The organism is Trujillonella endophytica (assembly GCF_900110555.1).
In the GTDB taxonomy this organism is placed as follows: Bacteria; Actinomycetota; Actinomycetes; order Mycobacteriales; family Geodermatophilaceae; genus Trujillonella; species Trujillonella endophytica.
Map to the genome: position 1 here is coordinate 56,901 of NZ_FOEE01000013.1, position 55,514 is coordinate 112,414.

A 55,514-nucleotide genomic window follows, 5' to 3' on the forward strand; every position below is an offset into this window, starting at 1 on the left:
GTCGCGTCCGGCCAGGTCAGGTGGGACGGCGGGGTGGTCGGCGCGGACGCCGTCGTCGTCGCCGCCGACCCGGACACGGCCGCCACCCTGCTGCCCGGCGTCGAGGCGGCCGCGCCCCGGCAGGTCACCACCCACCTGCACGTGCTGCCGGAGTCCCCGTGGCGCGAGCCGCTCATCGTGCTCGGTGGCCCGGGCGGGCGGCTGGTCAACAGCGTCGTCCTCACCGACGCCCAGGCCGCCTACTCCCCCGACGGCCGGGCGCTGGTGGCGAGTTCCACCCTGCTGCCGTCGTCCGAGGCCGAGGTCCGCGGCGAGCTCGCCCGCCTGCACGGCGTCCCGACGTCGGATCTGGCCCACCTCACCTCGGTCACCGTGCCCGGGGCGCAGCCGGCGGCGCTGCCGCCGCTGCAGCTGCGCCGCCCGGTCGACCTCGGCGCCGGCGTGTACGTCTGCGGCGACCACCGCGACACCCCGTCCATCCAGGGCGCGATGGCCAGCGGCGCTCGCGCCGCGCGGGCCGTCCTGCGCGCCCTGCGTCCGGCCCCGACCCCCCAGGAGCCCTGAGCATGCCCGCCGACGCGCCCACGATCCTCGCCACGAGCATCGGCTTCGACTCCCGCGGCCGCGGCCCCTACGACTGGGCGCCCGGGCCGGTGTTCGACCTGGCCGTCGAGCTCGCGGGCGCTCCGGCGCAGCCCCGGCTCTGCTACCTGGGCACGGCCACCGGTGACGACCCGGTGCGCGTCGCCGGCGTCTACGGCGCCTTCGCCGGCAGCGCCGTCCGGGTCAGCCACCTCAGCCTGTTCACCATGCCGACGGTGCCCGACATGCGCGCCCACCTGCTGGCCCAGGACGTCGTCTGGGTCGGCGGCGGCAGCGTGGCCAACCTGCTGGCCGTCTGGCGGGTGCACGGCCTGGACGAGGTCTTCCGCGAGGTGTGGGAGGCCGGGGTCGTGCTCGGCGGGGTCTCGGCCGGATCGCTGTGCTGGCACGTCGGGGGCAACACCGACTCCTACGGCCCGGACCTGCGGCCGGTGACGAACGGCCTCGCGCTGATCCCGACGTCCAACAGCGTCCACTACGACTCCGAGGAGCAGCGTCGCCCGCTGTACCAGCGGCTGGTCGCCGACGGCACGCTTCCCGGCGGGCACGCCACCGACGACGGCGTGGGGCTGGTCTACCGCGGCACCACGCTGGTCGAGGCCGTCGCCGACCGCCCGGGGAAGGGCGCCTACCGGGTCGAGCGCGGCCCCGACGGCGCGGCGGTGGAGACCCGCATCGAGCCCCGCCGCCTACGCTGACCCCGTGAGCGAGCTGAGCGTGATCCGGGCCGGGCTGGTCGGCTACGAGGAGGCCTGGGCGCAGCAGCGGGAGCTGCACGCCGCGCGGGTCGCCGGCACCGGGCCCGACACGATGCTGCTGCTGGAGCACCATCCGGTGTACACGGCGGGCAAGCGCACCGAACCGCACGAGCGGCCCTTCGACGGCACGCCGGTGATCGACGTCGACCGCGGCGGCAAGATCACCTGGCACGGTCCGGGCCAGCTGGTCGGCTACCCGATCGTCGCGCTGCCCGACCCGGTCGACGTCGTCGCGCACGTCCGCCGGCTGGAGGACGCGCTGATCGAGGTGTGCGCCGGCTTCGGGCTGGCCACGGAGCGGGTCGAGGGGCGCAGCGGCGTGTGGGTGCGGGCCGACGAGCCGGGCCAGGGGCACCGCCCCGACCGCAAGGTGGCGGCCATCGGCGTCCGCGTGGCCCGGGGCGTGACCATGCACGGCTTCGCGCTGAACTGCGACCCCGACATGACGGCCTTCGCGAACATGATCCCGTGCGGGATCGTCGACGCCGGGGCCACCTCGCTGACCGCCGAGTTGGGCCGCGACGTGACCGTCGCCGAGGCGCTGGACCCGGTGGAGACGGCGATGCGCCGCGTGCTGAGCACTCCGTCGCCCTACCGGCCGACCCCGCGGCCAGGAGCCGTCCCCTCTCTGCGCTGAGCGCCTTGCGGCACGCCGGCGCGGACCCCTCCGGGGCCCACCCGGCGCGACGGGCCACGAGCCCTAGCCGAGGACGAAGTTGACCAGCCGGCCCGGGACGGCGACCACGCGGCGCACGGTCTTCCCGTCCAGCCACGCGACGATCTTCTCGTCGGCACGGGCGGCGGCCTCGAGCGCGGCGGCGTCGGCGTCGGCCGGCACGGTGACCTGCGCCCGCACCTTGCCGTTGACCTGGACCGCGACCTCGACGGTGTCCTCGACCAGCCAGCGCTCGTCGGCCTCGGGGAACGGCGCCCACGCCGACGACCCCTCGTGCCCCAGCCGCGACCACAGCTCCTCGGCCAGGTGCGGGGCCAGCGGCGCGACCAGCAGCACCAGCGGCTCGGCCACCGACCGCGGCAGCGGCGAGTCGGCGCCGTAGGCCTGGGTCAGCGCGTTGGTCAGCTCGGTGATGCGGGCGATGGCGATGTTGAACCGCAGGGTGTCCATGCCGTCGCGGACGCCGGCGATGGCCCGGTGCAGCGCCCGCAGGACCTCCTCGGAGGGCTCGGCGCCGTCGGCCGCCCGCACCGCCCCGGTCTCCTCGTCCACGACGACGCGCCAGATCCGCTGCAGCAGCCGCTGGGATCCGACGACGGCCTTGGTCTCCCACGGCCGGGACTGCTCCAGCGGCCCGGTCGACATCTCGTACACGCGGAACGTGTCCGCCCCGTAGGCGCCGATCATCTCGTCGGGCGTGACCATGTTCTTCAGGCTCTTGCCGATCTTGCCGTACTCGCGGTTGACCGGCTTGCCCTCGAACAGGAACTGCCCGTCGGCCTCCACGACCTCGGCGGCGGGCACGTAGAAGCCGCGCTCGTCGGTGTAGGCGTAGGCGGAGATGTAGCCCTGGTTGACCAGCCGGCGGAACGGCTCCTCGCTGGAGACGTACCCCAGGTCGAACAGCACCTTGTGCCAGAAGCGGGCGTACAGCAGGTGCAGCACCGCGTGCTCGACGCCGCCGACGTACAGGTCCACGCCGCCCACGTCGCCGGGCTCGCGCGGGCCCAGCCAGTACCGCTCCAGCTCCGGGTCGACCATCCGGGTGTCGTCGCCCGGGTCCAGGTAGCGCAGGTAGTACCAGCAGGACCCGGCCCAGTTGGGCATCGTGTTGGTCTCGCGCCGGTAGGGCTTCGGGCCGTCGCCCAGGTCGAGGGTCACCGTCGTCCACTCGGTGGCGCGCGACAGCGGCGGCTCCGGGGCGGAGTCGGCGTCGTCGTCGGAGAAGGTCTTGGGCGAGTAGTCGTCGACCTCGGGCAGCAGCACCGGCAGCATCTGCTCCGGCACCGCGTGCGGGGCGCCGTCGGCGTCGTACACGATCGGGAACGGCTCGCCCCAGTATCGCTGCCGGCTGAACAGCCAGTCCCGCAGCTTGTAGGTGGTCGTCGCCTCGCCGGCGCCCGTCGCGACCAGCCACCCGGTGATCCGCTCGATCGCGGTCGCCTTGTCCAGGCCGTCCAGGGAGATCTCCTCGTTCGAGGAGTTGATCATCTGCCCGGCGCCGGTCCACGCCCCGCCGTCCCAGCCGGCCGGCGGCTGCACCGTGCGCACGTGCGGCAGGCCGAAGGCCTGGGCGAACTCCCAGTCGCGGGCGTCCTCGCCGGGCACGGCCATGATCGCGCCGGTGCCGTAGCCGGTGAGCACGTAGTCGGCGATGAAGACCGGCAGCTCCCGGCCGTCGGCCGGGTTGACGGCGGTGACGCCCAGCCAGACGCCGGTCTTCTCCCGCGCCTCGTTCTGCCGGTCCAGCTCCGAGCGGCGCGACGCCTGCCGCTGGTAGGACCGGACGCCGTCGCGCGGGGTGGCGGCCCCGCCGGTCCAGCGCGGGTCGGTGCCGTCCGGCCACGCGTCGGCGGTCAGGGCCTCGACCAGCGGGTGCTCGGGCGCCAGGACGACGTAGGTGGCGCCGAACAGGGTGTCGGGCCGGGTGGTGAACACCTCGATGGCCTGCCCGGCGGCGTGGAAGCGGATCCGCGCGCCGGTGGAGCGGCCGATCCAGTTGCGCTGCATCTGCTTCAGCGAGTCCGACCAGTCCAGCCGGTCCAGGTCGGCCAGCAGGCGCTCGGAGTAGGAGGTGATCCGCATCATCCACTGCTTCAGCGGCCGCCGGAACACCGGGAAGTTGCCCCGCTCGGAGCGCCCGTCGGGCGTGACCTCCTCGTTCGACAGCACGGTGCCCAGCCCCGGGCACCAGTTGACCGGCGCCTCGTTCAGGTAGGCCAGCCGGTGCGCGTCGACGACGCGCTTGCGCTCCCCCGCCGACAGCTCGACCCAGGGCCGGCCGGTCTCGTTGGTGCCCGGGGCGGGCTCGCGGGTGCCGGCGTCCAGCTCCGCGACCAGCTCGTCGATGCGGCGCGCCTTCCCCGCGGTCTCGTCGAACCAGGACCCGAAGATCTGCAGGAAGATCCACTGGGTCCACTTGTAGTAGCCCGGGTCGATCGTGGCGAAGCTGCGGCGGTCGTCGTGGTCGACGCCCAGGCGGCGCAGCTGGGCGCGGATCGCGGCGATGTTGGCCTCGGTCGTGATCCGGGGGTGCTGCCCGGTCTGGACGGCGTACTGCTCGGCCGGCAGCCCGAAGGCGTCGTAGCCCATCGGGTGCAGCACGTTGGCGCCGTCCATCCGGCGGAACCGGCTGGTCACGTCGGTGCCCAGGTAGCCCAGCGGGTGGCCGACGTGCAGCCCCGCGCCCGAGGGGTAGGGGAACATGTCCATCGCGAAGTACTTGGGCCGGTCGGCGACCCGCTCGAAGCCGGCGGACAGCCGGCCCGACGGGTTCGGGGTGTGGAACGTCCCCTCGGCCTCCCAGCGGTCCTGCCAGGCCAGCTCGATCTGCTGCGCCAGGGCCGGCGTGTAGCGGTGCGGAGGTATGCCCCCGCCCACCCCGTCGCCGCCGGGCTCGGTGGTGGCAGCGCCGCTCGGGCTGCTGGCCGTCTGGCTCATCGTCGGTGCTCCGGTCTCGGGTGCTGGGGGGCGAACGGGCGGACGTCCGGAGGCGGACATGGAAAGACCCCTCGCACAGGAGGGGTCGCCGCGCTGTCTCCGCAGGTCGGGGTCAGCGCGGCCGCAGAAGGAGGGACCGCCCGGTCACGTCCCGAGTCTACCGCCGGCTCCGCGGAGGACTCCGCGAGTTCCCGGGCGGCTCAGGCCAGCTGGGGAGCGACCTCCGCGGCCACCAGGTCCAGGTGGTCCAGGTCTGCGAGGTCCAGCACCTGCAGGTAGACGCGGGTCGCCCCGGCATCGGCGTACCGGCCCAGGATGTCGACGGCCTCGGCCGGGCTGCCGGCGACCCCGTGCTCGCGCAGCTCGTCGACGTCCCGGCCGATCGCGGCGGCCCGGCGAGCGAGCTCGGCGTCGTCCCGGCCGACGCAGAGCACCAGCGCCGAGCTGAACACCATCGACGACGGGTCGCGCCCGGCCTCCTCGCACGCCGAGCGCACGCCGGCGAACAGCCGGGCGTTCTCCTCGGCCGACATGAACGGCACGTTGAACTCGGCGGCGTAGCGCGCCGCCAGCCGCGGGGTGCGGCGCGCGCCGCTGCCGCCCACCAGCACCGGGATGCCTCCGGGCTGCACCGGCTTGGGCAGCGCCGGGGAACCGGTGAGCCGGTAGTGCCGGCCCGCGAAGTCGAAGGTCTCCCCGGGTGGCGTTGCCCACAGTCCGGTGACGACGGCGAGCTGCTCCTCGTACCGGTCGAAGCGCTCCCCCAGCTCGGGGAACGGGATGCCGTAGGCCTCGTGTTCGGCCTCGAACCAGCCCGAGCCGATGCCGAGCTCGACCCGGCCGCCACTCATCGCATCCACCTGCGCCACCGAGATCGCCAGCGGTCCCGGCAGCCGGAAGGTGGCCGCCGTCATCAGCGTGCCGAGCCGGATCCGGCTGGTCTCGCGGGCCAGGCCGGCCAGCGTGACCCAGGCGTCCGTGGGCCCGGGCAGGCCGTCGCCGGCCATCGCCAGGTAGTGGTCGGAGCGGAAGAAGGCGTCGTAGCCGGTCTCCTCGGCCCGCCGGGCCACCGCGAGGAGGTCGTCGTAGCTCGCGCCCTGCTGAGGTTCGGTGAAGATGCGCAGTTGCACGATGGCGACGCTAACCGGGGCGGGGGCCCGGCGCCGGACCGGGAGCGCTCGGGGTGTGCTCGCCGCGCGATGCGGGCAGGATGGCGCCGAGACGATCAACGTGGAGGTACATCCCGTGTTCCGCAAGAAGACCCGAGGCCAGGTCATCGCAGCCGAGCTCCAGGAGGGCTTCAGCCACATCGGGACGGCGATGACCGAGGCCGGTCGTGCGGCCGCGGACGAGCTGGCCCCGCGCATCGCGGCCGCCCGCGAGGCCGCCGCACCCGCCCTGGGCGCCGCCCAGCTCGCCGTCGCCCCCAAGGTCGCCGCCGCCGTGGCCGTCACCGCCCCCGCCGTCGCCTCGGCCCGCGAGGCCATCGGGCCCCGCGTCGAGGCCGCCCAGAAGGCGCTCGGCCCGCGGGTGGAGGCCGCCCGCGAGGTCGCCGACGCCCGGTTCGCCGCCGCGGTCGAGAACCTCGGCCCCCGGGTGCACGCCGCCCGGGAGAACGCCCGCCCGGCCCTGACCTCGGCCGTCGCCGCCACGACCGCGGCGGCGTCCAAGGCCGCGGCCGACCTGGCCCCCCGGGTCGAGGCCGCGCAGAGGGCTGCCCAGAAGACCCTCGCCACCGAGGTGCTCCCCCGCGTCGTGGCCGCCCGCGAGGCCGTCGGCCCGGCCCTCGAGTCCGCGCGCGGCTCCCTGGCATCGGGGGTCGAGACCGCCCTCGGCGAGTTCGAGCACCGGCGCGAGGAGCTGGTGGCGGCGGCCGGCGCCACCGCGGCGAAGGCCTCGGGCAAGGTCAAGAAGCAGACGAAGAAGCAGAAGCGGGCCGCGGCCAGGACCGCCGCCAAGGCGAAGAAGCGGACCGCGCGGAAGGTGACGCCGGCGTCGTCGGAGCCGTCGTCGCGCCGGTGGACGTGGCTGGCGCTGTTCGCCGCCGTGGGCGCCGTCGCCTTCGCCGTCGTCCGCCGCCGCGGCGAGGCCGACTCGTGGACCCCCGCCCCCACCGGGGACGGGCCCGTCCCCAGCTACCGAGAGGACCCCGTGCCCAGTTCCCCGAGCAGCAGCGAGTTCGGCACGACCGTCTCCAGTGCCACCTGGGAGGCCGGGGACTCCGCACCGGCCGAGTCCGACATGGGCCTGCGGGACGCGCAGAACGTCGCGGGCGACGGCGCGGACGGCGAAACCGACCCGACCGACACCGCCCCCGAGCCGTTCACCAGCGGTGGCAGCGACGACCCGGGCCCGACCGCCGGCCCCTCCGGTTCCGGGCAGGCCTGACCGCCTCCGAGACACCGCTCACACCGCCCCCGCTGCCCTCTCGGCAGCGGGGGCGGTGTCGTCGTCCGGGCGTACCGTGCAGGTCATGAGCGAGACGGCGGCCCCCACGTCCTCCGGATCCGCCCTCGAGCCCGCCGGCCGCAGGCTGCTGCGCCTCGAGGTGCGCAACAGCCAGGTGCCCATCGAGCGCAAGCCCGAGTGGATCAAGACGCGGCTGAAGACCGGGCCCGAGTACACGGAGCTCAAGTCCCTCGTCCGCCGCGAGGGCCTGCACACGGTGTGCGAGGAGGCCGGGTGCCCCAACATCTACGAGTGCTGGGAGGACCGCGAGGCCACGTTCCTCATCGGGGGCGACCAGTGCACGCGGCGGTGTGACTTCTGCCAGATCGACACCGGCAAGCCGGCGGAGCTCGACACCGACGAGCCGCGCCGGGTCGCCGAGAGCGTCGCTTCGATGCAGCTGCGGTACGCGACCGTGACCGGGGTGGCACGCGACGACCTGCCGGACGGCGGCGCGTGGCTGTACGCCGAGACGGTGCGGCAGATCCACGCCGCCGTTCCCGGCTGCGGCGTCGAGCTGCTGATCCCCGACTTCACGGCCGACCCCGCGCAGCTGGCCGAGGTGTTCTCCTCCCGGCCCGAGGTGCTGGCCCACAACGTGGAGACCGTGCCGCGGATCTTCAAGCGGATCCGCCCCGGCTTCCGGTTCGACCGCTCCCTCGCCGTCATCACCGCGGCCCGGGAGGCCGGGCTGGTGACCAAGAGCAACCTGATCCTCGGCATGGGCGAGGAGCCGCACGAGGTCGTGGAGACCATGCAGGCCCTGCACGACGCCGGCTGCGACCTGCTCACGATCACCCAGTACCTGCGCCCCTCGCCGCGGCACCACCCCGTCGTCCGCTGGGTCAAGCCCGAGGAGTTCGTCGGCTTCCAGGCCGACGCCGAGCGGATCGGCTTCGCCGGCGTCCTGGCCGGCCCGCTCGTGCGCAGCTCCTACCGCGCGGGGCGGCTGTACCAGCAGGCCGCCGAGGCCCGGGGACTGACCCGCCAGGGGTGATCTCGGCGTCGTCGCCGGGAGCGGGCCGCGACCGGCCCTATCCTGGGGGCATGGCACGCAGCAAGCCCTCGGACTCCCCCGCCCCCACCGGCAAGGCGGGGCGGGCTCCCGGCTCCGGGAGCCGCGGCCGGGGGTCGGGCTCGACCGCGGCTCCGGCGGCTCCCGCCGGCAAGCCCGGCAAGGCCCCCAAGCTCGGCAAGGACGGCCGGCCCAAGGTCGGCCGGATGACCAAGCTGCGCAACAACGCCCGCATGATGAAGCAGGCGTACTCGCTCACGCGCAAGAACGACCCCAAGCTGCCCTGGCTGATGCTGATCGCCTTCGTGGTGGTCGCCGGCGTGGTGGAGCTGATCGGCATCCTGCTGAGCGCACCGATCTTCACGATCGCCTTCGCCGTCCTGCTGGGCCTGCTGGCTGCGGTGATCGTGTTCGGCCGGCGCGCGCAGGGGTCGGCCTACCGGCAGGTCGAGGGCCAGCCCGGCGCCGCGGCCTGGGTGCTCGAGGGCATGCGCGGTGACTGGCGGGTGACCTCGGGCGTCGCCGGCACCACGCAGTTGGACGCCGTCCACCGGGTACTCGGCCGGCCGGGCGTGATCCTCGTCGCCGAGGGCGCGCCGTCGCGGGTCCGCCCGCTGCTGGCCCAGGAGAAGAAGAAGCTGGCCCGCATCGTCGGCGACACCCCGATCTACGACATCACCGTCGGCGACGACGAGGGTCAGGTGCCGCTGAAGAAGCTCAACACCCACGTGGTGAAGCTCCCGCGCAACCTCAGCGCGGCGGAGGTCAACGCCCTCGCCCGCCGGATGAGCGCGCTGGGCGGCCCGAAGATGCCCGTTCCGGGCGGCCCGCTGCCCGGCGGCCGGCAGATGTCGGTCAGCCAGCGCCAGGTCCGCCGCCGCTGAGGCCGGCAACACCGCAGGCATAGGAAGCCAGACCCACGTCCCGGGACCCAGGACGTGGGTTTCGCCTCCTACGCCTCCGGGGCCGGCGAGGACCTCCGGGCTCGTCGTCGGGCGCGGCCGCGCTCGTCGGTCACCGCTCCCGGACGACGGCGGTGTCGGTCAGGCGGTCGTGCAGCCCGCGGCCGTCGGCGTCGACCAGCAGCGCCGGCACCAGCAGGCACAGCAGCGCCGTGCGGACGACGGCCCGCCACGGGGCCAGCCGTTCGCCCTGCCGCGGGTGCGCCAGGCGCAGCGACAGCAGCCGCATGCCCGGGGTCTGCCCGAAGGCCACGAGCGTGACGACCGTGACGACGGCGAAGGTCAGCAACGTCCAGTAGGAGCGGCCGGGACCGAAGACGGCCACCGCGACCAACCCCGATCCGATGGCGTCGACCAGGTACGCCCCGACCCGGGTGCCGAAGGGCGCGAGCGACCCCGGTCCCTCGGCGGGCAACCCCAGCGACGCGCCGCGACGGCGCTCCTGAGAAGGTGGCTGGGCATCCCTGACCATGACCACCAGCGTAGAGAAGCACCCCCTGCCCCCCGCCACTCGCACGCTCGCGGCGGGTCCCTGCAGGGGGCCGACACGCCGGGGCCGGTGTTACCGGCCCGAAACACCGGAGACACCCCGGGGCAACTCCTCGCTCGTAGGTTCGCCTTCGGCTGTTCGCCCACTCCGTCCACGTTCGCTTCCGCGGGGGTCTCCGCTCCTCGCTCGTTCCACGCTGCGATGCTCAACCCCCTGTCCGCTCACCCCGGAGGATCGATGTTCACCAGTCCCGACGAGGTCGCCGCCTACATCCGCGACAACGACGTCGAATTCGTCGACGTTCGCTTCTGCGACCTTCCCGGCGTCATGCAGCACTTCACCATCCCTGCGTCGACGTTCGGCGAGGACACGTTCTCCGACGGGCTGGGCTTCGACGGCTCCTCGATCCGTGGCTTCCAGGCCATCAACGAGTCGGACATGCTGCTGCTGCCCGACGCCAACAGCGCCTTCCTGGACCCGTTCCGCAAGCACAAGACGCTGAACGTGAACTTCTTCATCCACGACCCGATCACGCGCGAGGCGTACAGCCGCGACCCGCGGAACGTGGCGAAGAAGGCCGAGGCCTACCTGGCCAGCAGCGGCATCGCCGACACGGCCTACTTCGGCCCCGAGGCCGAGTTCTACGTCTTCGACTCGGTCCGCTACGACACCGGGATCAACGAGGGCTACTACCACATCGACTCGGTCGAGGGTTCCTGGAACAGCGGCTCGGCGACCGGCGAGAACGGCGTCGGCCCCAACCTGGGCTACAAGGCCCGGATGAAGGGCGGCTACTTCCCGGTCGAGCCCTACGACCAGCAGAGCGACCTGCGCGCCGACATGATGGTCAACCTCGCCCGAGTCGGCCTGGAGCTCGAGCGTGGTCACCACGAGGTCGGCACCGGCGGCCAGGCGGAGATCAACTACAAGTTCGACACGCTGCTGCGCTCGGCCGACAGCCTGATGCTGTTCAAGTACGTCATCAAGAACACCGCCTGGGCGCACGGCAAGACCGCCACCTTCATGCCCAAGCCGCTGTTCGGCGACAACGGCTCGGGCATGCACTGCCACCAGAGCCTCTGGAAGGACGGCGAGCCGCTCTTCCACGCCGAGACCGGCTACGCGGGCCTGTCCGACACCGCCCGCCACTACATCGGCGGCCTGCTGGCCCACGCCCCGTCGCTGCTGGCCTTCACCAACCCGACGGTCAACAGCTACCACCGCCTGGTGCCGGGCTACGAGGCGCCGATCAACCTCGTGTACTCCGCGCGCAACCGCTCGGCCTGCTGCCGCATCCCGATCTCGGGCGACAACCCCAAGGCCAAGCGCATCGAGTTCCGCGTGCCCGACCCGTCGGCCAACCCCTACCTCGCCTTCTCGGCGATGCTCATGGCCGGCCTCGACGGCATCAAGAACAAGATCGAGCCGCCGGCGCCGGTCGACAAGGACCTCTACGAGCTGCCGCCCGAGGAGGCCCTGGGCATCGACAAGGTGCCCGCGTCGCTCGACGCCGTCCTCGACCGGCTCGAGGTCGACCACGACTACCTGATCGACGGCGGTGTCTTCACCCCCGACCTGATCGAGACGTGGATCGACTACAAGCGGGCCAACGAGATCGACCCGATCCGCCTGCGCCCGCACCCGCACGAGTTCGCGATGTACTACGACATCTGATCCAGCGGGTCGCACGCGGCCCTGATCGGTGCACGATCGCTGAGGCGGGGTCCCCCACGGGGGCCCCGCCTCTCGCGTGTCCGGTCGCCGCGCGCCCCGCCACCGCCGGCTCCTCCCGACCTAGCATCGGAGGAGGAGGGACGGTCCGCCGTCCGGGCACGAGGGCGAGGAGCGCGGCATGACCGACCTGCTGACGGCCGGGACGGCGACGCTCGACCTGCGGGCCGACGACGACGACCTGTCCTGGCTGAGCGGCCTGGACACCACGGTGCTCGCGGTGCTCGGCGGCGGGATCGTGCTGCTGCTCCTGCTCGCTCTCCTCGCCGGGTGGCTGGTGGTCCGCAAGGTCCGCCGCAGCCCCCTGGTCGCCCGGGGCCGGGAGCTCACCGCGCGCGGGCGGGAGCTGGGCGCGACCGCCTCCGCCGTCGTCGCCGCGCGGCGGTTGCCCCCGGGCGCGCGGCGGTCCGCCGCAGAACTGCAGGTGCAGGTGACCCGGGCCCGCGGCGAGCTGCGGCGGGAGCTGGCCGCCGCCCACGACGCCGGGGCCCACCTCGGCGACGTGCCGGGGCTGCTGCCGGCCCTGGAGGCGGAGGGCACCCGGGTGGAGCGCTGCCTGCGGCAGCAGACGCTGGCCACCTCCGCGCGCGGGTTCCCCGAGCTCGAGGCCGAGGCCGCCGCCTACCTCGACATGCTCGCCGACGTCACGGACGCGGTGCGCCAGGCCCAGCGGGTGCTGCCGGCCTCGAGCCACCTGCCCGGCGAGGTCGCCGACGCCGTCTCCGCCCTCCGCGCGCACACCGACGCCTACCGGGAGCTCACCGCCGCCCCGGTCCCCCCTCCCCCACCGCCCGCGCCCCGCTGAACCCCGGGGACGACCCCGCGAGGCGGCCCGGACCGACCTCCCGGGAAACGGAACGGGAACAGGCGTCGCCCGCGCCCGTAAAGGCGATGACAGCCCCACCGGGCCCTCGATACCGTCCGGGCCGCATCGATCGCGCGCGCCGGGCGTCGGCCGGCGTACCGACGGAGGGCGCACCATGGGCAGGTCGTTCGCTTCCCGCGTCAGTTCCCGCCGCTTCAAGTGGGTGGTCCTGATCGCCTGGCTGGTGCTGGCCGCTGCGGCGGCGCCGCTCGCGGGCGGCCTGACGGACGAGCAGGAGAACGACATCGCGGCGTGGCTGCCCGCCAACGCCGAGTCGACCATGGCGCTGGAGCGGCAGTCCGAGCTCGGCTCGGACCCCGACCTGATCCCCGCCATCGTCATCTACGAGCGCAGCGGCGGGGTGACCGACGCCGACACGGCCGCCGTCGAGGACGACATCGCGGTGTTCGCGGAGCTCGACGCCCTCGACGGCGAGATCACCGGGCCCATCCCCTCCGACGACGGCGAGGCGCTGCAGCTGATCGTCCCGCTCAACGTGGGCGAGGACGGCTGGGAGGCGATCGCCCCCGTCGTCGACGACATCCGCGCCGAGGCCTCCGACGGTCCCGACGGGCTGGACGCCTACGTGACCGGCCCCGCGGGTGCCGCGGCGGACTCCGCGGAGGCGTTCGAGGGCATCGACGGCACCCTGCTGTTCGCGGCTCTCGGCGTCGTCATCCTGATCCTGCTGTTCACCTATCGCAGCCCGATCCTGTGGGTGCTGCCGATCTTCTCCGCGGTCATCGCGCTGTTCGTCGCGCAGGCCGTCATCTACCTGTGCGCCCGGTACGCCGACCTCACCGTCAACGCGCAGAGCGCCAGCATCCTCACGGTCCTCGTGGTCGGGGCCGGCACCGACTACGCGCTGCTGCTCGTGGCGCGCTACCGGGAGGAACTGCGGCTGCACGCCGACCGGCACGAGGCCATGGCCGAGGCGGTGCACCGCGCCGGTCCGGCGGTGCTGGCCAGTGGCGGCACCGTCGTCCTCGGGATGCTGTGCCTCGTCGCGGCGGAGATGAACTCCACCGCAGGCCTCGGGCCGGTCGCCGCCATCGGCGTCGCCGTGACCCTCGCCGTGCTCATGACGCTGCTGCCGGCGCTGCTGGTCATCTGCGGGCGCTGGGTGTTCTGGCCGGTCCGTCCGACCGTCGGCAGCGCCGAGCCCAGCGCCACCGGGCTGTGGGCGCGGGTGGGCCGCTGGATCAAGCCCCGGCCGCGGGCCACCTGGGTGGTCACCAGCGCGCTGCTGCTCGTCGCCTGCATCGGCGTGCTCAACCTGCACCCCGACGGCCTCTCGCAGGCCGAGGGTTTCCGCGGCACCCCCGAGTCGATCGAAGGCGACGAGGTGGCCGCGCGGCACTTCCCGGCGGTCGCCGGCAACCCGGTGTACGTCATCACCGGTGCCGACGACGCCGACGCCGTCGCCGAGGCCGTGGCCGCCGACCCCGGCATCACCGAGATCGTCGAGGTGCGGACCGAGGGCGACGACGCGCTCGTCGAGGCCACCCTGGCCGACCCCTTCGACAGCGACGCCGCCGCCGGGACCATCGAGGACCTGCGCAGCGCGCTGGACGACGTGGGCGACGGGAACGCGCTCGTCGGCGGCAACACCGCGATCAACCTCGACGTCCAGGAGGCCTCCCAGCGGGACAACATCGTGGTGATCCCGCTGATCATGCTCGTCGTGCTGGTGGTCCTCGCCCTCCTGCTGCGGGCGATCGTCGCCCCGGTGATCCTCATCGCGACCGTCGTGCTGTCCTACGGCGCGGCGCTCGGCCTCAGCGCGCTGATCTTCGACTGGACGCTCGGCGTGACCAACACCGACAGCGCGTTCCCGCTGTTCGTGTTCGTGTTCCTGGTCGCGCTGGGGATCGACTACAACATCTTCCTGATGACCCGGGTCCGGGAGGAGACGGTCGACCACGGCACCCGGCGGGCCGCCCTCATCGGTCTGGCGGCGACCGGCGGGGTGATCACCTCGGCCGGACTGGTGCTGGCCGCGACGTTCGCCGTGCTGGGCACGCTGCCGCTGACGTTCCTCACCCAGCTGGGCATCGCGGTGGCCCTGGGCGTGCTGCTGGACACGATCATCGTGCGCTCGGTCCTGGTCACCGCGCTCAACCTCGACATCGGGCGGCACATGTGGTGGCCCAGCCGGCTCGCGCACAAGCACGAGAAGGCGGAGACCCCGCAGGAGGAGGACGCCGAGATCGCCGCCGCCCTGGGGGCCGGGTCCTCCGCCCGGTCCTGACCGCTCAGGCGGCGTCGGCCTCCGGCTCGGCGTCGAGGGCGGCCAGGACGTCGTCCATCTGCAGCCCGACCAGCCAGCCGAAGGTGACCTCCTCGACCGACTGGCCGCTGACCTGAGCCATCGCGTCGAGCTGCGCAGCCAGGACGGCGCGGGCGGCGCGGTAGATCTCGGCCGCCGAGACCGCGGCGCCGACGTCGGCCAGCCACAGCCGTCCGTCGGGCAGCACGCGCACCCCCGGTTCCTCGCCGCAGCCGAGGTCGGCGCCGGCGCTGGCCAGCAGGGAGGCGCCGGCGCGGAGCTCGACCCGGCGGCGGTCGGCGGTCACCGGGCGCGCCCGGGCAGGATCGGGCGGGGGGAACGGGGCAGGCGCATGGCGGGCTCCTCGGCGGGCTGTGGTCGCTGACTGAGGAGTCGGCAGCCGGCACCGCTCCCGGCACCCTCGCCGGGGCCGGAGGGGCCACTGGGGCGGACGGTGCGCCGCTCCCCCACCCGGCCCGCGCGGGGCCGCTCAGCAGCAGCGGTCGACCGCCCGGCGCTCGGCGACGGCGGACCTGATCCGCTCGAACTCCCGCCGGCTCATCGGCGGGTGCCCGTGCTCCGCGCACTCGGCGAGGTAGTCGTCCCAGCGCGCCTCGCCGCTCCACTCCCGCAGGTACCAGCGCACGCCCCGCCAGGCGCGGGTCAGCGGGCCCGCGGTCGTCACGACCGGCTCCCGGTCAGCTCGCGCTGCTCGGCGTCGTGCCGGGCCATCGCCCGCTTCTCCTCCGCCGTGGCGAACAGGCCCGCGGGCTCGACGAGGTTCGAGGGCACCGGCGGCTCCTCGGTGGTCGGCACGCCACCGCGGGTGCGCAGGGCCCGCACCACCACGACGACGGCGTGCACCGCGACGACCAGCACCAGCACCGCGAACACCGCCTGGAGGACGCCGTTGAGGGTGGAGTTGCGGATCACCTGGTCCATCTGCCCGACGTCCTGGGCCGGGGCCAGCACCTCGCCGGCGTCGCGCGCGTCGGCGTAGCGCTCGCGCTGGGCGAAGTAGCCGACGGCGGGATCGTCGGAGAACACCTTCTGGTAGCTCGCCGTCATGGTCACGACGAGGTCCCAGACCAGCGGGATCCCCGACACCCAGGCGTAGCGCGCCCGGCCGTGCTTGACCAGCAGCACGGTGACCAGGAGCAGGGCGATGGCCGCCAGCAGCTGGTTGGCGATGCCGAACAGCGGGAACAGCTGGTTGACGCCGCCCAGGGGGTCGGTCACGCCGAGGTAGAGGATCGAGCCCCACAGGGCGACGACCACCGCGCTGGCGATGACGTTGCCCGGCCGCCAGGTGAGGTCGCCGAAGCGCTTCCAGACGTTGCCGACCGTGTCCTGCAGCATGAACCGGCCCACCCGCGTGCCGGCGTCGACGGCCGTGAGGATGAACAGCGCCTCGAACATGATCGCGAAGTGGTACCAGAACGCCGCGAGCGAGCCGCCGAAGGCATCGGTGAGGATGTTGGAGATGCCGACGGCGAGGGTCGGCGCCCCGCCCGTCCGGGAGATCAGCGAGGGTTCCTGGACCGCCGCGGCGGCGGCCGCGAGGTCCTCGGCGGAGGTGTCGAAGCCCAGGCCCTGCACGAAGGTCGCGGCCGTCTCCGCGGTGCCCCCGGTGGCGCCGGCCGGGGCGTTCATCGCGTAGTAAAGGCCCTGGTCGATGACGACGGCGGCGATGAGCGCGCTGATCGCCACGAAGCTCTCCATGAGCATGCCGCCGTAGCCGATCAGCCGGACGTGGCTCTCCTTGGCGAGCATCTTCGGCGTCGTCCCCGACGAGATCAGGGCGTGGAACCCCGACAGCGCGCCGCAGGCGATGGTGATGAAGACGAACGGGAACAGCGAGCCCGCGAAGACGGGGCCGTTGCCCTCCTTGGCGAAGTCGGTGACCGCGTCGGCCGCCAGTACCGGCCGGGCCAGCAGCAGGCCGATCGCGAGCAGCACGATGACGCCGACCTTCATGAACGTCGACAGGTAGTCGCGCGGGGTCAGCAGCAGCCACACCGGCAGCACCGAGGCCACGAAGCCGTAGACGACGAGCGCGAGGACCAGCCACTCCTTGGAGAGGGTCAGCGCGTCGCCGAGGGGGGTGTCCTCGACGTAGCCGCCGCCGATGACGGCGGCCAGGAGCAGGGCGACGCCGATGCCGGTGGCCTCCAGCACCCGTCCGGGGCGCAGCACCCGCAGGTAGATGCCCATGAACAGCGCGATCGGGATCGTCAGCGCGATGGAGAAGACGCCCCACGGCGACTCGGCCAGCGCGTTGACCACGATCAGCGCCAGCACGGCGAGGATGATGATCATGATGGCGAAGACGGCGATCAGCGCCGCGATCCCGCCGACCAGGCCGATCTCCTCGCGGACCATCTGGCCCAGGCTCTTGCCGTTGCGCCGCATCGAGAAGAACAGGACGGTCATGTCCTGGACCGCGCCGGCGAAGATGACGCCGACGATGATCCAGATCGTCCCCGGCAGGTAACCCATCTGGGCGGCCAGCACCGGCCCGACCAGCGGGCCCGCGCCGGCGATCGCCGCGAAGTGGTGCCCGAACAGCACCCGGCGGTCGGTGATGTCGTAGTCCCGGCCGTCGGCGTTGCGCTCCGCCGGGGTGGCGCGGGAGTCGTCGACGCGCAGCACCCGGCGGGCGATCCACCGCGAGTAGAAGCGGTAGGCGATCGCGTAGGAGCACAGCGCGGCGAACAGGATCCACAGCGCCGAGACGGTCTCGCCACGGGCGAGAGCCAGCACGGTCCACGCGACGGCACCGACGGCGGCGACCGCCGTCCAGATCAGGACCGAGCGCAGCGGCGGCCGTCGCCGGCCCGTGGTTCCGCCCGCGGTCTCCACCGTCGCCGTGGTCGACATGACGCCTCCCGCACACACCGGTGCAGCACCTCCGGCGGCGCTGCCCGTGGTGTGCCCAGGATGCGCACCCCGCGCGCGGTCCACCACTCGGCCGCCGTGGCGCCCACGTGCCGGAGCGCCGGCCGTGCCCGGGTCCTACCCTCGGGCGACATTCCCCACAGGGCGCATCGAGCGGGATCGGAGTGGGCATGCCCCCTCACATGCAGTTTCCCGAGCCCAGGGGTCCCCTGAGCAGCGCCCTCCGCACCGGCCTGCTGACCGGGGAGCTGTCTCCCGACACGGTCGCCCTGGCCGAGCGGACGGCGGCCGCGAGCACCGACGCGCTCCTGGACGAGGACCTCCAGCTGACCCTCGCCGCCTGCTACGAGCTGCACTACCGGGGGTTCGACGGCGTCGACGAGGCGTGGGAGTGGGACCCGGCGCTGCTGACGCTGCGTGCGCACCTGGAGCGGGCGCACCTGGCGGCGCTGCGCGCCCTGGTCGGTCCGGTGGCGGTCACCGGCGACCCGGTCGACCGGCAGCTCACCGCGCTGATCGCCGCGGACGACGGCCCGTCGCTGTCGCGCCACCTGGCCCGGTCCGGCTCGCTCGAGCAGTGGCGGGAGTACCTCGTGCTGCGCTCGGTCTACCACCTCAAGGAGGGCGACCCCCACACGTTCGCCGTCCCCCGGCTCAGCGGCCGGACCAAGGCCGCGATGGTCGAGATCCAGGCCGACGAGTACGGCGGCGGCTCCCCCGTGCGCATGCACAGCGAGCTCTTCCGCGGCCTGCTGCGCGACCTCGACCTCGACGACTCCTACGGCGCCCTGTGGGACCGGGCCCCCGCCCCGGCCTTCACCTCGGTCAACACGATGTCCCTGTTCGGGCTGCACCGGCGCTGGCGCGGCGCGGCGCTCGGGCACCTGACGGCCGTGGAGATGACGTCGTCGGAGCCCAGCCGCCGCTACTCCGCGGGGCTGCGCCGGCTGGGCCACGGCCCGGCGACCACCGTGTTCTACGACGAGCACGTCGAGGCCGACGCGGTGCACGAGCAGATCGCCGCCGTCGACATGTGCGGCTCGCTGGTCGACGGTGAGCCGGAGCTGACCGCCGACGTGCTGTTCGGCGCCGCCTGCTCCCTCGCCCTGGACGGGCTGACGGCGCGCCACCTGCTGGACGCGTGGGCGGCGGGCCGGTCGGCCCTGCGCGGGGAGAGCGCGCTCGCCGCCTGAGTCGGGGCGTTACCGATACGCCGCCGCCCTCGGGTGGATCCGGACGATGCGTTGCCGAAAGGGAAGGCGCCGCTCCACGACCCCGGAGGACCTCCCATGTGGCGACGTACCGACCCGACCGTGCCCGCCCCGGGAACGCCCATGCCCCGCGACGTCGAGGCGCTCGAGCAGGTGCTCGCCGCCCTGGACGAGGGCGTCACCGACGAGGCCGACGCCCACGTCAAGGTGACGACGACGACGGTCCGCGCCCTCGGCCTGGCCTACGGCGGCATCTGGATGCCGAGCGGCGACGGCTTCGAGCTGGTCGCCGAGCAGGGCGAGCTGACCCCGGCGATGGCCGCGACGTGGCAGCCCGGGACCGTGATGTCACCGCAGGACGGCCTCGGCGGCCGGGCCATGCGCGAACGGCGCCCCGTGCTGATGGACCCCGACACCGACACCAGCGCCTGCCTGCGCTGGGCCACCGCGATGGCCGCCGGCGCCCGGCACGGATGCGTGCTGCCCATCGTCGAGGGCGGCCGGGTGGTGGCCCTGCAGGAGTACTACTCCCGCGCCGAGCTGCCCTTCTTCGGTGGCCGGTCGGAGAAGTGGCAGGCCATCGGCCGGGTGGCCGCACACGCCCGCCGGGCCGCCATCGCGACCTCACAGCTCCAGGAGACCCTCAACGACCGCGAGGCGGTCACCACCGTCGTCGCCCGCGTCGGCCAGGCCACCGACGAGCAGTCGGCGCTGCGCATCGCGCTGGAGACGGTGCGCACCGCGTTCGGCTGGGCCTACGGCTCCTACTGGGCGCTGGACGAGGAATCGGGGGTCCTGCGGTTCGGCGTCGAGTCCGGATCGGCCGGCGACGAGTTCCGGAAGGTCACCCTCTCGGCCAGCTTCGCCGAGGGCGTGGGCCTGTCCGGCCGCGCGTGGCGCAAGCGCGAGCTGGTCTTCGTCCGGGACCTGGCCGAGGTGACCGACTGCGTGCGCCGCCCGGCGGCCCAGCGGGCGGGGGTCAAGTCCGGGGTGTGCTTCCCGATCCTCTCCGAGGGGCGCGTCATCGGGACGATGGACTTCTTCGTCACCGAGACGATCGACCTCACCGAGTCCCGCGGCGCGGCGCTGCGCAACGTGCAGCAGCTGGTCTCCCAGCGGCTGGACATCCTGCGCCGCGCCGAGGCCGATGCCGTCAACTCCAGGGCGCTGCTGGAGACCGTCTCGGTGCTGCGCGAGGCCGCCGACGAGGCCGGCCGCGTCGCGGAGGGGGCGGTCGCGCAGGCGTCGTCGATGACCGCGGAGGTGGCCGCTCTCGGCACCGCGTCGGCCGCGGTGGGCGACGTCATCGCCATCATCTCCGGCATTGCCGACCAGACGAACCTGCTCGCGCTCAACGCCACCATCGAGGCCGCCCGCGCCGGCGAGCTGGGCCGGGGCTTCGCCGTCGTCGCCAGCGAGGTCAAGGACCTGGCCCGGGAGACCGCGGCCGCCACCAAGAAGGTGTCGGAGCAGATCGCCGGCATCCAGGTGAGCAGCGAGCAGGTGTCGGCCGGCATCCACGCGACGAGCGAGGTCATCCGTCAGCTGGACGCCGTGCAGAGCCGCATGGGTGAGGTGCTCGAGCAGCAGGTGCAGATGGCGAAGGCGTTCGAGAACAGGGGCTGACTCAGCCGGGCTCCCCGGTCCCCGTCCCCCCGGCGAGGTGCGCGGCGGGCCGGGGCCGGCTGGGCGCGCTCGGCGCGGAGAACCCGGCGCGCTTGTGGGTGCCGTCGCAGAAGGGCTTGATCCCCGACTTCCCGCAGCGGCACAGCGCCACCGTGTCGCGGCCCGGGTCGATCTCGACGCCGTCGTCCCCCACCAGCCGGAAGTCGCCGCGCACGATCAGCGGGCCGTCCCGGTAGGGGGTGATGGTCGCACCGCGCTCGGGGGTGGGCGGGGCGTCGTCGGTCGGCTGCGCGGTCACCGCCCCAGCGTGCCCCGGGGCGGCGACCACCACACACCCGGTCCCCCGACCGGGGACCCGGACTACCGATCGCGGGGGGACGAACGGCGGGAGCCGCCCTCCTCGGCGGCCCGGACCTCCGCGGGCAGCTCCGCTCCGGTGCGGTCGACCGCGGCCTCGCCGCCGCGGGCCTCCCGCGTCTCGTCGAGGGTCGGGGGCCGCAGCACCCGGGCGACCGCGACCGCCAGCGCCCCGCCGATCAGCGGCGCGAGGATGAACAGCCACACGTGCTCCAGCGGTTCGCCGCCGGCGAACAGCGCCGGCCCCAGCGAGCGGGCCGGGTTGACCGACGTGCCGTCCAGCGGGATGCCGATCAGGTGGACGGCGGTCAGCACCAGGCCGATCGCGAGCCCGGCGAACCCGGGCGCCGCGGCCTTGCCGGTGACCAGCAGGACGACGAACACGAGCATGAAGGTCAGCAGGACCTCGAGCACGAAGGCGCCGCCCCCGCTGATCGTGGCCCCCCAGTCGTTGCTGCCGAGCGCGCCGGTCTGGTCCTCGACGTCGCCGAACCCGCTGGTGAGCAGCTTCAGCACGGCCGCGCCGGCGATGCCGCCGGCGAACTGGGCCACCCAGTAGCCGGCCGCCTCCTTGGCGACCATGCCGCCCGACAGCAGGACACCGAGGGTGACGGCGGGATTGATGTGGCAGCCCGAGACCGGCCCGATGGCGTAGGCGAGGGCCAGCAGCACGAACCCGAACGCGAAGGCGACCCCGACGGGGCCCAGCGCGTCGAATCCGGCCACCGCTGAGCCGACCGCGAGGAACACCAGCAGCGCCGTCCCGAGGAACTCGGCGATCAGCGAACGCACGAACACAGGTGACACGACGCCCCCATTCCTCCGGCCTCCCCCGACCGCTCGGCCGGAGGGCCCCCGTGCAGCCGGCGCCCAGCATGGTGCCCCGGCTGCCGACACGCCAGGGCAGGGCGTCAGCCGGCGGGCGGCTGCCCGTAGAAGACCTGCTCCACGACCGTGCGGGCGTGCCGGGTGGTGCGGCCGTACTCGTCGAGGAACTGCCCGGGCTCGACGTCCGGCCCGGCACCGCTGGCCCGTGCCACGCCGGCCAGCTCCACCCCCGGGCGGGGCAGCTGGTCGCTGGGCCGGCCCCGCACCAGGAAGATCGCGTTCCGGGCGCGCGTGGCCAGCTGCCACGCGGTGCGCAGCGCCTCGCCCTGCTCGGCCTCCAGGTGCCCGGCGGCCACCAGCGCGTCCAGCGCCTCCCCGGTGGAGGTGACCTGCAGTCGCGGTTCGCCGGCCGCGTGCTGCAGCTGCAGCAGCTGGACGGTCCACTCGACGTCGGCCAGGCCACCGCGCCCGAGTTTCGTGTGGGTGGCCGGATCGGCGCCGCGGGGCAGCCGCTCTCGCTCGACGCGGGCCTTGATCCGCCGGATCTCGGCGACCTGCTCGGCGCTGAGGCCGCCCGCGGGGTACCGCAGCGGCTGGATCATCTCCACGAACGCCGTCGCCAGCGCCTCGTCCCCGGCGACCGGCGCCGCGCGCAGCAGCGCCTGGATCTCCCACACCGACACCCAGCGCTCGTAGTACTCGCGGAAGGCGTCCAGGCTGCGGACCAGCGCGCCCTGCCGGCCCTCGGGCCGCAGGTCGGCGTCGACCTCGAACGCCGGGTCGGGCGCCGGCTCGCCGAGCAGCCGGCGCAGCGTGTGGGCGACGGCGTTGGCCGCGGCCGTCGCCTTCCCCTCGTCGGCCCCCTCCCGCGCGCGCGAGACGAACAGGACGTCGGCGTCCGAGCCGTACCCCATCTCGCCCCCGCCGAGGCGCCCCATGCCGATGACGGCGAGGTCCACGGGCATCTCGTCGACGCCGATGCCCGTGCCCGCGGCATGGGCGCGGACGGCGACGTCGAGGCCGACCTGCAGCGTGGCGACCGCGATGTCGGTGAGCGCGCACCCCACCCGGACGACGTCCAGCCGGCCCAGCAGGTCCGCCGACGACACCCGCAGCAGCTCCTGGCGCCGCAGCCCGCGCAGCACGCGGATGCCCGCCTCGGGGTCCGCGGCCCGGCCGGCCGCCTGCCGCCAGGCGCGGGTCAGGGTGTCGGCGGAGCGGGGCTCGAGCTCGTCGTCGTCGGCAAGCAGCCGCAGGGCCTCCGGCGCCCGGGTGAGCAACCCGGCCACGTACTGGCTGGACCCGAGCAGCTGGGCCAGCCGCTCGACCACCTGCCCCTCGTCGCGCAGCAGTCGCAGGAACCACTGGTTGCCGCCGAGCGCCTCGCTGACCTGGCGGTAGGCGAGCAGCCCCGCGTCGGGGTCGGGGCAGTCGGCCAGCGTCTGCAGCACCACCGGCAGCAGGTACTTCTGCATGGACGCCGAGCGGCTCACGCCGCCGGTCAGGGCGCCCATGTGCCGCAGCGCCCCCTCGGCGTCGGCGAACCCGAGGGCGCGCAGCCAGTCGCCGGCGGCCTTCGATCCCAGCTGGGCGGCCTCGGCGGGCACCTTCGCCACCGCCGAGAGCAGCGGGCGGTAGAAGAGCTTCTCGTGCAGCCGGCGCACCTCGCGGGTGTGCAGGGCGAGCTCGGCGTCGAGGACGGCGACGGCGTCGCCCCGGTGGTCGGGCTTGTACCCCAGCGAGCGGGCCAGCCAGCGCAGCTGCTGCTCGTCGGTGGGCAGCAGGTGGGTGCGGCGCAGGCGGAGCAGCTGCAGCCGGTGCTCGACCGTGCGCAGGAACCGGTAGGAGGCGATCAGCGTGGCAGCGTCGTCGCGACCCACGTAGCCGCCGGTCGACAGCGCCATGAGCGCCGGCAGGGTGCCGCCGACGCGCAGGGTCCGGTCCACCCGGCCGTGCACGAGCTGCAGCAGCTGGACGGCGAACTCCACGTCGCGCAGCCCGCCGCGGCCGAGCTTGAGCTCGCGGTCGGCGTGGCCGGCCGGGATGTTGGCCTCCACCCGCCGGCGCATGGCCTGCACCTCGGCGACGAAGCCGGGGCGGTCGCCGGCCTCCCAGACCCGCGGGAACAGCTCCTCGACGTAGGCCCGCCCCAGGTCGGGGTCGCCGGCGACCGGCCGCATCTTCAGCAGCGCCTGGAACTCCCAGGTGTGCGCCCACTGCCGGTAGTAGTTCGCGTGCCCGGAGAGGGTCCGGACCAGCACCCCGGCCTTGCCCTCGGGGCGCAGCGCCGCGTCGACCTCCCAGGCCGCCTCGCGGCAGATCCGCATGAGCGCCGCGGCGACCCGGGTGGCGCTGCTGAGCGCGGGCGCCTCGGGGTCGTCGGGGTCGACCGGCTCGGCGACGAAGACCACGTCGACGTCGCTGACGTAGTTGAGCTCCCGCCCGCCGGTCTTGCCCAGGGCGATGACCGCGAGCCGGCAGGGCGCCGCCGAGGCGGGCTGCTCGGCGACGGCGACGGCCAGCCCCGCGGCGAGGACGGCGGCGGCGATGTCGGCCAGCTCGGTGGCGACCTCCTCGGCGGGCACGGAGTCCCCCAGGTCGCGGCCGGCCAGCGACAGGATCGCCCGGCGGTAGGCCAGCCGGAGGTCGGCCACCCGCTGCGGGGTCGCGTCCGGTGCCGCCCGGCCCAGGCGCACGCCCCACGGCGGGTCGTCGGGGTCGGCGCCGACCGCGGCCAGCATCCGCCGCTGCAACGCCTGCGGCGTGGGCCGCGCGAGGCCCCGCTCGTCGTCGCCGCCGTCGTCCAGCACGGTCCAGTCGCCGGGGTGGGTGGCCAGGTGGTCGGCCAGCCCGGAGCTCGCGCCGAGCACCGCCAGCAGGCGGCTGCGCAGCTGCGCGGACCCCCGCAACCGGGCGAGCAGGGCGGCCGCGGACCCGCCGGAGCGGTCGTCCCGGTCCAGCGACTCGACCAGCCGTCGCAGGGAGAACACCGCGAGGTCCGGATCGCCGGCGCGGGCCAGCGCGGAGACGACCGGAGCGGCCTCGGGGTCGGCCGGCTCGTTGCGCTCCAGGTCCCACAGCCCGAGCGCGGGGTCCGACAGCAGCTCGGCGGCCCTCGCCCCGTCGCTGAAGCCGAACCGGACCAGCCGGACGACGGCGGGCCGCGGGATCTCCCGGGACGCGGTCACGCCCGGCTCCCGGCGGCGCGGACGAGGTCGGCGAAGCGCTCGGCGAACGGTGCCCACACGGCGGCGAGGTCCTCGGCGGCCGCGGCCGCCCGCGCCTCGTGCCCGGCGGGGTCGGTGGGCGACGCGGCCACCCCGACGGGGTCGCTGTCGGCCCAGGCCCGCACCATCTCCGGCGTCGTCTCGATGTGGAACTGCAGGCCGTAGCCGTGCCGCCCGATCCGGTACGCCTGGTGGGCGTACATCGGGCTGCTGGCCAGCAGGGTCGCGCCGGCGGGCAGCTCGACGATCTCGTCGTGGTGCCACTGGACGACGTCGGGCGACAGCGGCATCGGCCCGAACAGCGGATCGGCTCCGGCGGCGTCCCGCTTGGCGACCAGCGTGGCGCCGACCTCGGGGCCGAGCACGCCCACGCGCACCCGGCCGCCACCGGCGAGCGCGAGCAGCTGGGCCCCCAGGCAGACGCCGAGCGTCGGGGCGTCCGCGGCCACGGCCTGCGCCAGCAGCGCCCGGACGCCGACCAGCTCCGGCGAGGTCCCGGCGTCGTCCAGCGACGACTGCGGCCCGCCCATCACCAGCAGCCCGGCGTGGCCGGTCAGGTCCTCGGGCAGCGTGTCCCCTTCCCGCAGCGACCGCACGTCCAGCTCCAGGCCGGCCGCGCGCAGCCACTCCCCCAGCCGCGCCGGCGGATCGGTCGGGCTCGGGACGACGACGAGCAGGCGGGCGGGGCGGGCGGGCACGCCGTCGAGGTTAGTGCGGCCTGCCCGCCTCCCCGCGGCAGCGGCCCGGTCCGGGTCCGCGACCTACGATCGGCGGGTCGGCGGGGGCCGCCTCGAGAGCACGGAACGGACGGGGATGGCGACGTCGTCGATGCCGGGAACGGTCCCGCCGCTCGAGGAGGCACCGCCGGTCCCTGCGCTCGCGCGGCGCGTGCGCCGCGCGGCCCTGCTGCTGGTCCTGGCCTCGGTGGGGGTCCGCTGGTGGGTGCTCGCCGGGCGGGACCACTACGGCGACGACCTCCGGCTGCAGCACCTCGCCGACACGCACGCGCTGCTCTCGCCGTCCTACCTGCTCTACGACTACGACGGGCACCTCATGCCCGGGGGGCTCCTGCTCGCGGGGCTGGTGGAACGGGCAGCGCCGCTGCAGTGGGCCGCGGCGGGGGCGACGCTCGTCGGGATGACGCTGCTCGCGTCCCTGGCCCTGCTGCGCCTGCTGCGGATCCTGCTCGGCGACCGCCCGCGCCTGCTGCCGCCCCTGGTGTTCGGGCTGTTCACGCCGCTGACCCTCGGATCGACGACGTGGTGGGCCGCGGGCCTGAACTCGCTGCCGCTGCAGATCGGGACGGCGGTGTTCCTCGCCGAGGCGCTGCGGCTCGCGGAGACGGGCGCGCGCCGGCACGCGGTCCGCGGCACCGCGGCGCTCGCGCTGGCCCTGTGCTTCTACATGAAGGCGGTGCTCGTCCCCTGGATCGGCGTCGCGGTGGTCGCGCTGGTCCTGCTGCGCGACGGCGAGGACCGTCCGCTGGCCGCGGCGTGGCGGCGGTGCCGGGGGCTGTGGGCCGGGTCGCTGGCGGTCACCGCCGCCTGGGCGGTGGTGTACCTGCTCACCCGCCACCGGGCCCCCGTGGGCGGCGGGGACGTGTGGGACGTGGTGGCCACGGTCCGCACCGGCCTCGGCGTGCTGTCGGCGGCGGTGCTCGGCGGCCCGGTGGGCTGGACCGACGTCCCCCCGCAGACCCCGCTCGCCCGGTCGCCGGCCGCGATGGTCGTCGGCGGGGCGCTCGTGCTGCTCGCCGCCTGCGTGTGGACGTGCGTGCACCGGCGGGGCGCGGCCGCCGTCTGGGTGCTGGCGGTCGGGCAGGCCGTGGCCGGCCTCGCCATCGCGGGCGCGGGGCGGGCCGGCCTGGGGGTCGGCGAGGTCGTGCCGCTGGCCGGCCGGTACTACGCGATCGAGGCCGTCCTGCTGCCCGTGGCCGGGGTCCTGCTGCTCACCATGCCCGCCCGCGGCGGGCCGGGCCGGGACCTGCCCGGCGGCCGGGCCGTCGCTGCGGCCACCGCCGCCACCGTCGTCTTCGCCGCCGTCGCGCTCGTCTCGACCGTCGACCACGCCCGCGCGTGGGCGATCGACCGGACGGGCGCGTACCTGGCGGCGGCCCGGGAGTCCCTGGCCGGCGCCGGCCCGGCCGCGCTCCTGGACCAGCAGATGCCCGCCGACGTGATGTGGCAGCTGGGCTACCCCGCCAACCTGATCTCCCGCGCGCTCTCCCCGCTGGTGGACCGGCCGGTCATCGCCGCCTGGACGCCCGAGCTCCGCCTGCTCGACGACGGCGGGCACCTGCGGCCGGCGACGGTCGAGCCGGGTGCGTCGCTGACCGCGGGACCGACGCCGGGGTGCGGGTGGTCGGTCTCCCCGGGCGCCGGCGCCGACGTGGCGATGACCGGGGCGATGGTCCCGTGGGAGTGGACGGCGCGCGTCGACTACGTCGCCGACCGGGACGGCACCGTCGTCGTCGGGCTGGACGACGGCGAGCCCGTGCCGGCGGAGGTCCGCGCGGGCGACAACACCCTGTTCGTCCGCCTGGGCGGCGGCGGCCCGGCGCTGCACGTGACGGTGCAGACGCCGGGCCTGGAGCTGTGCATCACCGGGGGCGCCGTCGGCGAGGTCGTCCTCACCTGACCCGGGCAGAAGCGCGAGATTGCCCCGGGGCAGAAGCGCGAAATTGCCCCGGGGCAATAGTGCGGAATTGCCCCGGGGCAGTAGTGCGGAATTGCCCCGGGGGGCTACAGGCCGGGGAGGTACCGCTTCAGCTCGAACGGCGTGACGTTCTGCCGGTAGGAGTTGAACTCCTCCCACTTGTTGCGCAGGAAGAACTGGAACACGTGCTCGCCGAGGGTCTCGGCGACGAGCTCGCTGCTCTGCATCGCCGTGAGCGCCTCGCCGAGGCTCACCGGCAGGTCCTCGTAGCCGGCGGCGCGGCGCTCGGTGTCGGTGAGCGACCAGACGTCGTCCTCGGCCTCGGGCGGGAGCTCGTAGCCCTTCTCGATCCCGCGCAGGCCGGCGGCCAGCAGGACGGCGAAGGTCAGGTAGGGGTTGCACGCCGAGTCCGGCGAGCGCACCTCGACGCGCGCCGACTGGCCCTTGTTGGGCTTGTAGCTGGGCAGCCGCACCAGGGCCGACCGGTTGGCCCGGCCCCACGTCGCGGCGGTCGGCGCCTCGGTGCCGGCCAGCAGCCGCCGGTAGGAGTTCACCGTCTGGTTGGTGACGGCGGTGACCTCGCGTGCGTGGGTGAGCAGGCCGGCGATGAACTGCTTGCCGGTCGTCGACAGCTTCATCGGGTCGGCCGGGTCGTGGAAGGCGTTGCGGTCGCCCTCGAACAGCGACACGTGCGTGTGCATGGCCGACCCGGCGAGGTCGGTGAACGGCTTGGGCATGAACGTCGCGTGCACGTCCTGGGCGAGCGCGACCTCACGGACGACGTGCCGCAGCGTCATGATGTTGTCGGCCATCGACAGCGCGTCGGCGTAGCGCAGGTCGATCTCCTGCTGCCCGGGCGCGACCTCGTGGTGGCTGAACTCCACCGAGATGCCCATCGCCTCCAGCGCGAAGACGGCCTCGCGGCGGAAGTCGTGCGCCACGTTGTGCGTGGAGAGGTCGAAGTAGCCGCCGCTGTCGGCCGGCTTGGGCGGGCTGCCGTCGGTCGGCAGGTCCTCCAGCAGGAAGAATTCGACCTCGGGGTGGGTGTAGAAGGTGAACCCCATGTCGGCGGCCTTGCCCAGCGTGCGGCGCAGCACGTGCCGGGGGTCGGCCCACGACGGCGACCCGTCGGGCAGCGTGATGTCGCAGAACATCCGCGCGGTGTCGCTGGGCCGGCCCTCGCGGGAGGGCATGACCTGGAAGGTCCCGGGGTCGGGCTTGGCGAGCATGTCGGACTCGTAGACCCGGGCGAAGCCCTCGATCGCCGAGCCGTCGAAGCCGATGCCCTCGGCGAAGGCCGCCTCGATCTCCGCCGGCGCGACCGCGACGGCCTTCAGGTAGCCAGAGACGTCGGTGAACCACAACCGCACGAAGCGGATGTCGCGTTCCTCGAGGGTGCGCAGGACGAACTCCTGCTGTCGATCCATGCTCGCCATGATCCAGTCCGCTCATTGCTGCGATGTGAACTGCCGGTGTGTGACGCCCCCAGGGTGCCCGGTCCGGCGCCGTCGCACACGACCCGGCGGCGCAGGACCTCTTCCGCGTGTCGGGTGATCATCGGAACAGGGCACCCGCCTGGCCCGGCCGGGGGCCGCGGAGTTGGATGGGCCCGTGAGCGAACAGCTGCAGCTCAGGGTGGCCCTGGCCCAGGTGGACACCCGGGTCGGCGACATCGACGGCAACGCCGCACTGGTCGTGGACTGGGCCGCGCGCGGCGCGCAGGCCGATGCCCACGTCGTCGTCTTCCCGGAGATGACGCTGACCGGCTACCCGCCCGAGGACCTCGTGCTGCGGGAGTCGTTCGCGCGGGCCAGCGAGCGCGCCGTGGTGGAGCTGGCCACGACCCTGGACGAGCGGGGCCTGGGCGGCACCGCGGTGGTGGTGGGCTACCTCGCGCACACCGAGGGTCCCGGTCCGGCCGCCGTCGACGAGCCACCGACGGCCGACGAGGACCGCCCGGCCGACGCCAACCCCCGCCACGGCGCCCCCCGCAACGCCGCGGCCCTGCTGTACGGCGGCGAGGTCGTGATCCGCTACTACAAGCGGCACCTGCCCAACTACGGCGTCTTCGACGAGGCGCGCTACTTCGTCCCCGGCACCGAGCTCCCGGTGGTGCGGCTGCACGGTGTGGACGTCGCGCTCACCGTCTGCGAGGACCTCTGGGTCGAGGGCGGCCCCTGCGGCGTCGCCGGCCAGGCCGGGGTGGACGTCGTCCTCTCCCCCAACGCCTCGCCCTACGAGCGGGCCAAGGACGACGCCCGCCTGCCGCTGGTCCGCCGCCGCGCCGCCGAGGCGCGGGCGACGATCGTCTACTGCAACCAGGTCGGCGGGCAGGACGAGCTGGTCTTCGACGGTGACTCGATGGTCGTGGCTCCCGACGGCACGCTGCTGGCCCGCGCCCCGCAGTTCGTCGAGCACCTGCTGACCGTCGACCTGGCGATCGACCCGTCGGCGGCACCCGAGCGCCGCGAGGGCCGGATCGGGCCGATGACGGTGACCCGGCACGTGCTCTCGACCGAGCCGGTGCCCGCGTTCGCGGCGCGCCAGGGCGAGGTCGCCGAGCCGCTGAGCGACTGCGAGGAGGTCTGGCGCGCCCTCGTGCTCGGGCTGAAGGACTTCATCGACAAGAACGGCATGCCCTCGGTGGTGCTCGGGCTGTCCGGCGGCATCGACTCGGCGCTGGTGGCCGCGCTGGCCGTGGACGCCCTCGGCGCCGACCGGGTGTACGGCGTCGGGCTGCCGTCGAAGTGGTCCAGCGAGCACTCGCTGGACGACGCCGCGGACCTCGCGCGCCGCACCGGGCTGCACTACTCCGTCGTGCCGATCGCGCCGATGGTCGACGCCTACGAGGCCTCGGTGGAGCTCTCCGGCGTCGCCGCCGAGAACCTGCAGGCGCGGGTGCGCGGCACGCTGCTGATGGCGCTGTCCAACCAGCACGGGCACCTGCTGCTGACCACCGGCAACAAGAGCGAGGTCGCCGTCGGCTACTCGACGCTGTACGGCGACTCGGCCGGCGGGTTCGCGCCGATCAAGGACGTGCCCAAGACGCTGGTCTGGGAGCTGGCGCGCTGGCGCAACGCGCACGCCGCCGAGCGGGGCGAGACCGAGCCGATCCCCGTCAACTCGATCGAGAAGCCGCCGTCGGCCGAGCTGGCACCGGGGCAGCAGGACTCCGACTCGCTGCCCTCCTACGAGGAGCTCGACGCCGTCGTCGCGGACTACGTCGACCGCGACCTCGGCCTGGCCGCGCTGCTCGAGCGCGGCCACGACCCGGAGGTCGTGGCGCGGGTGCTCCGGCTGGTCGACACGGCGGAGTTCAAGCGCCGGCAGTCCGCGCCCGGCACCAAGATCAGTCTCAAGGCGTTCGGCCGCGACCGCCGGCTGCCCGTCACCAACCGCTGGCGGGAGACCCTGCCGACCGTCCGCGAAGGAGCGAAGGCATGAGCGAGTCGCCGCTGTACGGGGGGACCTCGACCGCGCGGGTCCGGGTGCACCACCTCCAGCAGGCCAAGGAGCGCGGCGAGAAGTGGGCGATGCTCACCGCCTACGACACGGTCAGCGCGTCGGTCTTCGAGGAGGCCGGCATCCCGGTGCTGCTCGTGGGCGACTCCGCGGGCAACGTCGTCCTCGGGCACACCTCGACCGTGCCGGTGACCGTCGAGGACATCCTGCTGATGACCAAGGCCGTCACCCGCTCGACGAAGCGGACGCTGGTCGTCGCCGACATGCCGTTCGGCAGCTACGAGGCCGGGCCCCAGCAGGCGCTGGAGAACGCGTTCCGGCTGATGAAGGAGGGCGGCGCGCAGGCGGTCAAGCTCGAGGGCGGGGTGCGGGTCGTCGCCCAGATCAAGGCGCTGGTCGACGCGGGGATCCCCGTCATGGCGCACATCGGGTTCACGCCGCAGAGCGAGCACGCCCTCGGCGGGTACCGGGTGCAGGGCCGCGGCGCCGGCGCCGACCTGCTGCGCGCCGACGCCCGCGCGGTCGAGGACGCCGGGGCCTTCGCCGTCGTCCTGGAGATGGTGCCCGCCGCGATCGCCGGCGAGGTGACCAAGGAGCTGCGGATCCCGACCATCGGCATCGGCGCCGGCGTGGACACCGATGCCCAGGTGCTGGTCTGGCCGGACATGGCCGGGTTCACCGGCGGGCGGGTGCCGCGGTTCGTGAAGAAGTACGCGGACCTGCGTGCGGAGCTACTGCGCGCGGCGCAGGAGTACGCCGACGACGTCCGCGGCGGCACGTTCCCCGGCCCGGAACACTCCTTCGAGTAGCCCGGGGGCGGGTCCTCCGCCGTCCGGTCCGCCCGCGCGCCGCGCGACGCCGTCACGTTGGCGGCGGTTTCCGGGCCGTCGCGCGCACTCTGCGGGCGTGTCGGGGACGGTGCGGGCGCGATCCCGCCCGCACCGTCGGGATCTCCCCGGCACGGTGACGCCGGCCGTCGGTGTCGGTCCCGGCGTCGGCCGGCCACGGACCCGCCCCGACCCCGCTCAGCCGCGCCGGCGCCGACCGCGGTCGAGCGCCCGCTGCACCCGAGGCCCCAGCACCTGCGGGGTGAGTTCCTCCCAGGTCCAGCGGACGGCGCCCCAGTCCTCCTCGCGGATGGCGTCCTCCCGGCGCTTCTCCTCGAACACGACGTCCCCCGCGGCCTGACCCGGCTTCAGCAGCCGCCCGTACTTCACCCGGCCGTCGAACTCGCCGACGACCCGCACGTCCTCCCACGCGAAGTCGGCGCGGCCGATCGGCACCGCGGCGCCGGGGACCTCGATCTCCAGCTGAAGTGCGGACGGGGCGAGGCCCAGTCGGTGCAGCAGCACCCGGCTGCGGCTCTCCCCCACGCTCTCGCTGCGCCCGTCGGCGAAGCGGACCGCGCGAGCGGCGGATCGGGCACCCGGGAGGCGGCCGAGTTCCTGGGCCCCCGCCACCAGCGCCTCACCGCCCAGTTTCCGGTGGAACAGCATCGCGTCGAGCGTGGCGACGGCGGCCTCGAACGGCAGCGCCCGGGCCAGGTCGAGCGCCGTCCGCACGGGGCTGGTGACCGCCACCCCGCCGACGGTCACCACGTCGTCGTCCGCCAGCCGGGCGACGTGGCAGCGCAGGTGCCTGCCGACCTCGCTCGACGCCGGCGGCGTGCGGGTCACGTGCACCCGCCCCAGCGGGACACCCCACATCGGCAGGCCGAGGAGGACGGCCGCGGACTGGTGGCTGACCACGGCCGGACGGCGGAGCGCGGCCAGGGTCGCGGTGATCAGGTGCCGGTGCCGCCGGGCGGGATCCCGGATCGCGGACGCCGGCGCGTACGCCCCGGGACGCAGCCGCGCCATCTCCCCGCGGCGCAGCCGGCGATCGAGCTCGTCGTCGGACCAGCCCTCCGCGAGAGCGGCGCGGCGCAGGACGAGCTCGGAACGCAGGACCGGATCGGCGGACTCCATGACCCGACCGTCGCGCCCCGTGGGCCCCGAGACGATCCCGCGGAGGCAGCCGTGGATACGCCCCGCCCCTGTGGACGGCGCACCTTGCCGGCGCCCTCCCGACGTTGCGCGCGCGATCGCGCCCGCAACGACCGGAAAGCGCCGGCAGGGTGACGGGACCGGCCCCCGACCGCGCCCCGACCGCGCCCTGGCCCGGGCCGGTCAGACGTCGGTGATGCGGACCCCGGCGTGCGCCTTGTACCGGCGGTTGACCGACACCAGGTTCGCGGTCAGGGCCTCGACCTGGCGGGCGTTGCGCAGCCGGCCGGCGTAGACCCCGCGCATCCCGGGGATCCGCCCGGCCAGCGCCTGCACCAGGTCGGTGGAGGCGCGGTCGTCGCCGACGACGAGCACGTCGCCGTCCAGGGTGGGCTTGGAGAGGTCCTCCAGGAGGACGGCGGAGAGGTGGTGGAACGCGCCGACCACGTGCGAGTCGGGCAGCAGCGCCGCCGCCTGCTGGGCCGCGCTCCCCTCCGGCACGTCGAGCACGTAGGCACCGAGCTCGTCGAAGCCCATCGGGTTGACGCAGTCGACGACCACCTTGCCGGCCAGCGGCTCGACCAGCTCGCGCAGCAGGTCGGCGTGCCCGCCGAAGGGCACCGCGACGATCACCAGGTCCGCCGCGCCGGCGACGTCGGCGTTCGCGCCGCCGGTCACCGAGGCCTCGTTCCCCGTCGCCGCAGCGGCGCGCTCGGCGATCTGGCCGGCCACCTCCGACGCCCGCTCGGCGTCGCGCGAGCCCAGCAGGATCCGCTGTCCCGCGGTGGCCAGGCGCACGGCCAGGCCCCGGCCCTGTGGTCCGGTACCCCCGAGCACTCCGACGACCAGTTCTTCCACGGCGCGTCCGTCCGACACGGTGCCTCCTCGCGACCCCCGGACCGTCCGGTGTCCCGCCCCGATCATGCCTGGGCCGTCAGTCGCCCTCCCACCGGCGGTCCTCCTCGGTCAGCTTCTGCTCGCGCTCGGCGACCGTCTGCAGCGCGTGCTCGGCCTCCGACCGGGTCGCGAACGGGCCCAGCCGATGCCGCTCCGCGCAGCCGTCCTTGGTCTCCACCGTCTGGTGCTTGATGCAGTAGAACCACGGGCCCTCGGCCATGGGCACCTCTCCCCGCACTGACTCGGCTCCGACGAGATGCGAACCTACCCGTGCCCGGCCCCGACCACCCGAGGAGCGAAGACGACGTGCCCTCGTCGCCCGAGATCGGGCTGCTGTACTTCGCGACCGACCGGTCGATGCCCCTCCTGGACGTCGCCCGCGCGGCCGCGGAGCGCGGCTTCGACTCCCTGCTCCTGCCCGAGCACACGCACATCCCCGTCTCCACGGCGTCGTCCTTCCCGCGGGGCGGCGCGGTGCCGGAGCGCTACCTGCGCACCCTCGACCCGTACGTGGCGCTGGCCATGATGGCCGCCGAGACCGACCTGAGGATCGGGACCTGCGTCGCGCTCGTCGCCCAGCACGACCCGATCGCGCTGGCCAAGACCGTCGCGACGCTGGACCACCTGTCGGGCGGCCGCTTCACGCTCGGGGTCGGCTACGGCTGGAACGTCGACGAGCTCGCCAACCACGGCCGGGACCCCCGACGGAGGCGGGCCATCGTGCGCGAGCACGTCGCCGCCATGCGCGCGCTGTGGCGGGACGAGCAGGCCGAGTTCCAGGGCGAGCACGTGACCCTGTCGCCCAGCTGGGCGTGGCCGAAGCCCCCGCCCGAGCGGCCGGTCCCGGTGCTGCTGGGCTGCTCCCCGACTCCCCGCGGCTACGAGTCGATCGTCGAGTGGGCCGACGGCTGGATCCCCGCCGCGCCCTCTCCGGAGCTGCTCGCCGACTGGCTCGCGACGCTGCGGGCCCAGTGGGAGCTCGCCGGACGCGACGCCGCGGGACCCGTGGTCTGGACCCTGCAGGGCCCGGCGGACGACGACACCCTCGCCCGACACCTCGACCGGTACCGGGAGCTCGGGGTGCACCAGGTGGTCCTGGACCTCCAGACCGTGCCCCGGGAGGAGCTCCTGCCGACCCTGGACCGGTACGCAGCCGTGGTGTCCGCCCACGCCGACGGGCGCTGACCCGCCGGCCTCCGCGCCCCCGAACGGCGCGCCGATCGGTTACCGCGGGCCGGAGGGCGTGAACCCGGCGAGGAGCACGAGCCGGCAGTCGGCGGCGGCACGCCGCAGGGCCGCCGCCTCCTGGTAGGAGTCCGAGGAGTACCAGGCCCGGGCCGCCTCGACCGACTCGAACTCCAGGACCACCGTCTGGGTCGCGGGCCAGTCCCCCTCCAGGACCTCCGGGTCCCGGTCGACGACGAGGACCCGGGCGCCGCTCGCCATGAGCGACGGGGCCGCCGCCCGGTTGTAGGCGTCGATGCCCTGCTGGTCGTGGATCGTCTCCGTGACGACGACGTAGCCCTTCGGCATGGCAGCACTCCCTGTCTCCGGCGCGCGTCCGCACGCACGCCCGGGGATCATCGCCGACGGCCGATGCCGGTCAGCGCGCCCCCCGCCGGTCCTCGACCGGTCCCTCGCGGTGGCCGGTGTAGTCCCACAGGCTGACGACACCGATCCCCAGCCGCACCGAGCGCAGGTCCTCGGTCAGCTGCACCGACTCGTCGAGCTGGGTGGCCTCCTCCGAGTCGGGGCCGTGGAGCGCCGCCATCTCGGCGCGGTGGGTGGGCGTGTCCCGCAGGACGTAGCGGTCGCCGTCGTCCGTCGTGACGACGACGACCGTGACCTCCTCGTTCAGGACGTACGGGTCGGTCTCCCCCGCGTCGGTCTCCCCCGGGTCGCGCTCCCGCTCCGCCGCGTCAGACATCGACCATCACCTGGTCGTGCCGGGCGTAGAAGGCGGTCATCTCCTCCGGGCTCGGCCGGCGGCCGCTGCGGCGCAGCTCGGCCATCTCGGCGAAGAACTCCTCGCGGGCGATCCCGGGGGTGAACAGGATCAGGAAGGTCGCCGGCTCGTCGGAGTCGTTGCGGAAGCCGTGCACCCCGCGCTCGTGGGCGAGGGCGAAGTCGCCGGCCCGGCACGGCTGCCACCGGTCCCCCGCGTACAGGGTCAGCTCCCCGGCGACGACGTAGAACGACTCGGAGAAGGTCGAGTGGACGTGCGGGTCCGCCCCCCGGGAGTGCGGGGCCAGGCGGTACTCGACGAGGCCGAACCGGCCGGCGGTGACGGCGCCGGGGGCGACCATCCGCAGGGCCGAGGAGCCGGCGTCGGTCAGGGGGTGGTCGGCGAGGGTCCGCACGTCGACGGCGCCGGGTTCCAGGTGCGTCACGGCCCCAGCCTGACCCCGATCGGGGCGTGTTGCCCAGCCTCCCGGGTGAGGTCGTACGCCCCGGTGGGTCCGCGGGGGCCGCTCGGTGCGGCATCCTCCCCCCGTGAGCAGGCAGCGGGGGGACGCGCGGCAACCGGCCGGGACGACGGTCCCGTCCGGCAGGCGGGCGCCCGGGCACACCGTGGCGGCCCTGACCGTCGCCGTCCTGGTCGCCGCCGGCGCGGCGATGGGCTCGATCAACCTGCTGGTCGACGACGTGATCCGCCCCGGAGCCTCGCGCTGGATCTACGGCGCGACGATGCTGCTGCTGGGCGTGGTCGCGGCGACGCTGGCGGTGCGCCGGCGCATCGGCCGCTGGACGATCTTCGCCCTGGTGCTCCTGGGCGATCTGATCTACCTCGTCATCGCCCTGTCGGTCACCGATCCGCTGCGCTACGCGACGCCGCTGATGATGCTGTTCGCGGCGTTCGTCGCGGCCTGGTTCCTCGACGGCTGGATGCTGGTGGCGCACCTGGTGGTCACGCCGGTGATCGTCGCCGTCGCGCTCGCCGGCAGTTACGACGACGTCGCGGGCCTGCTGGTGCAGGTGTGCGTCGACGCCGGCGTGCTGGACCTGGCCGCCGCAGGCGTGTTCGTGCTGCGCCGGCGGATCGAGCGGCTCCTCGCGTCGACGCAGGAGCTGTCCCGGCGCGATCCGCTGACCGGCCTGGGCAACCGGCGCCACCTGGAGGAGCAGGCCCGCCGGGTGTGGCGGCAGTCGCGCCGTGACGGCGTGCGGGTGGCGGCGATGGTGCTCGACCTGGACCACTTCAAGCAGCTCAACGACGCCCACGGGCACGCCGCCGGGGACGCCGTCCTGCGGTCGGTCGCTGCCGCGCTCACCGCCTCGGTCCGGCCCACGGACGTGCTGGCCCGTCTCGGCGGGGAGGAGCTCGCGGTGCTCGGCATGGTCGGCGACCCGACCGAGGCCCACCGGCTGGCCGAGCGGCTGCGCCGGGCCGTGGCCGGTGCCCGCACCGCCTCCGGGCACGTGGTGACCGCCTCGATCGGCATCGCCCTGGTCCGGCCGGCCGAGGGCGAGGACCCCGTGGACGGCCTGTGGCGGCTCCTCGACCTGGCCGACGCGGCCATGTACCAGGCCAAGCAGGGCGGCCGGGATCGCGTCGCCACGGTGCCGGCGCCGCGCCCGCCGAGCGCTCCGGCCGCGAGCGTGGTGGCGGGGACGGCGGACGAGATGGGTGGGGAGACGGCGGACGCCGGGGCCGCCTGACGCGTCTCCCCGGGGCGTCCCTCGAGGACGGGCCGCGACGGTGAGCGGGGCGCGTCGTTCTCTGCTTCCCTGTTTCGTGTGGTCCGCGTCCGCATCCCCGGGGGAACGCTCCTGGCCGGTGACCCGACGCGCACGGTGCCGCTGCCGCTGCGCGAGCAGGCCGACGTCCGGGACCGCTGGCTGACCCAGCGACTGCTGGACGTCCTGCCGGGCCTGATGGACGAGGCCGGCATCGACCTGTGGCTGGTCGTCGGGCGCGAGAACGCCGAGGACCCCGTGCTGGGCACGATGTTGCCGGCCACCTGGTTGTCGGCCCGCCGGCGCACGATCCTCGTGCTGCACCGCAGCGACGACGGCGTCACCCCGGTGGCGGTGTCCCGCTATCCCGTGGGGCAGTTCCTGCCCGCCTGGTCCGACGACGAGGTGGCCGGGGAGTCCTACGAGCGGTCGCAGTGGACGGCGGTGCGCCGCTTCGTCGAGCAGGCGGCGCCGCGGGCCATCGGCATCGACGTCTCCCCCGCCGTGGCCGCCGCCGACGGCCTGTCGCACTCCGACCACGGGCTGCTCGTCGAGGCGCTGGGGCCGTGGGCGGACCGGCTGGTGCCGGCCGAGCCGCTGGCGGTGCGCTGGCTGGAGACCCGGCTGCCGGAGGAGGTGGCGGCCCTGCGCGCGCTCGATGCGCGGCTGCAGGAGGTGGTCGCGCAGGCGTTCACCCCCGCCGTCCTCCGGGTGGGCGAGACGTCGGCCGCCGACCTGGCCTGGTGGCTGCGCCAGCGCCTCGACGACCTCGGGCTGGCGCCCTGGTTCCACCCCGTGGTGGACCTGCAGCGGGCGGGGGTCGCCCCCGTCGCCGAGCGGGGCACGCTCCTGCCGGCCGTGCCCTACGACGAGCCGGTGGCCCCCGGCGACCTCGTGCACTGCGACGTCGGCGCCGCGACCCTCGGCCTCGCCGGCGACCTGCAGCGCTCGGCGTACGTGCTGCGCGCGGGAGAGGCGGGGGTGCCCGCGGGCCTCGCCCGCGCCTTCGCCCTCGGCACGCGACTGCAGGACCTCACGACCGCCGAGATGCGCCCGGGCCGTACCGGCGACGAGGTGCTGGCCGCCGCCCGAGCGGCCGCGATGGCCGAGGGCATCGACGGCGAGGTGTACTCCCACCCCATCGGCGTGCACGGGCACGGCGCCGGGCCGGCCATCGGGCTGTGGGACGAGCAGGACGGCGTCCCCGGGCCGGGTGGCCACCGGCTGCGCCCCGACACCGCGTTCGCCCTCGAACTCGCCGTGCGGGTGGCCGTGCCCGAGTGGGGCGGTCGGTGCGTGCGGGTCGGGCTCGAGGAGGGCGTCGTGCTCACCGACTCGGGCGTGGCCTACCTCGGGGACCGGCAGCGCGAGCTGCTGCTGGTCCCCGGCGGCTGAGCGACCGGCCTACGTCTTCTTCGGCCTCTTCTTCGCCGACGACGGCGACGTCTTCGCGCTCTTCGTGCGCGCCTTCGCCGTCTGCCTGTCGTTGGCCTTCTGGATCGCGTCGACGAGTTCCTTCTTCTTCATCGTCGAGCGGCCGGGGACGTCGAGCTTCTTCGCCAGCGCCCGCAGGTGCTCCTTGGTGGCGTTGGCGTCGACGCCGCCCTTGGTCGGCCTCCCGGTGCCGCGGCCGCCGGCGGCCTGCGCGTCCGAGGGACCCTTCCGGCCGCCCTCCTTGGGCGCCCAGTGGTCGCCCACCTTCTCGTGGGTGTGCTTGACCGCCGACCACGCCGTGCGGTTGGCCCGCTCCTCGTCGCCGTAGGAGTCCATGGCGGCGTCGTAGGCCTTGGCGAAGGTCCGCTGCGCCTTCCTGTCCGACCGCTCGAGGGTGCTGGGCAGCTCGCCCTTCTTCGCGGTTCCGCTCTTCGTCGTCTTCGGCATGCGTCAGGGCCTACCCCGGCACGGGGTCCCGCTCACCCGACCTGCGGCGATCTCACCCGACCGGTGGCGAGGGGGTCACGCGGCCTCCAGGAAGCCGCCCCAGTAGGTGCGCTCGGCATCGGTCATCGGCCGGCTGGAGTCGGTCGCGAAGTCGAAGAGCACGAGGACGGCGTCGGCGCGGATCGCGACCCCGCCGTCCTGCTCGAGCTCCTGCCGCACGGTGAGCGACGTCCGCCCCAGGCGGAGCACCCGGGTGCGCACGCACAGCCGCTCCCCAACCCGGTAGCGCAGCTGGCGCAGGTAGTCGACCTCGAGCCGGGCCAGGATGATGTCCGGATCGCGGCCGTCCGCCGTCCCGGGGCTGCCGGCCGCCATCGCCAGCCGCGCGTCCTCCAGCGGGCCGAGCGCGCGGGCGTGGTTGACGTGGCCGTAGGAGTCGGCGTCGCCCCAGCGCAGCTGGACCTCGTGCTCGTGCCGGGCCGTCAGGGCAGGTCCGCCGTCTCCGCGGAGGTGCGGTGGCCGCCCTGGGCGTCGTCGGCGTCGGGGTGCAGCGTGCGCTCCTCGGACTCGGCGAGGATCGCCGCGGCCTGGATCTTCGGGTCCAGCTCGCCCCGGGCCGGGTCGGGGTGCCCCTCGGCGGCCACCTCCTCCGGCAGGAGCTGGGAGCGGGTCTCGACGTTGCCGTCGGTCACGTTCGCCAGGGCCTCGGGGGTGGGGTCCTTGTGGTCGGCCACGTCGTTCTCCTCGGAAGTGCCGGGACGGGAGCGTTCCCCAGCCGCCTACCCACCGGCCCCGGGCTCACACCCCGTGTCGTCCCGGTGGCGCCGGGGTAGGCGCCTGCCATGCCCCAGCACGACGAGCTGCCGATCCCCGACTACGACCACCTCCAGACGGGGGCCCTCACCTCGCGCATCCGCACCCTGGACTCCGCGGGTCTGGAGACCCTGCTGGCCTACGAGCGCGCGCACGCCAACCGGATCCAGGTCGTGAGCGCCATGCGGCACCGGCTCGCGTCGGTGAAGGCCGGCGAGAAGCCCTCCGGCGGCGACCCGGCCGCCCACGGCTCGGCCGACCCGGCGTCCACCCCCGCGGGCTCGAAGGTCTCCGCGGCGACCACGGGCCCGCCGGTCGACCCGCCCGCCCACGGCGACCTGACCAACCCGTCCCAGCCGCGTTCGGGTCGCTGAGCCGCAGTGGCTCCGCGGCTCACATGCCGGTCATCATCTCCACGGCCGTCGGCCCGAGCAGCACGATGAACAGCGTCGGCAGGATGCACAGGATCAGCGGGAAGATCACCTTCACCGGGATCTGCATCGCCTTCTCCTCCGCCCGCTGCCGGCGCTTGAGCCGCATCTCCTGCGCCTGCGTGCGCAGCACGTCGGCGATCGAGACGCCGTAGGCGTCGGCCTGGACGACCGCGCGGATGAAACGCCGCAGGTCGTCCACGCCGGCGCGCTCGGCCAGCGCCAGGTAGGCCTCGCGCCGCGGCTGGCCGACGCCGATGTCCTGCAGGGTGCGGACCAGTTCCTCGGCGAGGGGTCCGGTGCCGTTGCGTCCGGCGCGGGCGAGCGCGGACTCGAAGCCCAGCCCCGCCTCCACGGCGATCGTCATCTGGTCGAGGGTGTCGGCCAGCTCGCGCCCGATCGCGTCGCGCCGCTCCTGTGCCCGGCTGGTCAGCAGCAGCTCCGGCACGAAGTAGGAGACGACGGTGGTCACGGCCATCGTGATCACGAACAGCGGCTGGGGGTTGGCGCCGACGAGCAGGATGCCGAGCACACCGGCGGCCGCCGCCAGCACCAGCTTGGCGGCCACGACCCGGCCGACGGGCCAGGCGGCCGGGCGGCCGGCGCCGACGAGGAGCCGGTCGATGCGCGCGAACGTCCCCTGCGGCGTGAGGGCGCGCACGAGGCGGGCGCCCGGCGGCGTGCCCGCCCGCGCGGCCCGGTCACCGACGGCGTCGGTCCCCAGACCGCGGGAGAGGTTCGCGCGAGCCGCGGTCGCGGCGGCGCCGGGGCGGATCAGCACGGCCCAGCCCATCAACGGCAGGGCGAGGCCGACGGCGACGGCCGCCGCGAGCACGGGTGCGGGGAGGGTGGTCATCAGAATCGGATGCTCACGGTCTTCTTCAGCCACAGCGCGCCGATGAGCAGCAGCACGACGACGGCGGCGAGCATCCCGTACCCGGCGAAGGACTCGGTGAAGGCCGCCAGGTAGTCGGGGTTGGTGAGGCCGATGAAGCCGCCCACCCCGAACGGCAGCGCCATCAGCACGATCGCCGAGAGCTTGCCCTCCGCCGAGAGCGCCTTGACCTGCCGCCGCAGCGCGTTGCGCTCGCGGATGGTGGTGCTGACGACGTCGAGGACCTCGGCGAGGTTGCCGCCGACCTCCCGGTGGATGGCGATCGCCTGGGCGACCCACCGGAAGTCGTCGCTGCCCATCCGCGCCGCGACGTCGTCCAGCGCCATCCCGAGGTCCCGGCCGACGCGCGTCTCGTTGACGATCCGGGCGAACTCCTCCCCGGTCGGGGCAGCGGCCTGCGTGGACACCGCGTCGACCGCCCGCAGGAGGCTGTGGCCCGCGCGGAGGCTGCTCGCCATGAGCTGGAGCGAGTCGTCCAGCTGGTCGGCGAAGGCGGCCTGCCGCCGCCGGATCCGCAGGCCCACCGCGATCCGCGTGATGACGGGCGGGAGGACCGCCGCGACCGCGCCGAGCAGCGGACCCCCGGTGACCGCGCCGAGGGCGCCGAGCAGCACCGACGCCAGGCAGGCCACGAGGACGAGGTCGGGCAGCGACATCGAGATCCCGGCCCGCTCCAGCGCTGCCGTGCCGGCCGCCATCCGCTGCCGGCGCACGAGCGCCCGCTGGACGACGGCCCCCGCGGCCGCGCCGGCGCCGGCCAGCGACGACGTGGGGGCGGGCACCGTGGGGTCGAGCCGGGACAGCGGCACCCGGCGCGGTCCGGCCGGCACGGCGACGACGACCAGCAGGGCCAGTCCCCCGCCCGCCGCGAGCAGCCCGACGGCGAGCAGCGCCGTGTTCACGACGCCCACCCGCGGGCCGCCACCGGCTCCGGCATGCCGAACACCCGCGGGGAGATCGGGATGCCGAACTCGGCGAAACGGTCGGCGAACCGGGGCCGCACGCCGGTCGGCACGGGCTTGCCCAGGAAGCGCCCGGCGGCGTCGACCCCGGCGGCGTAGTCGAAGAGGAACGCGTCCTGGAGCGTGACCGTCTCGCCCTCCATGCCCTGCACCTCGGTGACGTGGGTGACCCGGCGGGTGCCGTCGCGCAGCCGGGTCAGCTGGACGACGACGTCGACGGCGGAGGCGATCTGCTCGCGGATCGCCCGCAGCGGCAGGTCCATCCCGGCCATGAGCACGAGGGTCTCCAGGCGCGCGATGGCGTCGCGCGGGGAGTTGGCGTGCACCGTCGACAGCGACCCGTCGTGGCCGGTGTTCATGGCCTGGAGCATGTCCAGGCTCTCCCCGCCGCGGCACTCCCCCACCACGATCCGGTCCGGCCGCATGCGCAGCGAGTTCCGGACCAGGTCCCGGATGGTGACCGCGCCCCGGCCCTCGATGTTGGGCGGCCGCGACTCCAGCCGGACGACGTGCTCCTGCTGCAGCTGCAGCTCCACGGCGTCCTCGATGGTGACGATCCGCTCGTCCTCGGGGATGAACGAGGACAGGACGTTGAGCAGCGTCGTCTTCCCGGTGCCGGTGCCGCCGGAGACGATGACGTTCAGCCGGGCCTCGACGCAGGCCCGCAGCAGCTCCGACATCTCCGGGGAGAGCGTGCCGAAGCCGATCAGGTCCTCGACGGTGAAGGGGTCCTTGGCGAACTTGCGGATCGTCAGCGTCGAGCCGCTGAACGCCAGCGGCGGGATGATCGCGTTGACGCGGCTGCCGTCGGCCAGGCGGGCGTCGACCAGCGGCGAGGACTCGTCGATGCGCCGTCCCACCCGGGAGACGATGCGGTCGATCACCCGCCGCAGGTGCTCCTCGGAGGCGAACCGGGCGCCGGTCCGGGTCAGCTTGCCGGCCCGCTCGACGTAGACCGAGTCCGGGCCGTTGACCATGATCTCGCTGACCGCGTCGTCGTCCAGGAGCCGCTGCAGCGGGCCGTAGCCGAGCACGTCGTCGGCCAGCTCGGCGGTCAGCCGGGCGCGCTCCTCGGTCGAGAGCGGCACCTTCTCCTGCTCGACGACCTCGTCGAGCTCGCCGAGCACGAGCGCGCGGAGCTGGTCCTCGCTGAGGTTCGGGTCGTTCATCCGGCCGCCCATGCGCTCGAACAGCGCGGTGGCGACGCGGTCCTTGAGCCGGCCCAGGGCGTCCGTCGGCGGCGGCACGGGGGCGGGTGGGCGGGGAACCGCCCGCGGCGCCGGGACGTCGGGGAGCGACGGGACGGCGGGAGTCGCGGCGGCGGGGTCGGGGACGGCGTGCCGGCCGCGGGCGGCGGCGGTCAGCCGGTCGGCGAGGTTCACGAGGCGGCCCGGTGCTTGGCGCGGTAGCGGCTCGGGCGGACGAGCGGGGTGGCGGCGAACCGGGCGACCAGCCGGCGCAGCTCCTTGGTCATCGGATCCCGGACGCCGCTCTGCAGCAGCGGCACGCCCTGGTTGGTGGAGACGGGGACCGCGGCCGACCGGGGCAGGACGACGTCCACGCCGGTGCCGATCGCCGTCTCCACGTCCCGGACCGAGAGCCCGTTCTTCGGGTCGGCGAAGTTCATGACCACGTGCCGGCCGGCCGGGATCATGCACAGCTGGCTGAGGACGTCGAGCTCCTTGCGCAGGCCCCGGACCCCGGGGACGTCCATGGAGCTGAGCATCACGACGTCGGTGGCGCGGTCCAGCGCGGCGAGCGTCTGCTCCGACAGGCCGGGCGCGGTGTCGACGACGACGTAGCGGAACTCGCGCGCCAGCGAGGTGAGCAGGCGGGTGACGTCCGCGGCGGTCACCCCGTCCCCGGCGGCGGGCGACTCGGCACCGCACACGGCGTACAGCCCCGACGGGTGCTGGGTGAGGAAGGTCTTGAGGACCATGGTGTCCTCGCTGGCGGGGCCGTGGACGGCGTCGGGCAGCGTGTACTCCGGCGCCAGGCCGAGGGCGTAGGCGACGTCGCCGAACTGCACGTCGAGGTCGACCAGCACCGTGGACTGCGGCGCCGCCGCGGTCAGCCCGATCGCCAGGTTGGTGGCCACGGTCGTCTTGCCGACCCCGCCCTTGGGCGAGGCGACGGTGATGACCCGGCCCGTGTAGCGGGCGGTCTCCTCGACCGGCCGCAGGACCCGACGCCGCCCGGCGGCCGCGGCCCCGGCGCGCTCGATCGCCGCGCGCAGCTCCGCCGGGTCGGCCGACGGGGAGACCAGGTCGCGGATGCCGGCTCGCATCGCCGCCTGCCACAGCTCCGGGGCCGGGTCGGCGACCAGCACGACGCTGATCCCCGGGCACTGCACGTCCAGCCGGGTGGCCAGGCCCAGGACCTCCGCGGCAGCCGCCTCGGGGCCGATCATCAGCACCTCGGGCAGCTCGCCGTCGACCAGCTGCTCGAACAGCCGCGTCGGGTCGCCGGGCAGCCGCCCGGCGGGCAGCTCGTGCACGTCGCCGTCGGCGGCGGCGCGCACCCGGGAGGCGAGGTCCGGGCCCGCGGCGGCCAGCACCACGCGGCTCATCGGACCGGCTCCCCGTAGACGTTGGTCTGGGTCAGCACCTGGGTGCCGCCGATGTCGGCGCCCTCGGGCTCCAGGGACAGCCACAGCGTCCCGTGCTCGGCGCCGAACACGATCTGCTCGGCGTCGCGCGACACGACGGCGAGGGTCACCATCAGCGCGGTCTGCGGGGCGCCGCCGGCGGCGGCGGCGTCCGCGCCGTCCTCGGCGACGGTGGTGGCGCCCTGCACCCGGGTCACGAGGACCTGGTGCTGGACGGCGTGCGTGGTGGCCGTGCCGTCCTCGAACAGCAGCGACAGGTAGATCCCGACGGCGTCCCCGGCGACGAGCCGGCCACCGACCACCCGCTGGGGCTCCAGCAGCACGCTGATCTCCTGCATGCCCTCGGGCACCGGCACGGTGCCGGGGGTGCGCAGCTCCGCCGGGTCGCCGAAGCGGCCGGTGAGCAGCTGCTCGCCGGGCTCCAGGTCGACGGTCGCGACCCGGCCGGCCAGGAGCGCGAGGTCGGTGACCCGGCCCGCGACGGCGGACTTCGCCGGGACGAGCTCGGTCCGGATCAGGGCCTCGAGGTCCTCGGCGGGCGTCCCGGCCGCGATCGGCTCGTCGACCACGAGGACCTCGACGCTCTCCATCCCCTCGAGGGCGCGGGCATCGGCGCCGCGGACGTAGGCGATGAGCACCACCGTGCCGACGGCGGCGAGCAGGAGGGCGGCCAGCGCGGCCAGCAGTCGTCTCACGTGGGCACCTATCGGATCAGCCGGAGGATCTCCGCGCCCAGGTCGGGAGCGGTCGGGGAGGTCGTGAAGTCGTCGCTGAGCTCGACCCAGCGGGTGAAGTAGCCGGCGATGCAGCGGTCGTTGCCCGTGCAGGGGCGCGGGGAGGTACCGAACTGGCCGCCCAGGAAGTAGCCGGTGATCTGGAACGCGGCGTAGCCGTAGACGTGGTACCAGGCGTTGCTGCCGGTGCCGCCGAACTCGTCGAAGATCGGCAGGAGCACGGTGCGGCCCACGAGCCCGGAGAAGTCCGCCGTCGAGCAGTCCGAGGACGGGGTGTTGCCCGTGGAGGAGTACGACCGGCCGCCGACCGCGCTGGTCGCCCGGCACTCGCCGGGGTCGGTCACCAGGTAGCCGAACCCGCCCGGGACGATGTTGTTCGAGGGCCCGGTGCAGTCGACGGTGCCCGAGGTCTTGGTCAGCCGGATGGTGCGCACCGTGGTCCCCGACGGGAACCCCCCGCCGGTCTGCTGGGCGAACTCGCACCAGGAGAAGGTCAGCGGCAACCGCGCCGTGCCGGCGCTGGGTGCGCCCCACGTGACGGTGGCGCTGGCGCTGACCTGCGTGGCGTCGAAGCCCAGGACCGGGGCGAACCAGTGCTCGGTGGGGTGGCTGCCGGTGACGGTGACGCTCGTCGGGTTGCTGGTGAGGACCGGCGGGGCGGCCGTCGCCTCGCCGGCGTTGGCGGCCACGAGCGCGTCCGCGGTCGCCTGCATGTTCCCGCAGGCACCGCGGGCGCAGTCCTGGGCGACGGCCAGCGCGGCGGCGTCGGCGGCCACCTGCAGCCGCGCGCGCTCGGCGTACAGGGCGCCGACGTCGACGGCGATGGCGGCGAAGCCCAGCATCGGCACGAGCAGCAGCGAGATCAGCACCGCCGCCGCGCCGCGCTCGTCGCGGGCATGCGGCCAGCGCCGGCCGCCGACCCTCAGCCGCCGCATCGCATGACCCCCGTGCCGGTGAGGCCGACGGTGGTGCCGAAGAGGCCGGTCATGAGCGGCAGGTCGTAGGCGATGGTGAGCCGCACGGTCGCCGTCCCCGTGCCGACCGGGCAGGTGGCCGGGGTGATGGTGATCTGGACGTCGGTGAGCGCCGGGTCCAGCGTGCCGGCCGCCGAGCGGACGGCCGCCCGGGCCGCGGCCGGGTCGTTCTGCAGCGCCATGACGCGCACGCCCTCGCGGGCTGCCGCCGAGAGGGTGCCCGAGACCTGGAAGCCGCGGCCGAACTCGACGATGCCGAGGACCAGCAGCAGGAGGATCGGCAGCAGGAGGGCGAACTCGACCGCGCTGGCGCCGCGCTCGTCCCGGATCCGTCGCCTCACCGGTGCCTCCTCTCGCGGGTCGGGGTGCTGGGTGGCCGAGGCAGGGGCCTCGGGTGGGTCGGCGCGGCGGCCCCGGGGGACGGGGCCGCCGCGCCGGCGGGTGGTGCGCCGATCAGGGCAGCTCGTCGCGGACCGTCTGGAAGAGGGCGGCGAGGTCGTCGCCGAGGAAGCCGACGACGGCGATGATCGCGACGGCGATGAGGCCGACCATGAGGCCGTATTCGACGGCGGTGGCGCCGTCCTCCTCCTTGCGCAGGCGCTCGGTGGCGAGGGCGTAGAGGCTGACGATCGCGGCGAAGGGGTTCGACACGGGGTGCTCCCTGGGGTGGGTGCCGGCCAGGACGGGCCGGGGGTGGCCCGCCGTTGCGGCGTGGGGGGCGCTTCGGGACGCCGGGGGTATCCCTTGAGCGATCTCCACCCTGTGGACGGACACAGTCACCCGTGCGCGTGCACCGCCGCCCCACCGTCACGGGGCGTCACCACCCGACCGTGCGGAGCCGGAACCGGCGGGGCCCGCTCAGCCGGCGGGCGTGACCGCCGCGATCGCCACGGCGGCGCCGAGCAGCATCGCCGGGCCGAAGGGCAGCGCGGAGCGCAGCGTCACCCGCCGCGCGGCGAGCAGCAGCAGGGCGACGAGCGCCTGGACGACGAACGCGGCCAGAGCACCGAGCAGCACGGCCGGCCAGCCGAGCCAGCCGAGCGCGAGCCCGAGCAGGGCCGCCAGCTTCACGTCCCCCATGCCCAGCTGGCCGGGGACGAGCAGTGCCATGGCGAGGAATACCGCGAAGAGGACGGCGGCGCCGAGCAGCGCCCGGCCGAACTGCGGCCAGGCGGCGTCGACGGCGGCCGCGCCGGCGAGCAGCAGCGCGACTCCCGCGAGCGAGGGCAGGACGACGCGGTCGGGAAGCAGGCGGTGCTGCAGGTCGACCACGGCGAGCAGGACCGCCACGACGGCGAGCAGGAGGAAGGCCGGCAACTCCGCGGAGGGGCCCGGGCGCAGCGCCGTCAGCGCGCAGAGCGCCGCCGTCCCGGCCTCCACCCACGGCGGCCGGACGGCGAGCCGGCCCGGGGCGAGCACGGTGGCCGGCGCGAGCCGCTCCGGCCAGGGGAAGCGGCCCGCGGCCCGGTTGACGAGCACGCCGGCGAGGAGACCGCCCACCCCGGCCACGAGCACCACGAGCGTGGTCATCCGCGGCGGGCGTCGTCGGGGGCGGGCACGGTGGGCACCCTGGCACACGCCCCACGCAGAAGCCGGGAACCCCGCGGCACCGCCCGGGGCAGAAGTGCGGTACGGCACCGGGGCCGGGAGGCGCCCCGTGGTCGCCTCCCGGCCCCGCTACGCGGCGCGCGTCGCCGCGAGGGAGGCGAACACCACGACGTTGTCCTCGTAACTGCCGGCCGCGCGGTCGAAGTCACCGCCGCAGGTGATCAGGCGCAGCTGCGGGTCGGCGGTGTTGCCGTAGACGGCGATGGTCGGGAACTCGTCCTTGGGGTGCACCTCGACCCGGTCCACGACGAAGAGCGCGACGGTGCCGTCCTCGCGAGTCACCTCGATCTCGTCGCCGGGGGTCAGCGCGCCGAGGTCGAAGAAGACGCCGGGACCGAACTCGGCGGAGTCGACGTGGCCGAGGATCACGGCCGGCCCGACCGCACCGGGCGCGGGTCCGGGCGCGTACCAGCCGGCCTGGTCGTCCTCCTCGAGCGGGGGCACCTCGACGGTGCCGTCGCCGGCCAGGCCGAGGTCCATGAGGTCGCTGGTGACGCCGATGGCCGGCACGGACACCGAGACCGGTGCGGCGACGGGCTCGCCGGTCGCCGCCGGCCTGCCCGCGGGTGCCGGGGGCGGCCCGGACTCGGGCGCCGCCGACGTGGTGCTGCCCGCCGCGGCGGGCCGGGGCGCGGACTGCTGCCCGCCGAGCGCCACGACGAGCGCGACGACCCCGACGACCGCCAGGGCGAGGGCGGCGACCAGCCAGGTGCGGTACGTGCGGCTGCGGCGCTGCATCACGGGGACCTCCGGGGCTCGTGGGACCGGCCGGGCCGTGCCGCGCGGGAGGAGGCTCCGCGCGGCACGACGGTCGGATCAGGCCTGGTCGGCGGCCTGGCGGCGGCGGTAGGCGACGGCACCGGCGGCGGCCGCGCCGACGAGGGCGACGGCGCCCACGCCCATTGCGGTCGTCTGCTCCGTGCCGGCGGTGCTGCCGCCACCGGTCTCGGCGCCACCGCTGGGCGTGGTGCCCATCTGCGACGCGGAGAAGGCCCCGCACGCGGCCGGCGCGGTGGCCTCCATGGGCAAGGTCGGGTCGAGGTCGCTCATGACGCTTCCGTCGTAGGTGCCGCTGCCGTCCTTGTCGACGCCGTGCAGCACCAGCACCGCGGTCCCGGCCTCGAAGGAGGCGGCGACGTCAGGGGTGACCTCGAAGGTGCGCTCGTAGGCGATGTCCCCGTCGGTCGGGAAGCGGTCGATCGCCAGCCCGCTGTCGGGGCTGGTGTCGCCCGTCGTGGTGAGCGAGGTCCCGATCGCGCCGTAGTAGGGCACGCCCTCGGTGACGCTGACGAAGCCATCGCTGTTGGTGTCGTCCTCATCGGTCGGGCAGGCGCCCTGGGCGCCGATGTGGAAGTGCTGGGCGTGCGGCGCTCCGGCCACCAGGCCGGAGGCGTCGATCATCACCGTGGCGGTCGTGCCGTCGATCGTCACCATGCCCGTGCCGGTGACCCCGGAGGCGTTGAGCGCCCCCAGGTTCGCCTGGTAGCTGTGCGCGCCGTCGTCGGCGGACGCGCCGGTGACGGTGAGCAGCGGGAAGGCCGCGGCAGCCAGGGCGATGGTGGGCAGTGCGAGGGCCTTGCGCATGGGACTACTCCTCGGACATCGGGGACGCACCGCCGCCGGAAGGCGAGGGGCGGACCGGCGCGGGCTGGGCCGTCACCGGTGGGCAGGCCGGCGCGTGGAGCGCGTCGGCCGCGATCAGGGACCCGGGGAAGGGGCCCGGACGACTGCGGCCCGGGGGGCTCGAGCGCCGTCTCTGCGGGGTCTTCGGGCGCCGGGAGCGGATCGGTTCATCCGGGTCTCCCCGGCCGCCGGGCGAACCGCCAGGGGGCCGGCGTCCGAACCCCCTGCATGAGCCGACGACGGACCGCCCTGGTGCAGCCCCTCCGGCGCACGCTGGGGATGCTCGCGCTGGCGGTGGCGGGCTCCCTCGTCCTGCTCGGCGCCGGGATGCCGGTCGCCTCGGCGCACGACGCGCTCGTGGCGACCACCCCCGCCGACGGCGCGTCGGTGCCGGCCGCACCGACGGAGGTGTCGCTCGGGTTCACCGGGGCGGTGCAGGAGCTCGGCGCCGAGGTGGTGGTCACGGGCCCGGACGGCGCCGCGGCGACCGACGGCGATGCGCGGGTGGACGGCGCGACGGTGACCCGGCCCCTGGCCCCCGGCCTGTCCGGCGGCACCTACTCCGTCGCCTGGCGGGTCACCTCCGCCGATGGGCACCCGATCTCCGGGACGACGACGTTCACCGTGGCCGGCGGGACGGCGACCACCCCCGGTCCGGTCCAGGAGGCCTCCGCGGCCCGGCCGGCCGGCTCGTCGTCCTCCGGGCCGGCGATCGCGATCGGTGCCGCCGTCGTGCTCGTGCTCGCGCTGCTCCTGGCGGCCCGTCAGCTGCGCAGTCGCACGTGACGGCCCTGCTCCTCCGGCCCGCTCCGGTCGTCGAGAGCGCTCCCCCGCGGCGGTCCCGCGCAGCCCTCGGCCTGGCCGCCGGGCTCGGGCTGGGCGCCGTGCTGGTCCTCGCGCTGGTGGTGGGCGGAGCCGCGCCGGCCCCCGCGGCGGCCGGGCTCACCGCCCCGGGCGCACTCGTGGACTGGGGGCTGCCGGTCGCCGCGCTGGCCGTGCGGATCTCCGCCCTGGGCACGATCGGCACGCTGCTGTTCGCCGCGGTCCTGCTGCCCGGGCGGGTGCTGCCGGCCGCCGCGCGGCGCGCCGTCCGCGCCACGTCGCGATGGGCCGCGGTGTGGGCCGTCGCCGTCGTCGTCCAGGCCGTGCTGGGGCTCGCCCGGCTGGTCGGGGTGCCGCCGCAGGAGTTGACCGCCGAGTCGGCGCGGGTCTTCCTCACGCACCTGCCCGCCGGAGACGCCGCGCTCGGCGCGGCCGGGGCGGCCGTCGTCGTCGCCCTGAGCGCGCGGCGGTGCACCGGCTCCGGGGCGGCGATGCTGCTGCTGCTCGTCGCCGGCGCCGGGGTGGTGCTGCCGGTCGTGCTGACCGGCCACTCCGCGGCGGCCGAGGACCACCTGCTGGCGACGGCGATCCTGGCCGTGCACGTGACCGCGGCCTGCGTGTGGGTGGGCGGGCTGCTCGCCGTCCTCGTCCACGGCCGCACCGCGGCGGACCTCCCCCGGGTCGCCGGCCGGTTCAGCGCGGTGGCGCTGGGAGCGGCCACGGCGGTCGGAGCGTCGGGCCTGCTGGCCGCCTGGTCGGTGCTCGACGACGGCCCCGGCCTCCTCGCCGGCCTCGGCTCGGGCTACGGCCTGCTGCTGATCGGCAAGACGGCCGCGCTGGTCGCGCTGCTCGCGTTCGGCCGCCACCACCGCCGCTGCACGCTGCCGGCGCTGCGGGAGGGCCGGTCCGGCGGCTTCCGCCGGTTCGCCGCCGTCGAGGGCGGCGTCATGCTCGCGACCGTCGCGCTCGCCGTGGCGCTGGCCGCCTCCCCACCCCCGGCGACGCCCCCGGCCATCCCGACGGCGACCTCCGGTCCGGCGGCGACCGCCGGCCCGGTCGAGGACTTCACGCCGCCGCCCGGCCACGATCACGGCGACCTCTCCGTGCCGGTCCTGGTCGACCCGACCGGCTTCACCGTCACCGAGCCGGTGCCGGCCGGAGCGGTGGTCACCGTGCACAACCCGACCGACGACGACGACGTCACCGTCACGGCCGACGACGGCTCGTTCGACGCCGTGATCCCGTCGGGCAGCCTCACCTCGTTCCCCGCGCCTGACCGGCCGGGCAGCTACCCGTTCGGCAGCAGGCGCACGCCCGGGTTCACCGGGGTGCTGGTGGTGTTCTGAGGCTGCGCGGGGCATCGCTCCGGGAGGCGACCGTGCGGGTACCGACGCCCGGACGTGGCAGCGCTCACGGCCCGCGGCAGCCTCCCCGATGGGACGATCGGGCTCCCAACGGCCGGACCGGGGAGACGACGTGGCGGACGACGCTGAGCACCTGACCGGCTCCGAACCGCCGAGCCGCCGCGCCCGCCGACTGGCTCAGCGGGCCGCGGACCGCGTCGACGCCCGCGGGCCTCGCACCGGCGAGCTGTTCCTCCCCGAGACCGCCCGGGCAGCACGCGCGGCGGCCGGCCTGCCCGCCGACCTGTCCGAGACCGCCCGGATCCGGCGGCTGCGCCTGGCGGAGCACCCACGGTCCGAGCCCCCAGGCCCCCCTGCGCCGCCGCGGATGGGCGGGCGGCACCGGCCCACCGACTGAGGTGACGGGCGCGCAGCAGGCGTGCCCGCTGCCGCGCGAGCCGGACCAGGGAGCGTGGCTCGGAACCTGGCCCGGTGCCCGGTCCGCGGAGTCCCCCTCCACGCGGCCGGGCGCGGCGCGCTGCCACCCGCCGGGTGACATCCGCACATGCTCCGCCCCTCCGCCGCACCGCGCATCCGGAAGGTGCTGCGGCGGGGGGCGACGGACGAGTCGGCCTGTACGCCGGGTTCTGTCCCCGGGTGCCTCGCGGCCTCCCGGTGGGCGATCATCCATCTAGGCCTGCCGTTGCCGGCAGGCTCGAGCGGTCCACCCGCAGGCTCGGGCGGGCAGCCCTCGAACGCCTGCGCAGGACGGTTCCTGGTCGCCCAGTCGCCGTCCCTCTCGACCTTGCTCCGGGTGGGGTTTACCGAGCCACACCGGTCACCCGGTGTGCGGTGGTCTCTTACACCGCCGTTTCACCCTTACCAGCCGAGCCTCCGAGAAGGCACTGCTGGCGGTCTGTTCTCTGTGGCACTGTCCCGCGGGTCACCCCGGGTCGCCGTTAGCGACCACCCTGCCCTGTGGAGCCCGGACGTTCCTCGGCGGCGGGGTCTCCCCCGCCGACGCGACCGCCCAGCCGACTCGTCCGTCGTGCCGACCAGTCTAGTGATCGCCGTCCCCACCGTGGTGCCGCGGGCCTCGCGGTGCGCCGCGAGGACGGCGCCCAGGACGCGAGGACGGCGATCAGCGCGCCCTCAGCCCGCGTAGAGGGCGAACCCGGCCGTGCGCCGGCCATCGGCCCCCGCCGGCGTCACCATCTCGACCTGCCGGCGGGCCTGCTCCTCGACCGGATCGTCCGACAGCGCCTCGAGGTAGCGGCGGTGCTCGACGAGCGAGGCGATCGCGGGCTCCACCCCGTCGGTGACGTCGACGCGGTGCGTGACGCCCGTGGGCGTGCTGACCGCGATCCACCGCACCCCGCGCCACGGCTCCGGATCGGCGAGCTCGGCGAAGATCCACTCGTTGGCGGCGTCACCGACGGCGTCGACCGCGCACCGCCCGAGCGCCCGGTGGTCGGCGCTGTTCCAGTACGCCGGGGCCGCGCCGGGCGGCGTCCACGTCTCGCCCCAGTGCATCGTCACGACCAGCTCCGGCCGGTGGCGGCGCACGGCCGCGGCGAGCGAGCGGCGCAGCTCGAGCCCCTCGACGAGCCGGCCGTCGGGATGGCCGAGGAACTCCACCACCGAGACGCCGACGGCCGCGGCGGCCCGGCGCTGCTCCTCCTCGCGGGCCGGCCCGGCCACCTCGGGCGGGCACCCGGCGATCCCGGCCTCCCCGCTGGTGGCGAGGACGTAGCGCACGTCCTTGCCGGCCGTCGTCCACACGGCGACGGCGGCGGCGCAGCCGTACTCGATGTCGTCCGGGTGGGCCACGATCACGAGGGCCCGCTGCCAGTCCTCGGGCAGCGGCTGCAGGGCGGCGTCGGTCACGGGGATCGATCCTGCCCGGTCAGCGGCCGCGCGCCACGCGGAGGGCGATGCCGATCATCGGCACCTGCAGCGGTAGCCGCAGCGCCGCGACCGTCATCGGCAGCGGCCGGCGGGGCACGACCCGGAAGGTGTGCAGGTGCGCCGGGACGAACGCCACCAGCAGCGCGGCGGCGGCCCAGCCGCCGACCCGGCGGGTGGCCGGCGTCGCCATGAGTGCGGCCGTGCCGAGCTCGGCCACCCCGCTGGCGAGCACCCACCGGCGGGCGTCGCCCAGTTCCGGTGGCACCAGCCACTCGTAGGTCCGGGGGCGGACCAGGTGGATCACCCCCGACCCACCGAGAGCGGCCAGGAGCACCGTCGCCCTGCTGGGGAGTCGCATGCCCCAACCGTAGGGTGACCCCACGTGTCCGCCGCCGACCTGTTCCTGGTCGCCGGCGTCGCCCTCGTCGCGGGCGGGCTGAACAGCATCGCCGGCGGCGGGTCGCTGCTGCTGTTCCCCGTCCTGGTCGCCCTCGGGCTGAGCACCGTCGCCGCCAACGTCACCAACTCGATCGCCCAGTGGCCCAGCTACGTGGGCGGGGTGCTCGGGTTCCGCGGCTCCTACGGCGGGCAGCGCGCCCGGCTGGTCCGGTTCGGGGCCGTCGCGCTGCTCGGCGGGACGACGGGGTGCGTGCTGCTGCTGACGACGCCGAGCAGCGCCTTCGACCTCGTCGTCCCCGTGCTCGTGCTGTTCGCGAGCTCGCTGCTGGCGGTGCAGCCGCTGGTGACCCGTCGCCTGGAGCGGACCGGGGGCGGCGGCCCCCGCCGCGACCCGGTGTGGCTGTACCCCGCGCTGTTCCTGGGCACCGCCTACGGCGGGTACTTCGGCGGGGCCCTCGGGGTGGTCCTCGTCGGCCTGCTCGGCATCGCGCTGCACGACCTGAAGCTCGCCAACGCGCTGAAGCCCGCCGTGTCGACCGTGACCGCCACGGTGACCCTCGTCGTCTTCGGTCTCTGGGGCCCGGTCGACTGGACCGCGGTGGCCGTGGCGGCCCCGGCCAGCCTGCTCGGGGGCTTCGCCGGGGCCCGGGTCGCCCGGCGGATCCCCGTGACGCCGCTGCGGATCGCCATCGTCACGCTCGGGGTCTCGGTGGCGGTCTACCTCTTCGTGCGCACCTGAGCCGGTCCGACCCCGTGGGGTGAGCCGGGATGCGGAACGGTCGTCCTCGGCCGGCCGTCTGCCGATGACGTGCCCATGTCGCCCCCCGAGCGCCCCCGGCTCCTGCCCGGCGTTCCGCGGGTGACCCTGGCGCTCGTGGTGTTCCTGGGCGCCGCCATGACGATCGTCCTCGCGCTGTCCGACCTCGGGCCGG

At 75.1% G+C, this 55,514-nt stretch carries 56 protein-coding genes and 1 other RNA gene (2 of these 57 cut by a window edge); 23 read left to right on the forward strand and 34 right to left on the reverse strand.

The features are described 5' to 3' along the window. The 3 genes in view from BMY88_RS18270 to lipB are tightly spaced (at most 4 nt apart) and all read left to right on the forward strand, a layout consistent with a single transcriptional unit that may run on beyond the window. Nucleotides 1-564, forward strand: partial view of an FAD-dependent oxidoreductase gene (locus tag BMY88_RS18270; RefSeq protein ID WP_091946902.1) — the 3' end only. The gene continues 684 nt to the left of window position 1, outside the view; 564 of the gene's 1,248 nt are visible here — the last part of the coding sequence; the start codon falls outside the window, past its left edge; its stop codon occupies nt 562-564. Between the two features lie 2 nt (nt 565-566). Next, the gene (locus BMY88_RS18275) at nt 567-1,301 is read left to right on the forward strand and encodes a Type 1 glutamine amidotransferase-like domain-containing protein (protein WP_091946905.1); all 735 of its coding nucleotides are present in this window, start codon (nt 567-569) and stop codon (nt 1,299-1,301) included. 4 nt (nt 1,302-1,305) lie between these two features. Then, complete coding sequence (gene lipB, locus BMY88_RS18280) at nt 1,306-1,998, forward strand: lipoyl(octanoyl) transferase LipB (protein ID WP_091946908.1); 693 nt, start codon at nt 1,306-1,308, stop codon at nt 1,996-1,998. A gap of 63 nt (nt 1,999-2,061) precedes the next feature. Here the strand turns inward: lipB and leuS are convergent, their stop codons facing one another. Both leuS and BMY88_RS18290 read right to left on the reverse strand, forming a co-directional pair. Beyond that, nucleotides 2,062-4,977 carry a leucine--tRNA ligase gene (gene leuS, locus BMY88_RS18285; RefSeq protein WP_091946910.1) on the reverse strand — a complete coding sequence of 972 codons (2,916 nt, stop codon included), beginning with the start codon at nt 4,975-4,977 and terminating at the stop codon, nt 2,062-2,064. A gap of 200 nt (nt 4,978-5,177) precedes the next feature. Continuing rightward, entirely contained in the window at nt 5,178-6,107 is a 930-nt protein-coding gene (locus BMY88_RS18290) for an LLM class F420-dependent oxidoreductase (RefSeq protein ID WP_091946912.1), read from the reverse strand. A gap of 115 nt (nt 6,108-6,222) precedes the next feature. Between BMY88_RS18290 and BMY88_RS18295 the strand changes: the two genes are divergently transcribed. From BMY88_RS18295 to BMY88_RS18305, 3 genes are all read left to right on the forward strand, one after another. Beyond that, nucleotides 6,223-7,365 (forward strand): hypothetical protein, encoded by a 1,143-nt coding sequence (locus tag BMY88_RS18295; protein WP_091946914.1) that lies wholly within the window; start codon nt 6,223-6,225, stop codon nt 7,363-7,365. Nucleotides 7,366-7,450: 85 nt separating this feature from the next. Continuing rightward, nucleotides 7,451-8,422, forward strand: a complete 972-nt coding sequence (gene lipA / locus BMY88_RS18300; protein ID WP_091947158.1) for a lipoyl synthase — start codon at nt 7,451-7,453, stop codon at nt 8,420-8,422. 50 nt (nt 8,423-8,472) lie between these two features. Then, a complete protein-coding gene (locus tag BMY88_RS18305; RefSeq protein ID WP_091946917.1) occupies nt 8,473-9,324 on the forward strand; it encodes a DUF4191 domain-containing protein in 852 nt (283 codons plus the stop codon). A gap of 130 nt (nt 9,325-9,454) precedes the next feature. Here the strand turns inward: BMY88_RS18305 and BMY88_RS18310 are convergent, their stop codons facing one another. Beyond that, the gene (locus tag BMY88_RS18310; RefSeq protein WP_091947161.1) at nt 9,455-9,874 is read right to left on the reverse strand and encodes an RDD family protein; all 420 of its coding nucleotides are present in this window, start codon (nt 9,872-9,874) and stop codon (nt 9,455-9,457) included. Between the two features lie 255 nt (nt 9,875-10,129). On the opposite strand from BMY88_RS18310, the gene glnA reads away from it, so the two are divergent. The 3 genes from glnA (at nt 10,130) to BMY88_RS18325 (ending at nt 14,739) form a co-directional block, all read left to right on the forward strand. After that, nucleotides 10,130-11,566, forward strand: a complete 1,437-nt coding sequence (gene glnA, locus BMY88_RS18315) for a type I glutamate--ammonia ligase (RefSeq protein ID WP_091946920.1) — start codon at nt 10,130-10,132, stop codon at nt 11,564-11,566. 178 nt (nt 11,567-11,744) lie between these two features. Then, a complete protein-coding gene (locus BMY88_RS18320; protein ID WP_091946923.1) occupies nt 11,745-12,428 on the forward strand; it encodes a hypothetical protein in 684 nt (227 codons plus the stop codon). Between the two features lie 175 nt (nt 12,429-12,603). Continuing rightward, the gene (locus BMY88_RS18325) at nt 12,604-14,739 is read left to right on the forward strand and encodes an MMPL family transporter (protein ID WP_091946926.1); all 2,136 of its coding nucleotides are present in this window, start codon (nt 12,604-12,606) and stop codon (nt 14,737-14,739) included. 4 nt (nt 14,740-14,743) lie between these two features. On the opposite strand, the gene BMY88_RS18330 is transcribed toward BMY88_RS18325, so the two are convergent. From BMY88_RS18330 to BMY88_RS18340, 3 genes are all read right to left on the reverse strand, one after another. Beyond that, nucleotides 14,744-15,064, reverse strand: a complete 321-nt coding sequence (locus BMY88_RS18330) for a hypothetical protein (protein WP_091946930.1) — start codon at nt 15,062-15,064, stop codon at nt 14,744-14,746. Between the two features lie 183 nt (nt 15,065-15,247). After that, a complete protein-coding gene (locus BMY88_RS18335; RefSeq protein WP_091946933.1) occupies nt 15,248-15,442 on the reverse strand; it encodes a YbdD/YjiX family protein in 195 nt (64 codons plus the stop codon). Beyond that, on the reverse strand, nt 15,439-17,637 hold the full coding sequence (locus BMY88_RS18340) for a carbon starvation CstA family protein (protein ID WP_091946937.1): 2,199 nt from the start codon (nt 17,635-17,637) through the stop codon (nt 15,439-15,441). Before BMY88_RS18340 ends, BMY88_RS18335 begins: the two co-directional genes overlap by 4 nt. Before the next feature lie 200 nt (nt 17,638-17,837). Between BMY88_RS18340 and BMY88_RS18345 the strand changes: the two genes are divergently transcribed. Both BMY88_RS18345 and BMY88_RS18350 read left to right on the forward strand, forming a co-directional pair. Beyond that, complete coding sequence (locus BMY88_RS18345; RefSeq protein ID WP_091946940.1) at nt 17,838-18,848, forward strand: iron-containing redox enzyme family protein; 1,011 nt, start codon at nt 17,838-17,840, stop codon at nt 18,846-18,848. A gap of 96 nt (nt 18,849-18,944) precedes the next feature. Next, nucleotides 18,945-20,492, forward strand: a complete 1,548-nt coding sequence (locus BMY88_RS18350) for a methyl-accepting chemotaxis protein (RefSeq protein ID WP_091946943.1) — start codon at nt 18,945-18,947, stop codon at nt 20,490-20,492. A gap of 1 nt (nt 20,493) precedes the next feature. Here BMY88_RS18350 and BMY88_RS18355 read toward each other — a convergent pair whose 3' ends face one another. The 4 genes from BMY88_RS18355 to BMY88_RS18370 all read right to left on the reverse strand — a co-directional run bounded on the left by BMY88_RS18355 (nt 20,494) and on the right by BMY88_RS18370 (nt 25,602). After that, nucleotides 20,494-20,790, reverse strand: coding sequence for a CDGSH iron-sulfur domain-containing protein (locus tag BMY88_RS18355; protein ID WP_091947164.1), 297 nt, complete (start codon nt 20,788-20,790; stop codon nt 20,494-20,496). A gap of 62 nt (nt 20,791-20,852) precedes the next feature. Then, nucleotides 20,853-21,641: an MIP/aquaporin family protein gene (locus tag BMY88_RS18360; RefSeq protein ID WP_211435709.1), complete on the reverse strand. Its 789-nt coding sequence runs from the start codon at nt 21,639-21,641 to the stop codon at nt 20,853-20,855. Nucleotides 21,642-21,760: 119 nt separating this feature from the next. Next, entirely contained in the window at nt 21,761-24,865 is a 3,105-nt protein-coding gene (locus BMY88_RS18365; protein WP_091946951.1) for a bifunctional [glutamine synthetase] adenylyltransferase/[glutamine synthetase]-adenylyl-L-tyrosine phosphorylase, read from the reverse strand. Beyond that, the gene (locus tag BMY88_RS18370) at nt 24,862-25,602 is read right to left on the reverse strand and encodes a type 1 glutamine amidotransferase (RefSeq protein ID WP_091946954.1); all 741 of its coding nucleotides are present in this window, start codon (nt 25,600-25,602) and stop codon (nt 24,862-24,864) included. The genes BMY88_RS18365 and BMY88_RS18370 overlap by 4 nt, the downstream gene beginning before the upstream one ends. A 115-nt stretch (nt 25,603-25,717) precedes the next feature. Here BMY88_RS18370 and BMY88_RS18375 point away from each other — a divergent pair, with 115 nt between their 5' ends. Further along, a complete protein-coding gene (locus BMY88_RS18375) occupies nt 25,718-27,541 on the forward strand; it encodes a serine/threonine-protein kinase (RefSeq protein WP_091946957.1) in 1,824 nt (607 codons plus the stop codon). 104 nt (nt 27,542-27,645) lie between these two features. Here BMY88_RS18375 and BMY88_RS18380 read toward each other — a convergent pair whose 3' ends face one another. Continuing rightward, nucleotides 27,646-28,986, reverse strand: a complete 1,341-nt coding sequence (locus BMY88_RS18380) for a glutamine synthetase family protein (protein ID WP_091947167.1) — start codon at nt 28,984-28,986, stop codon at nt 27,646-27,648. A gap of 184 nt (nt 28,987-29,170) precedes the next feature. Here BMY88_RS18380 and BMY88_RS18385 point away from each other — a divergent pair, with 184 nt between their 5' ends. Together BMY88_RS18385 and panB are read left to right on the forward strand one after the other, a co-directional pair. Next, entirely contained in the window at nt 29,171-31,003 is a 1,833-nt protein-coding gene (locus BMY88_RS18385) for an NAD+ synthase (RefSeq protein WP_091946960.1), read from the forward strand. Beyond that, nucleotides 31,000-31,830, forward strand: a complete 831-nt coding sequence (gene panB / locus BMY88_RS18390) for a 3-methyl-2-oxobutanoate hydroxymethyltransferase (RefSeq protein ID WP_091946964.1) — start codon at nt 31,000-31,002, stop codon at nt 31,828-31,830. Before BMY88_RS18385 ends, panB begins: the two co-directional genes overlap by 4 nt. A gap of 216 nt (nt 31,831-32,046) precedes the next feature. Here the strand turns inward: panB and BMY88_RS18395 are convergent, their stop codons facing one another. From BMY88_RS18395 to BMY88_RS18405, 3 genes are all read right to left on the reverse strand, one after another. Continuing rightward, nucleotides 32,047-32,988 carry a hypothetical protein gene (locus BMY88_RS18395; RefSeq protein WP_091946967.1) on the reverse strand — a complete coding sequence of 314 codons (942 nt, stop codon included), beginning with the start codon at nt 32,986-32,988 and terminating at the stop codon, nt 32,047-32,049. 201 nt (nt 32,989-33,189) lie between these two features. Further along, nucleotides 33,190-33,882 (reverse strand): NADPH-dependent F420 reductase, encoded by a 693-nt coding sequence (gene npdG, locus BMY88_RS18400; protein ID WP_091946970.1) that lies wholly within the window; start codon nt 33,880-33,882, stop codon nt 33,190-33,192. A gap of 58 nt (nt 33,883-33,940) precedes the next feature. Further along, a complete protein-coding gene (locus tag BMY88_RS18405; RefSeq protein WP_091946973.1) occupies nt 33,941-34,123 on the reverse strand; it encodes a hypothetical protein in 183 nt (60 codons plus the stop codon). A gap of 86 nt (nt 34,124-34,209) precedes the next feature. On the opposite strand from BMY88_RS18405, the gene BMY88_RS18410 reads away from it, so the two are divergent. Continuing rightward, the gene (locus BMY88_RS18410; protein ID WP_211435710.1) at nt 34,210-35,088 is read left to right on the forward strand and encodes a TIGR03619 family F420-dependent LLM class oxidoreductase; all 879 of its coding nucleotides are present in this window, start codon (nt 34,210-34,212) and stop codon (nt 35,086-35,088) included. A 39-nt stretch (nt 35,089-35,127) separates the two neighbouring features. Here BMY88_RS18410 and BMY88_RS18415 read toward each other — a convergent pair whose 3' ends face one another. The 3 genes from BMY88_RS18415 to BMY88_RS18425 all read right to left on the reverse strand — a co-directional run bounded on the left by BMY88_RS18415 (nt 35,128) and on the right by BMY88_RS18425 (nt 36,293). Then, nucleotides 35,128-35,436, reverse strand: coding sequence for a DUF1330 domain-containing protein (locus tag BMY88_RS18415; protein WP_091946976.1), 309 nt, complete (start codon nt 35,434-35,436; stop codon nt 35,128-35,130). Between the two features lie 70 nt (nt 35,437-35,506). Beyond that, entirely contained in the window at nt 35,507-35,830 is a 324-nt protein-coding gene (locus BMY88_RS18420) for a hypothetical protein (RefSeq protein WP_091946980.1), read from the reverse strand. Continuing rightward, on the reverse strand, nt 35,823-36,293 hold the full coding sequence (locus BMY88_RS18425) for a cupin domain-containing protein (protein ID WP_091946983.1): 471 nt from the start codon (nt 36,291-36,293) through the stop codon (nt 35,823-35,825). The genes BMY88_RS18420 and BMY88_RS18425 overlap by 8 nt, the downstream gene beginning before the upstream one ends. A 103-nt stretch (nt 36,294-36,396) precedes the next feature. Here BMY88_RS18425 and BMY88_RS18430 point away from each other — a divergent pair, with 103 nt between their 5' ends. Together BMY88_RS18430 and BMY88_RS18435 are read left to right on the forward strand one after the other, a co-directional pair. Further along, nucleotides 36,397-37,563, forward strand: a complete 1,167-nt coding sequence (locus BMY88_RS18430) for a GGDEF domain-containing protein (protein ID WP_244524785.1) — start codon at nt 36,397-36,399, stop codon at nt 37,561-37,563. 78 nt (nt 37,564-37,641) lie between these two features. After that, nucleotides 37,642-38,976: a M24 family metallopeptidase gene (locus BMY88_RS18435; RefSeq protein ID WP_244524786.1), complete on the forward strand. Its 1,335-nt coding sequence runs from the start codon at nt 37,642-37,644 to the stop codon at nt 38,974-38,976. A 9-nt stretch (nt 38,977-38,985) separates the two neighbouring features. Here the strand turns inward: BMY88_RS18435 and BMY88_RS18440 are convergent, their stop codons facing one another. The 3 genes from BMY88_RS18440 to BMY88_RS18450 form a co-directional block, all read right to left on the reverse strand. Continuing rightward, nucleotides 38,986-39,462 (reverse strand): ChaB family protein, encoded by a 477-nt coding sequence (locus BMY88_RS18440; protein WP_091946986.1) that lies wholly within the window; start codon nt 39,460-39,462, stop codon nt 38,986-38,988. A 75-nt stretch (nt 39,463-39,537) separates the two neighbouring features. After that, nucleotides 39,538-39,948 (reverse strand): thioesterase family protein, encoded by a 411-nt coding sequence (locus tag BMY88_RS18445; RefSeq protein ID WP_091946989.1) that lies wholly within the window; start codon nt 39,946-39,948, stop codon nt 39,538-39,540. Further along, nucleotides 39,945-40,196 (reverse strand): hypothetical protein, encoded by a 252-nt coding sequence (locus BMY88_RS18450; protein ID WP_091946992.1) that lies wholly within the window; start codon nt 40,194-40,196, stop codon nt 39,945-39,947. The genes BMY88_RS18445 and BMY88_RS18450 overlap by 4 nt, the downstream gene beginning before the upstream one ends. A 108-nt stretch (nt 40,197-40,304) precedes the next feature. On the opposite strand from BMY88_RS18450, the gene BMY88_RS18455 reads away from it, so the two are divergent. Next, the gene (locus BMY88_RS18455; RefSeq protein WP_091946995.1) at nt 40,305-40,649 is read left to right on the forward strand and encodes a DUF8129 domain-containing protein; all 345 of its coding nucleotides are present in this window, start codon (nt 40,305-40,307) and stop codon (nt 40,647-40,649) included. 19 nt (nt 40,650-40,668) lie between these two features. Here the strand turns inward: BMY88_RS18455 and BMY88_RS18460 are convergent, their stop codons facing one another. The 11 genes from BMY88_RS18460 to BMY88_RS18510 all read right to left on the reverse strand — a co-directional run bounded on the left by BMY88_RS18460 (nt 40,669) and on the right by BMY88_RS18510 (nt 50,071). Beyond that, the gene (locus BMY88_RS18460) at nt 40,669-41,562 is read right to left on the reverse strand and encodes a type II secretion system F family protein (RefSeq protein ID WP_091946998.1); all 894 of its coding nucleotides are present in this window, start codon (nt 41,560-41,562) and stop codon (nt 40,669-40,671) included. Next, nucleotides 41,562-42,503, reverse strand: coding sequence for a type II secretion system F family protein (locus tag BMY88_RS18465; protein ID WP_091947176.1), 942 nt, complete (start codon nt 42,501-42,503; stop codon nt 41,562-41,564). Before BMY88_RS18465 ends, BMY88_RS18460 begins: the two co-directional genes overlap by 1 nt. Further along, entirely contained in the window at nt 42,500-43,945 is a 1,446-nt protein-coding gene (locus BMY88_RS18470) for a TadA family conjugal transfer-associated ATPase (RefSeq protein ID WP_091947001.1), read from the reverse strand. The genes BMY88_RS18465 and BMY88_RS18470 overlap by 4 nt, the downstream gene beginning before the upstream one ends. Continuing rightward, nucleotides 43,942-45,132 carry a CpaE/TadZ family protein gene (locus BMY88_RS18475; RefSeq protein ID WP_091947004.1) on the reverse strand — a complete coding sequence of 397 codons (1,191 nt, stop codon included), beginning with the start codon at nt 45,130-45,132 and terminating at the stop codon, nt 43,942-43,944. Before BMY88_RS18475 ends, BMY88_RS18470 begins: the two co-directional genes overlap by 4 nt. Then, nucleotides 45,129-45,866, reverse strand: a complete 738-nt coding sequence (cpaB, locus tag BMY88_RS18480; protein ID WP_091947007.1) for a Flp pilus assembly protein CpaB — start codon at nt 45,864-45,866, stop codon at nt 45,129-45,131. Before cpaB ends, BMY88_RS18475 begins: the two co-directional genes overlap by 4 nt. Nucleotides 45,867-45,874: 8 nt before the next feature. Then, nucleotides 45,875-46,840: a TadE/TadG family type IV pilus assembly protein gene (locus BMY88_RS18485; protein ID WP_091947010.1), complete on the reverse strand. Its 966-nt coding sequence runs from the start codon at nt 46,838-46,840 to the stop codon at nt 45,875-45,877. Continuing rightward, on the reverse strand, nt 46,828-47,220 hold the full coding sequence (locus BMY88_RS18490) for a TadE/TadG family type IV pilus assembly protein (RefSeq protein ID WP_091947013.1): 393 nt from the start codon (nt 47,218-47,220) through the stop codon (nt 46,828-46,830). The genes BMY88_RS18485 and BMY88_RS18490 overlap by 13 nt, the downstream gene beginning before the upstream one ends. 112 nt (nt 47,221-47,332) lie before the next feature. Continuing rightward, entirely contained in the window at nt 47,333-47,530 is a 198-nt protein-coding gene (locus BMY88_RS18495; protein ID WP_091947016.1) for a Flp family type IVb pilin, read from the reverse strand. A gap of 207 nt (nt 47,531-47,737) precedes the next feature. After that, complete coding sequence (locus BMY88_RS18500; RefSeq protein ID WP_091947019.1) at nt 47,738-48,409, reverse strand: prepilin peptidase; 672 nt, start codon at nt 48,407-48,409, stop codon at nt 47,738-47,740. Between the two features lie 147 nt (nt 48,410-48,556). Further along, entirely contained in the window at nt 48,557-49,225 is a 669-nt protein-coding gene (locus BMY88_RS18505; protein ID WP_091947179.1) for a class F sortase, read from the reverse strand. A 78-nt stretch (nt 49,226-49,303) separates the two neighbouring features. Then, a complete protein-coding gene (locus tag BMY88_RS18510) occupies nt 49,304-50,071 on the reverse strand; it encodes a hypothetical protein (RefSeq protein WP_091947022.1) in 768 nt (255 codons plus the stop codon). A gap of 267 nt (nt 50,072-50,338) precedes the next feature. Between BMY88_RS18510 and BMY88_RS18515 the strand changes: the two genes are divergently transcribed. From BMY88_RS18515 to BMY88_RS18525, 3 genes are all read left to right on the forward strand, one after another. Beyond that, nucleotides 50,339-50,896 carry a copper resistance CopC family protein gene (locus tag BMY88_RS18515; protein WP_091947025.1) on the forward strand — a complete coding sequence of 186 codons (558 nt, stop codon included), beginning with the start codon at nt 50,339-50,341 and terminating at the stop codon, nt 50,894-50,896. Continuing rightward, nucleotides 50,893-52,278, forward strand: coding sequence for a copper resistance D family protein (locus BMY88_RS18520; protein WP_091947028.1), 1,386 nt, complete (start codon nt 50,893-50,895; stop codon nt 52,276-52,278). The genes BMY88_RS18515 and BMY88_RS18520 overlap by 4 nt, the downstream gene beginning before the upstream one ends. Before the next feature lie 130 nt (nt 52,279-52,408). Next, nucleotides 52,409-52,693: a hypothetical protein gene (locus tag BMY88_RS18525; RefSeq protein ID WP_091947031.1), complete on the forward strand. Its 285-nt coding sequence runs from the start codon at nt 52,409-52,411 to the stop codon at nt 52,691-52,693. A 202-nt stretch (nt 52,694-52,895) separates the two neighbouring features. Here BMY88_RS18525 and rnpB read toward each other — a convergent pair. The 3 genes from rnpB to BMY88_RS18540 form a co-directional block, all read right to left on the reverse strand. Beyond that, an RNA gene (gene rnpB, locus BMY88_RS18530) (RNase P RNA component class A) lies at nt 52,896-53,317 on the reverse strand. A 110-nt stretch (nt 53,318-53,427) separates the two neighbouring features. Continuing rightward, the gene (locus BMY88_RS18535; protein ID WP_244524787.1) at nt 53,428-54,162 is read right to left on the reverse strand and encodes a PIG-L deacetylase family protein; all 735 of its coding nucleotides are present in this window, start codon (nt 54,160-54,162) and stop codon (nt 53,428-53,430) included. A gap of 19 nt (nt 54,163-54,181) precedes the next feature. Then, nucleotides 54,182-54,541, reverse strand: a complete 360-nt coding sequence (locus tag BMY88_RS18540) for a DoxX family protein (protein ID WP_091947033.1) — start codon at nt 54,539-54,541, stop codon at nt 54,182-54,184. Nucleotides 54,542-54,565: 24 nt separating this feature from the next. Between BMY88_RS18540 and BMY88_RS18545 the strand changes: the two genes are divergently transcribed. Next, nucleotides 54,566-55,321, forward strand: a complete 756-nt coding sequence (locus BMY88_RS18545) for a sulfite exporter TauE/SafE family protein (protein ID WP_091947036.1) — start codon at nt 54,566-54,568, stop codon at nt 55,319-55,321. 75 nt (nt 55,322-55,396) lie between these two features. After that, a protein-coding gene (locus tag BMY88_RS18550; protein ID WP_091947039.1) for a putative bifunctional diguanylate cyclase/phosphodiesterase crosses the window boundary here: on the forward strand, nt 55,397-55,514 show its beginning. The gene runs 2,180 nt beyond the window's last position; only the first 118 of its 2,298 coding nucleotides appear in the window; it begins with the start codon at nt 55,397-55,399; its stop codon lies beyond the right edge, outside the window.

Bases quoted from the DNA above. Each gene is read 5' to 3' on its own strand.
- BMY88_RS18440 (WP_091946986.1), bottom strand. From the start codon at position 39,462: ATGCCGAAGACGACGAAGAGCGGAACCGCGAAGAAGGGCGAGCTGCCC.
- BMY88_RS18395 (WP_091946967.1), bottom strand. From the start codon at position 32,988: ATGGAGTCCGCCGATCCGGTCCTGCGTTCCGAGCTCGTCCTGCGCCGC.
- BMY88_RS18510 (WP_091947022.1), bottom strand. From the start codon at position 50,071: ATGCGCAAGGCCCTCGCACTGCCCACCATCGCCCTGGCTGCCGCGGCC.
- BMY88_RS18500 (WP_091947019.1), bottom strand. From the start codon at position 48,409: ATGACCACGCTCGTGGTGCTCGTGGCCGGGGTGGGCGGTCTCCTCGCC.
- BMY88_RS18415 (WP_091946976.1), bottom strand. From the start codon at position 35,436: ATGCCGAAGGGCTACGTCGTCGTCACGGAGACGATCCACGACCAGCAG.
- BMY88_RS18320 (WP_091946923.1), top strand. From the start codon at position 11,745: ATGACCGACCTGCTGACGGCCGGGACGGCGACGCTCGACCTGCGGGCC.
- BMY88_RS18475 (WP_091947004.1), bottom strand. From the start codon at position 45,132: ATGAGCCGCGTGGTGCTGGCCGCCGCGGGCCCGGACCTCGCCTCCCGG.
- glnA (WP_091946920.1), top strand. From the start codon at position 10,130: ATGTTCACCAGTCCCGACGAGGTCGCCGCCTACATCCGCGACAACGAC.
- BMY88_RS18340 (WP_091946937.1), bottom strand. From the start codon at position 17,637: ATGTCGACCACGGCGACGGTGGAGACCGCGGGCGGAACCACGGGCCGG.
- BMY88_RS18420 (WP_091946980.1), bottom strand. From the start codon at position 35,830: ATGTCTGACGCGGCGGAGCGGGAGCGCGACCCGGGGGAGACCGACGCG.
- BMY88_RS18540 (WP_091947033.1), bottom strand. From the start codon at position 54,541: ATGCGACTCCCCAGCAGGGCGACGGTGCTCCTGGCCGCTCTCGGTGGG.
- BMY88_RS18310 (WP_091947161.1), bottom strand. From the start codon at position 9,874: ATGGTCAGGGATGCCCAGCCACCTTCTCAGGAGCGCCGTCGCGGCGCG.
- BMY88_RS18485 (WP_091947010.1), bottom strand. From the start codon at position 46,840: ATGCGGCGGCTGAGGGTCGGCGGCCGGCGCTGGCCGCATGCCCGCGAC.
- BMY88_RS18460 (WP_091946998.1), bottom strand. From the start codon at position 41,562: ATGACCACCCTCCCCGCACCCGTGCTCGCGGCGGCCGTCGCCGTCGGC.
- BMY88_RS18505 (WP_091947179.1), bottom strand. From the start codon at position 49,225: ATGCAGCGCCGCAGCCGCACGTACCGCACCTGGCTGGTCGCCGCCCTC.
- BMY88_RS18380 (WP_091947167.1), bottom strand. From the start codon at position 28,986: ATGGATCGACAGCAGGAGTTCGTCCTGCGCACCCTCGAGGAACGCGAC.
- lipA (WP_091947158.1), top strand. From the start codon at position 7,451: ATGAGCGAGACGGCGGCCCCCACGTCCTCCGGATCCGCCCTCGAGCCC.
- BMY88_RS18275 (WP_091946905.1), top strand. From the start codon at position 567: ATGCCCGCCGACGCGCCCACGATCCTCGCCACGAGCATCGGCTTCGAC.
- BMY88_RS18405 (WP_091946973.1), bottom strand. From the start codon at position 34,123: ATGGCCGAGGGCCCGTGGTTCTACTGCATCAAGCACCAGACGGTGGAG.
- panB (WP_091946964.1), top strand. From the start codon at position 31,000: ATGAGCGAGTCGCCGCTGTACGGGGGGACCTCGACCGCGCGGGTCCGG.
- leuS (WP_091946910.1), bottom strand. From the start codon at position 4,977: ATGAGCCAGACGGCCAGCAGCCCGAGCGGCGCTGCCACCACCGAGCCC.
- BMY88_RS18375 (WP_091946957.1), top strand. From the start codon at position 25,718: ATGGCGACGTCGTCGATGCCGGGAACGGTCCCGCCGCTCGAGGAGGCA.
- BMY88_RS18305 (WP_091946917.1), top strand. From the start codon at position 8,473: ATGGCACGCAGCAAGCCCTCGGACTCCCCCGCCCCCACCGGCAAGGCG.
- BMY88_RS18325 (WP_091946926.1), top strand. From the start codon at position 12,604: ATGGGCAGGTCGTTCGCTTCCCGCGTCAGTTCCCGCCGCTTCAAGTGG.
- BMY88_RS18515 (WP_091947025.1), top strand. From the start codon at position 50,339: ATGAGCCGACGACGGACCGCCCTGGTGCAGCCCCTCCGGCGCACGCTG.
- BMY88_RS18455 (WP_091946995.1), top strand. From the start codon at position 40,305: ATGCCCCAGCACGACGAGCTGCCGATCCCCGACTACGACCACCTCCAG.
- BMY88_RS18345 (WP_091946940.1), top strand. From the start codon at position 17,838: ATGCAGTTTCCCGAGCCCAGGGGTCCCCTGAGCAGCGCCCTCCGCACC.
- BMY88_RS18350 (WP_091946943.1), top strand. From the start codon at position 18,945: ATGTGGCGACGTACCGACCCGACCGTGCCCGCCCCGGGAACGCCCATG.